The organism is Mediterraneibacter catenae (assembly GCF_008691045.1).
GTDB classification, from domain to species: Bacteria; Bacillota; Clostridia; order Lachnospirales; family Lachnospiraceae; genus Mediterraneibacter; species Mediterraneibacter ornithocaccae.
Map to the genome: position 1 here is coordinate 57,672 of NZ_VMSO01000006.1, position 56,351 is coordinate 114,022.

Sequence of the window (56,351 nt, forward strand, 5' to 3'; positions counted from 1 at the left end):
CTCCGGATAGTACAGGGCATATTGGATCGGCAGTTTCATATCCGGTGTGCCGAGCTGTGCGATCACTGCCCCGTCCTCGTATTCCACCATAGAATGGATGATACTCTGCGGCTGAACGACCACCTGGATCTGATCCACAGTAACACCAAACAGCCATTTCGCCTCGATCACTTCCAGCCCTTTATTTACCATGGTAGATGAATCGATGGTGATCTTGCGTCCCATCTCCCAGTTCGGATGCTTCAGTGCATCTTCCACCTGTATATTCTCAAGCTCCTCCCGTTTCTTTCCGCGGAATGGTCCGCCTGATGCGGTCAGCAGGATCTTGTGCAGAGACTTTCGCTGTCCTCCCTGGAGAGACTGGAAGATCGCACTGTGTTCGCTGTCCACAGGCAGGATAGATACATGATGTTTCTCTGCAAGAGGCATGATGATATGGCCTGCAGTTACCAGTGTCTCTTTGTTTGCCAGTGCAATGTCCTTTCCCGCTTTGATCGCCTCGATCGTCGGCAGGATTCCGATCATCCCGACGATTGCCGTGACCAGGATCTCAGACTCCTGCTCTGACGCCACAGCCAGAAGTCCGTCCATGCCGGACAGTATTTTAACCTGAATATCCCGGACGCGGGATTTTAACTCTGATGCAAGTTCTTCACTCCACACTGCCGCAAGTTTCGGCTCGAATTCCCGGATCTGCTTTTCCAGAAGATCGATATTCCTGCCCGCTGCCAGAGCCGTCACTTTAATATCCTTATTTGTCCTTACGATTTCAAGAGTCTGGGTTCCAATAGAACCGGTCGAGCCCAGAATAGCTATTTTCTTCATCTTATATACTCCCCTTTCCTACAGCAGGATCGCCAGATAATATATGATCGGAGCCGTGAAGATGACACTGTCAAAACGGTCCAGTATCCCGCCGTGTCCGGGGATCAGTTTCCCGTAATCCTTGATATTGTGATATCTCTTGATTGCCGACGCAGCCAGATCCCCGATCTGGGAGATCGCGCCGCCCGCTGCTCCGATGATCGCATATGTCAGGGCACTCGCCTCTGCACCGCCCCAGTGATTGATCGCCAGTGCATAGAGCACACCGATGAGAGCTGCTCCGAGGATTCCGCCGATGCCGCCTTCTACAGATTTCTTCGGACTTAATACCGGAGCCATCTTATGTTTTCCGATCAGCATGCCCACACAGTATGCACATGTATCGCAGCCCCAGGAGCAGACAAATACAAGCCATACTGTAAACACACCGCCCGGCAGGATTCTTGTCTGATAAATGTAAGAGAGCATCACAGCTACATAAAAGAGACCGAAGAATGCCGCAAAAATCTGCTGGGTATTGTATCTCGGATAGGCAAATACAAGCACCGCCATCAGACAGATCAGGTATGCCATAAAGAGCATCATAAACCAGGTCAGTTTTTCTCCCGGAAGCTGCGGTTCAGAATAGACAAGTGCATAATAGAGCACTGCGAAAATATATCCCACGATTCCCGGCGCTTTTCTTTCAATGGAGAATACTTTGTACAGTTCGCTCATCCCGATCAGGCTGATCAGCAACAGGACTGCGAACAGAAGCTCTCCGCCCGTGATCAATGTCACAAGTGCGATGACCATCAACAGTATTCCGCTTAACAGACGTGTTCTGAACATAAACTTATGCCTCCTCTACTCCCCCGAATCTTCTGTGCCTGTGGTTATATTCCTCTATTGCTTTTACCAGCTCTTCTTTTGTGAAATCCGGCCATGGTACATCTGTAAAATAGAATTCCGAATATGCGAGCTGCCAGAGCAGATAATTAGAGAGCCGCTGCTCACCGCTCGTACGGATCATAAGATCCGGATCCGGAATACCGTGAGTATCCAGATACGACTCAAACACAGCTTCATCAATCTCATCTGGTTTCAATTTGCCGTCCGCGCAGTCCTGAGCCATCTTTTTTGCCGCCCGTGTAAGTTCATCTCTGCTGCCGTAATTGAGCGCGATCGTGAAATTAAGCCCGCCATTATTGACTGTGGCCTCTTCAAGCTCTCTGATTCTTCCCTTGATATCGTCATCCAGCGGATCGATGTCTCCAATAACGCGGATCTTCATATCATTTTTCGCTGCTGTCTTTAAACAGGTTTTCATATAATTACGCAGCAAAGTCATAAGCGCTGCCACTTCATTCTCCGGACGGTTCCAGTTTTCTGTAGAAAATGCATAAACCGTCAAGTATTTAATTCCCATGCGCCATGCTTCTTCGCAGATACGTTCTACATTCTTGCTGCCCTGGGCATGACCGTAATTGCGGGGCATGCCTTTCGACTTTGCCCAGCGTCCGTTCCCGTCTAATATGATTGCAATATGCTGCGGTACTTTCATTTCCGTTTCCTCTCACTTTTCTATTTTCAGGACTCGCTCACGAATCCTGGCACAGGACCAGATTAAGCCCCGGCCGACATAATACATCTCTGAATCTGTGCCCGCTCTTTCATCTGATATACACTGGAAAGGGGGCTTAAACTTTAAAGCCCCCTTCTTAACTTCCCGATGTAGTTATCCGTGTTTGCAGTTCACGCCAGTATTCCTATACTGTCATAATTTCTTTTGATTTTACTTCGACCATCTTATCGATCTTTGCAATATATTTATCCGTGATTTTCTGAAGCTCGTCCTCGAGATCCTTAATACCGTCCTCAGAGACTTCGCTTCCCTTGAGTTTCTTAAACGCTACGTTTCCGTCACGGCGGATGTTACGTACAGCTACCTTCGCTGCCTCACCCTTCTTCTTCACGTCTTTCGCCAGTTCTTTTCTGCGCTCCTCAGTAAGCTCCGGGAACACAAGACGGATTGAAGATCCGTCATTAGTCGGATTGATACCGATATCAGAAGTAAGAATTGCTTTCTCTATTGCTTTTAACATGCTCTTCTCCCACGGCTGGATCTGGATCATCCTCGCCTCCGGGACAGATACATTCGCCACCTGCTGGATCGGTGTCGGCGCTCCGTAATAATCGACAGCCAGCTTGTCCAGCACATGCGGGTTTGCACGTCCCGCACGGATCGTAGCGAGTTCGCTGTCAAGATTGTTGATCGTCTTGGTCATCTTTGTGTCATACACAGCCACTTTTTCATTCATAGTGAAATCCTCCTACACTGTTACTTTTGTTCCGGTAAAGTTACCGCTCATCGTCTCCACGATGCTGTTTTCTTCATTCAGCCCGAATACGAGCATCGGCATCTTATTTTCGAGGCAGAGGATCGACGCCGTAAGATCCACCGCCGCAAGTTTCTTATCTATTACTTCCTGGATTGAAACTTCATCATACTTGACAGCGTTCGGATTCACTTTCGGGTCACTGTCATAAATCCCGTCAATTGCCTTTGCAAGGAGCATGGCATCTGCCTCAATCTCGATCGCTCTCAGCACTGCTCCTGTATCTGTTGAGAAATACGGATGTCCGGTACCGCCTGCGAAAAAGATAACCTTGCCCTCCTCAAGTGCAGCCACTGCCGCATCCTTAGAAAACAGGGCTGTAAATGAACCGCACACGAACGGAGTAAATACTTCTGTCTTCATTCCTACATGTCTGAAGATATCGGACACATAGATACAGTTCATCACCGTTGCCAGCATCCCGATCTGATCTGCCTTAGTCCGGTCGATTGTCTCGCTCGTACGGCCTCTCCAGAAATTTCCGCCGCCTGTCACGATCGCCACCTGGATTCCGTCGTCCACCAGTTTCTTCACCTGATTGGCAACGCCGATACAGGTCGCCTCATCAAAACCTGTCTTTTTATCTCCCGCGAGGGCTTCCCCGCTCAGCTTAAGTAACACTCTTTTCATTATGGTAAGCTCCTTTGATTTCTCTGCTAAAATGAAGTATAACATAAGTTTTCCAATTTGTCATGTATATATCCTGCATCCCTCTCATCTGTCATAACAGTCAGCCTGTCGCCCGCCATAAGCTTTGTCTTTCCCCGGGGGATAATCTCCTTTCCGTCACGCTCCAGCGCCACAAGAAGACAGTTCTTCGGCCAGTGGATTTCCATAACCGTCCGTTCTTCAAGGACTGAGCCGCTCATAATGACATACTCGCTTAAGACTTTTTGTCCTCCCGCAGAAGTGCTGTATCCCGAACTTTTACCGGTGTCCGTGCCCGCACTCTTCTCAGACTCTGATCTCCTCTCACCATTATTGATCCTGACCGCACCCTTCTGCTGCCCGCCCAGAAGACGGTTTAAAAGGCTTTCATAAATCGGCTCAGATCTTAAAAGTGTTGCCGTAATGTAAGCAGCAACCGAAACAATAGCAAGGGAAAGCATCTGGCTGACTGACCCTGACATTTCAAACAGCAGGATAATCCCTGTAATCGGTGCCCTTACAATAGCAGTAAAGAATCCGGCCATAGAGAGCAGCACAAAGTTATTGACATACACCGGGTCAAGACCTAAGAATTCCGATGCTGTCATTGCAAACGCGCCGCCGATCAGCGCTCCCAGGATCAGCAGCGGGAAGAAAATACCGCCCGGTGCCCCAGAGCCGAAACTAACGGCTGAAAACAGAAATTTCACTACAAAAGTCAGGATGACAAGCCCGAGCACCATTTCCCCGCCTGTAAGAGAAACGATCAGGTCCCCTCCGCTCCCGAGTACAGAGGGCATTACAAGCCCCAAAACTCCCGCCGACAAAAATGCGATCACAAGTCTCGTCGTCTCGTTCAGCCACTTTGGTTTCTTATAGAGCTCCTGCGCTTTTATCATGACTTTATTATAGAGAGTGCCCATAAGTCCAAGAAGTACTCCAAGGAGAAGCAGCAGCCAGTAATGATTCTGAGGAAGCACATGATCCAGCTTGAACTGGAATACAGGGTCAATTCCCATGATATAGGAACAGATATAGTCTGCCGTAACAGAGGATGTCATCACAGATACAAGAAGGCTTACAGAAAACCCTTTATGGATTTCTTCCAAAGCAAACATCATCCCCGCAAGCGGTGCATGAAAAGCTGCCGCAAGTCCCGCGCTGGCTCCACACGTCATCAAATATCTCTCTTCTGTCTTTCCCCGATCCAGTAGTCTCGACACGCCCTGTCCTCCCATGGCTCCGAGCTGGATAGACGGGCCTTCCCTTCCAAGAGAAAGGCCACCGAACAGACAGAGGAAACCTCCGATAAATTTTGCAGGAAGGACGCGTTTCCAATCCTGGGTAAGTTTTCCCAGTACCTCCCCTTCTACCTGAGGGATGCCGCTCCCCGATATCATGGGTTCCCATTTTACCAGCCTGCCGACGACTACCGCCAGCAGAAGCAATACGACAAACCAGCCGATTATCCTGACAGGATGACCTTTTATGTACCCCAATATCTCATTCAGCCACTGTCCTGCATAGGTAAGCGCGATCCGGTAAAACATCACGATCAGACCGGAAACCGCTCCTACGAGCAGTCCTTCCCCGATCAGGATGACCGGAAACCGCTGTGCTCTTTTCAGGGTGTGTGATGTATCTTTTTTCATCTTCCCCACCTCCTCATATCACATGATATCTAAAGGACTGCCATCGAGAACAGCACGGTAATGATCCCGCAGATTCCGATCGCAAGACCGCTCATAGCGCCCTCTATTTCTCCCAGTTCGATTGCTTTTGACGTTCCCACCGCATGGCTGGACGCCCCAATCGCAAGACCTGCCGCTACCGGATCAGACACGCGGAACAGCCGGATAAGCAACGGTGCGAAGATCCCTCCCAGGATCCCCGTAAATATCACAGCCACAACTGTGATCGGCACCATGCCGCCCGCCGGCTCCGCGATACTGACTGCAATCGGTGTGGTCACGGATTTCGGCAGGAGCGATACAGTCAGGCTCTCGTCCAGTCCGAACATCCGGCATAACAAATACACGCTGCCCATAGACGCGGCAGATCCTGCGGCACATCCGATCAGAATCGGAAACCAGTACTGTTTCAGAATCTGCAGTTTTGTGTACACCGCCACTGCCAGACATGCTGTGGCCGGAGCAAGAAACATATTGATGATCTCACCGCCTTTATTATAGGACTCGTATGGTATCCGGAAGATCAGCAGGACTGCTGAGACCAGAACAATAGCAATGATCAGTGGATTGCAAAACGGCGTTTTGAATTTCTGATTCAGTTTAACCCCAATTCCGAAGGCGATCACACTTAAGCTCACACCGAAATAGGGGGATGCAAATATTTCATTCATTGCCCGTTCTCCTTTCTCTTAATCGGCTCAAAAGCCGGACCGTCAGCTTCACACTCCAAGCTGTCACAGCGAAGGTCACTACCGTGGAAATAACACAGACAGCCACCAGCTGCAGCCATGCACTCTTGAGCACATCGAAATAATTAATGATGCTCACTCCGGCTGGCACAAAGAAAAACGCCATGTTTTCCAGCAGAAAATCTGCCTTCTCCTGGATATGTTCAATCTTCAAAACGCCTGTGAGGAGGCAGATAAATAACAGGATCATACCGATGACACTGGCAGGAAATGAAAAAGGCAGCGCTTTCTCCACCAGGATACTCAGCCAGCACACCGTGAAAATAATCCCAATCTGTCTGATGATCTTCATACTTATTGATTCCCTTTCTACATTTTAGGAAAATGATTGACATTCTTATTCCTATGTTTTATGATACTATTGGTTTCGCGCTTTAAACAACTAAAATTTTACAGTGCGAAGTTGCCATTGGAAATTGTGACAGTTCACCCCGCTCTATTCACAAAACTGCACTGACAGACTAACTGCGGTCAAACTGTTTATCAAAAATACTTTTCTATTATAAATGAAAATGGAGGAAAAGCAAGAATGATTATCGTATTAAAACCACATACATCGGAAGAAAATATAAACCGTGTCGAAAATCTGGTCAAAACCCGTGGGCTGGATACTCATATTGTCCGCGGTACCGAGATGACAATCATCGGCTGTATCGGTGATACTACACTGATCGACCCCCGTCTCTTTGAGGTAGACAGCTCAGTAGATAAAGTCATGCATGTACAGGAGCCGTACAAACTTGCCAACCGCGCATTTCACCCGGAAGATTCCGTTGTAGACGTCTCCGGAGTCAAATTCGGCGGAGGACATCTTGGCCTGATTGCAGGTCCCTGCTCTGTAGAATCCTTTGAGCAGGTACTTGAAGTGGCAAGAGCAGTCAAGGCATCCGGCGCCACTATGCTGCGCGGCGGTGCATTCAAACCGCGCACCAGCCCGTATTCTTTCCAGGGGCTCGGTCTTGAAGGGCTTGATATTCTCTGCGCAGTCAGGGACGAGGTCGGACTTCCCATTGTCACGGAACTGATGTCGCCGCAGTATCTGGATGTTTTTAATGAAAAGGTAGATCTGATTCAGATCGGTGCCCGCAATATGCAGAATTTTGATCTGCTCAAACAGCTTGGACAGATTGATCGCCCAATCCTTTTAAAACGCGGGCTGAACGCGACATACGAGGAATGGATCATGTCGGCTGAATATATCATGGCATCAGGAAATGAGAACGTTATCCTCTGCGAGAGAGGCATCCGAACATTTGAGACATTTACCCGAAATACACTGGATCTCCAGAGTATCCCTGTGCTCCGCAAGAAGACCCATCTTCCGGTCGTAGTTGACCCAAGCCACGCCGGTGGAAAATGGTGGCTCGTAGAGCCGATGGCAAAGGCGGCAGTAGCAGCAGGAGCAGACGGACTTATGATTGAAGTCCACAATAATCCGGAATGCGCATTATGCGATGGAGCGCAGTCACTGAAACCCGATAAATATGATACACTGCTTCAGCAGGTAAAACAGATTGCAGAAGTTGTCGGAAAAGTTCTTTAATTGATTCGGGGACGTAGTCAAATTAAATTTGACTACGTCCCCGAATCAAAACTGATCTGTCCCCGAATCAAACAATTGTGTTTATAGGAGAAACTTTCTATGAAATTAACAGTTAATTTAAAAGAAAATTCATATCCAATCTATATCGAAAACGGTATCCTTACAAAATCCGGAGAGTATATTTCCCGGATTTTCAACGGACAAAAGATTATGGTCATCTCGGATGACAACGTATTTCCGTTGTACGGACAGAAAATAACAGACTCTCTGACATCCGCAGCAGGCCACAACTATGAGTGTCATTCCCTGGTTCTCCCGCACGGTGAGCCGACAAAGAATTTTCAGTCTTTACCGAAAATTTATGAAGCTATGCTGGAGGCAAAACTTACAAGAAGTGATCTGGTCATTGCTCTGGGCGGAGGTGTGATAGGCGACCTTGCCGGTTTTGCGGCGTCAAGTTACCTGCGCGGCATCAAGCTGGTCCAGATTCCGACTTCCCTGCTGGCTCAGGTCGACTCTTCTGTGGGCGGCAAGGTTGCTGTAGATCTGCCACAGGGTAAAAATCTTGTCGGAGCATTTTATCAGCCGAAAATGGTACTTATAGATCCGGAAGTCCTTGACACGCTCCCTGACCACTTTATAAAGGACGGTATGGGGGAGGTTATCAAATACGGATGTATCAAGGATTCTAATCTCTTTTGCAGACTTTGCTCCCACAGTTCTTTCGAGGATTTAAAACCGGAACTGCCCGAAATCATTGCCCGTTGCGTGGATATCAAAAGGATAGTCGTGGAGGAAGATCAGTTTGACACAGGTGAACGTATGCTTCTAAACTTCGGTCATACTCTTGCCCACACAATCGAACAGTACTACAATTATGAGCGTGAAAGCCACGGAGAAGCTGTGGGCATCGGAATGTATCAGATCACCAGGATGGCTGAAGAGAAAAAACTCACCGCGCCAGGCTGCGCAGACAGAATACAGCAAGCGCTCAAAATATATGGTCTTCCGTCTTCCTGCGGTCTCCCGGTCAGTGCCCTGACTGAAGCCATTTCTCTGGACAAAAAGAATCTGAACGGGCATCTGAATGTAGTCCTGTTAAAAGAAATCGGCAACAGCTATGTATATCCGACTGATATTTCATTCTTCGGATTCTCCGAAAACGGACAGGAAAATATCTGACTGATACAAAGACGGATCTGCCACGACTGCGGCAGATCCGTCTTTTCTTTTTATTCTGAACATTTTTCTATTTCCTGCATTCCCCTGTATACCTTTTCCGCTGTCATCGGAAGTTCTCTTATGATTACTCCCACTGCGTTCTGTATAGCATTGGAGATTGCCGGCGATGGTGTATTGATAACAATCTCACCGATGGACTTCGCTCCGAACGGGCCTGTTGGCTCGTAGCTGCTCTCAAATTCCACACGGATTGTTCCCACATCGAGACGGCTCGGGATCTTGTACTGCATAAAGGAGTTGCTGTAATTCTTTCCTTTTGCGTTATACACTACATCCTCGAAAAGCGCCATGCCGATTCCCTGCGCGATACCGCCCTCTGTCTGCACACGCGCCAGACTCGGATTCACCACGGTTCCACAGTCCACAACAGCCGCATAATCGACCATCTCAACTACTCCGGTCTCCTTGTCAATCTCCACCTCGGCAATTCCCGCCATAAACGGCGGCGGCGATGTTGGAGAGGAGAACGCCTCGCTTGCGGAGAGCGCCTCGTTATTAAAGCACATTACTTTATTGCCGATATCTTTTCTGGAGATGGATTCTCCGGTCTTTAAGTTAACCACACTCTTTCCGTCAAATTCCACATCTTCTACAGAACATCCGAGATACTCTGCTCCTCTCTCGCACATTTTCCTGATCAGAGTCTCGCAGGTGCGGACCACTGCCATTCCGGTCACATATGTTGTGCTGGAGGCATAGGAGCCACAATCATAGGGCGAGATATCCGTATCAACCCCGTGGACAATGATATCTTTCATGTCACAGTCCAGACACTCTGCCGCCATCTGGGACAAAATCGTGTCACATCCGGTTCCCATGTCGGTAGCTCCGATCATCAGGCTGTAGAATCCGTCATCATTTACCTTGATCGCAACAGATCCCGTGTCGACGCCTGAGATCCCCGAACCCTGCATTGCCATGGCAACACCGACTCCGCGTACTTTTCCATTTCCCATGTCGCGATACGGGTATTTCTCATCCCATCCGATCATCTCTTTTGCGCGGGCAAGACACCGGTCAAGGGCACAGCTCTTAGCAGTCTCCCCATAATATGCCGGCATGATCTGTCCTTCCCGTACTAGATTCTTTTCTCTTAAGACGGTCGGGTCCATACCCAGCACCTGTGCCAGCTCGTTAACCGCCGACTCTACAGCAAAGATTCCCTGGGTAGCGCCGTAGCCACGGTAGGCACCGGCAGACATGACGTTCGTATACACTACATCATAAGTAAACCGGAATGCCTCCGCCTGCCCGTAAAGTGGAATCGATTTGTGGCCGGAAAGCCCTACTGTAGTCGGGCCATGCTCACCGAAAGCACCTGTGTTGGACAGTGTATGGAGGTCAATTCCTCTGATGTGACCGTCTTTATCCGCACCGAGACGGACATGCATCTCCATCTCATGACGCGGTGAGGACGCGATCAGCGATTCCTCCCTCGTATAAATGATCTTCGCAGGTTTTCCCGTCTTCCATGTAACAATCGCCGGGTACACTTCGGATACGGAGGTCTGTTTTGCTCCGAATCCTCCGCCGATACGCGGTTTGATGACACGCACTTTACTCTTTGGAATATCCAGTGCATTTGCAAGGATTCGTCTGATATGGAACGGAACCTGAGTGGATGATACCACGTTCAGTCTTCCGTACGTATCCAGATAGGTGTAGGTGCGGAACGTCTCCATCATAGCCTGCTGGTTCGCCTTTGTGTGATACACTCTGTCGATTACGTAGTCACAGTCAGCGAGTACCGCCTCGATATCTCCGCTCCCGCTCTCTTCATGGGCGCAGAGGTTTCTCTTATTATCCGCTCCTACCGGACAGAGACTTTTCCAGTTGTCCTCCGGATGTACAAGGATCGGATTATCCTTCGCTTTTCTAAAATCAAGCACCGGCTCCAATACCTCATACTTGATCTTGATCAGTTTCATTGCCTTTTTGACTGCTTCCTCGGAAGTGCCGGCCACAATAGCCGCCGCATCCCCCACAAAACGCATCCTCTGATCCAGGATCAGGCGATCGTATGGACTCGGTTCAGGATAGGTCTGTCCTGCCATTGTAAAACGCTTGTCCGGACAGTCCTTGTAGGTGAGGATGCACTCGATCCCCGGCACCGCCTCGGCTCTTGTTGTGTTGATGTCTTTGATCAGGGCATGGGCGTGCGGACTCCTTATGATCTTCACGATCAGACAGTCTGAGGGTGCAAGGTCATTCGTATAGACCGCTTTTCCGGTCACCAGTGCTTCAGAGTCCACTTTCGGGACAGCCTGATTTACGACACGCATATTTGACGCATTTTCACCTGTCATACTCATGCCAGCGCCTCCTTTCCGTCCTTTTCCTTCTGTGCAGCCATATATTTCTGTATCGCGCGTAACTGGCTCATATATCCGGTACACCGGCACAGATTACCGGCGAGATACTCTTTGATTTCCTCCAGATCCGGATCCTCAAGCTCTCTCTTCATCGCCAGTACGTTCATAATAAACCCGGGAGAACAGAACCCGCACTGCTCACCGCCTTCAGCAGCTAAGAATCTTCCGAACTCTGCAGCCTCTTCCTCCACGCCTTCCAGGGTCGTGATCTCATGACCGCCTACACTCGCGGCAAGTACGGAACAGGACAGTCTTGATTTTCCGTCGATCCAGACCGTGCACAGGCCGCAGTTTGTCGTCTCACAGCCGCATTTCACACTCTTGCATCCGAGATCACGCAGCACGCCGAGCAGCACTGTGTCGGGACCGACCTCGGCAGTTACCTGTTTTTTATTTAATGTAAACTGTATCTCCATCTATCTTCCCTCCGCCAGAATCGAAGCCATCTCACGCCGGATGAGCACCTCTGCCAGATGCTGCCTGTATTCGGCGCTGCCGCGCATATTTGAACCGTATGTGAATTCTGTTGCCGCCTGTTTTGCGTATTCTGCGATTATCTCCTCAGAAGCATCCGAGGGGATTTCCCATTGCTTTTCAAGGAGCGCTGCTTTCATCGGTCTGGCTCCCACAGAGAAATACCATGTTTCCTGGCCGTGTACCATACCGGTCACCACCGAACAGGCGATCACAGGGAAATCCGTCTTCGTCTGACGGATGGATCCATAGCGGAATTTTCTCTTGCTCTTTCTTACAATAATCGACAAAAGGATATCTTTATCCGGTCTGCGGTTGACAAATTCGGACAGACGAATCGTGCCGCCGTCATAGAGCTCCACAAATGTATCCAGTGCAAGAAACGCCGTCAGAACATCAGAGAAGCCGAATCTGCCGTAAATGCTCCCGCCGATTGTCGCCTGATTGCGGAACTGGACGCCTACGATATGGCGGACACTCTCCGCGATCCCGTCTCCGTACAGCTCTTTTAACGCTTCACACTGTTCTATCTGTCTTAATGTGCACATCGCACCGATCTTGATCACGTTTCCTTCATCCTCGATCTGGTCAAGTCCCAGATCTGACAGGTCGATGATTGTCTTGACACGGGCATTTCCGAGGCGCATCCACATCATGCCGCCCATCACACGGCTGCTGCGCGCCTGGTTCAGCTCATACGCCTCTTCCAGCGTCTTAGGTTTTACATAATTACCAATTGTAATCACAACGGCTCTCCTTTCTTCATCTGACTCAAGCAAGTCCTCTCTGCATTTAAAAATAGCGTAAAAAAAGTGCAAATGAAAATCGTAACAGTTCAGTCCACGTCATTCACACTCGAAGCCTTTGTATTTTAGCATGAACACAGAGAATTGTCAAAGGATAACGGCAAAACAGTTGACAGCATGTCTGCCTGGTGTTATGATTTTTTTAAATATGAATGAAAGGCAGGATAGAGGTCGCATTTTTCAAGAGTATGATGGCGGATGTATCAGGAACAGTAGAACTCATCAGAAAGGGGAAGATGCCGAAGGGATAAGGTGCCTGAAGCTTTGTTCCTGGGCGTGTCGCGAACAGCGGCATGACTGTCATCGCAGGATGGAGAGCTATCTGATATACGATAAGTATATTTCGGGACGGCGCATCTTGCCGTTTCTTTTATTGTACAGCACATTTGATACTGAATTATTTCATATCATTAATAAAAGGAGGAAAAAAGAATGGCAATTTTTAAAGGTGCAGGTGTAGCAATCGTTACTCCGATGAAAGAGAATCTGGAGATCAATTATGATAAACTGGACGAGATCATCGAGGAGCAGATCGCCGGCGGCACAGACGCCATTATCATCTGTGGCACCACAGGTGAATCTGCAACCATGACAGAACCAGAGCACAGCGAAGCAATCCGTTTCACCATTGAAAGGGTAAAGCACAGAATCCCGGTTATTGCCGGAACAGGTTCAAACTGTACACGGACAGCAATCGAACTCTCCAGAGAAGCTGCAAAAGACGGCGCCGACGGACTTCTTCTCGTGACTCCGTACTATAATAAAGCGACTCAGAACGGACTGATCGCACACTATACACAAATCTGTAACGAGGTCAGTATCCCCGCAATCCTCTACAACGTGCCGAGCCGTACCGGTTGTTCCATTCAGCCGCAGACTCTTGCAACACTTGTAAAGAATGTTGATAATATCGTAGGTGTAAAAGAAGCTTCCGGAAATATCGGAACAGTTGCGGAGATCATGCATCTGTGTGACGGAAATATCGATCTGTATTCAGGAAATGACGATCAGGTCGTGCCGCTCCTCTCACTAGGAGGCATCGGCGTGATCTCCGTACTCTCAAACGTAGCACCGACTTACGTACATGACATGGTCTACAAATACCTGTCCGGTGACACAGCTGGCAGCGCGAAAATGCAGCTTGATGCGATTCCTCTGTGCAATGCACTCTTCTGCGAGGTCAATCCGATCCCGGTAAAGGCCGCAATGAATCTGATGGGCAAAGAAGTGGGACCGTTAAGAGCGCCGCTGACAGAGATCGAGGATGCGCACAAAGAAGTGCTGAGAAAAGCGATGACAGATTTCGGACTGCTGTAAAATACAAAAGAATCATAAACGGGGACACCGTAAGCTTTAATTGGGGACGTAGTAAAATCGGATTTTACTACGTCCCCAATTAAGTTTTGCCCTGTCCCTTTTTGACTATTTCCGCTTCTTTCCGTAATTGATAAGTCCTACAACTCCCGGACCAGCGTGTGTTCCGATGCTCGGGCTCACATCATTGATTATTACATTTGTAAATCCGAGTTCTTTTACCATATCAGCCACAGCTTTTGCATCGTCTATACAATCTCCGTGGAGAACTGCAACCAGCCTGTCCTTTCCATAGGAATCCAGGTCCAGCGACTCTTCCAGCCTGGCCACCAGTGTCTTGAGAGATTTCTTGCGCCCTCTCACTGTTCCGTCTGACTTCAGCTCGCCGGTCGACGTCACGGCCAGAATCGGCTTGATATTCACAAGACTTCCGACAACTGCCGTTGTCTTGGACACACGTCCGCCTCTCTGCAGATGATACAGATCATTTACCGTAAACGACACATTTACATGATCCCGCTCCTCCATCAGGATATCATATACTTCCTCCATGCTCTTTTCTTCTTTCCAGAGTTCTACTGCACGGTAAACGGACACTCCCTCGCCCAGGGATGCATTCAACGAATCAAACACCATGATTTTCCGGTCCGGATAATCCTCCATAAGCTCGTTCGCCGTCATGACAACATTATTGCAGCTTCCGCTCAACGCGCTGGAAAACGCAATATGAAGTATATTTTTCCCCTCTTTTAGGATCTTTTCAAATTTCTCCCTGATTACCGCAGGATTATTTGCCTGAGATTTCGGCAGTTCCCCTTTTCTCATAGTTTCATAGAATTCGTGCGGCGGCATATTGAGCTCGTCCCCATATACTGTATCCCCAAACGAATAATACTGTGGAATAATCGTAAGATCATTCTCTTTGATAAATTCCGGCAGCACGTCGGAATTGGAATCTGTTGTGATCACATAATCTGCCACTTTTAACTCCTCCTTCTCGTGATTAATATCTCGCGTACAACACTGATTATATCAGTCCAAAATGCCAGAATCAAGAAGAGGAAGGTTCTTTTCTGAGGAGCATAACCACAGTTGTTCCATAGCCGTAAGCTGCTCTGCAGTTCTCCCTGCGCCATCATCTTTGAATTATGTTTTGCGTAAAATCTTACATTAAAAATTGTACTTTTTACAGAAGCTGTACTTTTTTCTGATATTGACCGCACAGCATCGCCAAAGTATAATGAAGGAAGTCGGGAACTGTCAGCGGGCACTCCCGACGCAGATTCGTAAAATTCAGTAAAAGGAGTTGATTTTATGCGCCGGAATGAAGCGCCGTTTAACGGAAAACAATTCATATTAAACAAAAACACAGGGGAAATCCACGATCTCGACCGTGAATCACCACCGTGCTGTATTGACAAAATAGATGCCGGCAATATCTTTGCCTGCGACACCTACGCGGAAGCCGTGCTGTTTGCATCCGTGCTGGGAATCACAAGGAACGGATGCGCTCACTGTATTCCGGAACATCATAGAGATTAATTTATCCCCAGATACTCCTCCAGACAGAGTTTATTCTCATACATCTCTGCCGCCGCTTCTTTTCCCACATAACGATAGTGCCACGGTTCATAGATAATACCGGTGATATCGCTTTTATCAGTAGGATAGCGAAGGACAAATCCGTACTTCCAGCTGTTCTTCATCAGCCATTGCTGGACCGGTGTATTTTCCTGCTCTGTGTCCAGCTGCTGATAGCTGACATCTACAATGTCCAGAGCCAGTCCCAGCTGATGTTCGCTTGTCCCCGGATATGCAACTACCTTTGCAGCCTCAACCTCGACTTCATTCTCCGGGTATCCTTCGCGAATCAGATTCGCTTCTTTATCTTCAAACAGAGCTTCCTGCTTCTCCATTGTCCGATAAGACGCACAGATCAGGGGTTCAAATCCTGCTGCCCGGCAGTCGTCTATCATCTGCTGAAGCTCCGGATAACATCTTGAATCTACAGCCTGTCCGTTTCGCAGATACGTCAGTTCCGGTTCGTAATTCTCCGGAACCCAATTCCACGGATTTACAAGGAGAAGATTCCACTCCTGTTCCTTTTTCGCCTGGTGCGCCTGTTTCGTCCGGCTGTCTTTCTGTCCGGGTGCTGCATCTGCCATTGCGTCAGCCGCGACCGCCTGGATTTCAGCCGACCATCCTGTTATTTCTCCGATTCCGCCGGTGAGGATCACCCTTCCGCACAAAATCAGGATCAGTACAGTCCCCATGATAACTGCCGGCAGTCTGACACCGGTCTTTCGGGGGCTTCTCCGTCTTTTCCCGTATTTTCCTCCGCACTTTCTGTATCCCCGCTGCTTTCTGTATGACATAAATACTCACCTCATTGGTTTTTATTATGTCATAATTTTAAAATCCCATTCCCTCAAAGAAGCATGTTGCCGGCATCAAAACGGCTTCATTTCCCTGATCTTTCTATAAAGTCCTGTTCCACGTATACACGGTTCCGTACTGATTCCGCTCCAGATCGAGCGTGATATTTTTCCCGCTCTCATCTTCAAAGAAGGTACGGGCAAAACAGGAGGGGCTCTCTGTATGGTACTCTGTGTCAGTATGCCGGAATCCATAGTATTCTTCACAGAAAGTCTGCAATCCGGCGCTCTTTTTCTGAAGATCCTCCTGTATCTCTTTGCTTATTTCTTCCTCATTTTGATATCCCTCTTCCGCCCCCGGATTTCCCCCGTACCGGGTAAATCCGAAAGAAAGCATTTTCCCTTTAACAGCTATAAACGGAGACAGCGAAAAATCTTCGCATTCGATTTTGTCCAGCACTCCGTACTCTGACAGACGGTTTATTATGTCTGCGGCACTTATCCTTATATCGCTCTCATCACTTACGGCGCCATGGTCCAGATACAGTTCATTCTCATAGTGTCTGCCAGTTTCAGCATATCCACCAGTCTCGCGTCTGCTGCTGACGGCACTTTTCCTATGGCAAATGTCTCTGCCTGCACGCTCAGCTTCTGATCTGCGGCTCTCCCCGCAAGATCCGGCAGGAAAAAGCCGGCGGCCAGTGCAGCCGCGGCTAAAAAGGCCGCTGCAACGGCCATTCCCCTTCTATTTTTCATAACGGCCTCCTCTCAGTTCGGCAATCACTCTTGTTCCTCCGCCTCTGCGCCTTTTAAAAACAAGAGTCCCGCCATGCAGTTTTACGATTTCTGCGCACAGAGTCAGCCCCAGTCCGGCTCCCCCCTGCTTTCTCGACCTCGACTTATCGACCCGGTAAAACGCTTCGGTCAGATGTTCTCTTGCTTCTTCTGGGATTCCCGGTCCGTCGTCGTCCACACAGAGTACGCAGCCCTCATCGGTCATTCTGACCGCCACCCATATATGTCCGCCTATCCCGGCCGCCTTAGACGCGTTGTCTATCAGATTGACAGTCAGAGAGCGGAGCAGGTCCGGCTCAAGCAGGCATTTTCCTTTTTCATAGTTTCCTTTCAGAGTGATCTTTTTCTTTTCGAAGACCGGCCTTAAATGTTCTGCCATATTTTCTGCAATACGGCCCGGGCTGTGGATGGACAGCCGGACGTCTGTTTTCTCTGCCACATAGATATCCAGAAGTTTCATAGACAGGCGCTCCAGCCGCCTGCCTTCGGAGAAAATGTAACCGGCCGCATCCCGCCGCTCCTCTTCTGTAAGCTGTTGACTGCGGAGCAGATCAGCATATCCGATTACCGCTGTCATAGGTGTTTTCAACTCATGGGTAAAGCTCCCCACAAACCTCTCCTGCCGCTCTACGGCCTGTTCAAGTTCTCGGACATTGGTCTCGATCTGCTCTGACATCCGGTCAAAATCCTTTGACAGGCTTCCGATTTCATCTCCGGAACGAATATTTGTCCGGAATGAGAGATTGCCTCCCGAGATTTCTCTGGCTCCCTTTGCCAGCACAGACAGCGGACGAGTCAGCAAATATGACATTCCATAGGAAAAGACCGCACATATGATCATAGCAGTGACAAAAATAATTCTATAAATTTTCTGCTGATATTCCCGCTTTTCGTACAGAGATGAAATATCGTGTCCTGCTTCTAAATACATTGTCTGATCTCCGGATGAGAATCCCCCTGAAACTCTGATGTATACACTGCCGTCATCTGTCCGGAAAGATGTGACCACACACGATTCTTCATTTCCTCTTTCTTCTGCCCGGGTCAGATATTCTGCTGCCTTCCCCTGACTGTACACCACCCCGTCACCGCCGGAAAGGGCTACAGAATCCCAATAGCTTCGTCTCTGCCCGGCTATCTGCCGGAGAGTATCCTCTATGTTCTCTGATTCAGAAAACATCTCTGTTTCTCCTGACATCTGCAATGTATATATAAGCAGCCTGTATGAATTCTCCGCTTTCAGTTCTCTACTCCATTCCACCTTCTTCCGCAGCCGCTGGACCAGCAGATCCACCGCTTTACTGCCATACTCAAATTCTCCGCTCCATACTCTTTCATAGATCGTTTCTCTGTAAAGTGCAGTGTTTGGATTTCTTGTAAATAGAAGAAGCAGATCATATTCCTTTTTCGTCAGAGGAATCTCTCTTCCGTTCCTCGTCACCTGCATGGATCTCAGATCAATGTGGAGGCCGCATATATCCATCACCTCATCCGTAAGCCTGAAACGCCGCAGCACCACATCCACCCGTGCCAGAAGCTCTATGATCTCAAAAGGCTTCACGATGTAGTCCTCGGCTCCCATACGCAGCCCTTTTAGCCGGTTATTTACAGAATCCTTTGCCGTTATAAAAATCACCGGTATCTCCAGCGGCCGGATATATTCCATTAATTCAAACCCGTCTATTTTCGGAAGCATCACATCAAGCAGGATCAGATCATATATATTTCTGCTGATTTTCTCCAGAGCCTCTTCGCCGTCATATGCACAGTCGCATTGATACCCCGATCTTTTCAGACTCATCTCCATCAATTTCGATATGGAGATCTCGTCTTCAACGATCAATATTTTTATCATGCCTTTTCCCTCTCGCATAAAATAATCCCTGCTCTCTCAAAACAAGAGCAGGGATATTATACCTCATTTCGGCATCAAAATGGCATCAAAAACCGTGTTCCTTTTCCAGATGAATTTTCTCCCTCATCTTTACACATAATCCATGCTGTTGTCACATTGATCATAGTAAGTCCCGCAATCAAAAAGAGAATCCATGATATGGGCCATGTAAATTTAAAATACGACAATTTCTGTTCCATATAGTATCGGATCATCAGAAGAATCCCCATCCCCACAGTCAGCAAAAGTCCCACAGTGAAGAGACAATAATAACCTCCTTCTGCCTGTATCATTGTCCGCTTTTGCTTTTCTGTCATGCCAACGCTTTCCATGATCTTCAGTTCTTTTTTTCTTGCGAGAACGCCTGTGACCATCACATTAAAATAGTTTGTAAAGCCTGCCAGTAAAAGGACAGCACTGATACTGCCAAGGATCAGCCTGTTTCTCTGGATCTCAGAGGCCGCCTCAGTCATCAGATCAGACTTGCTGATACAAAAGATCCCGGCTTCTCCGGTTCCTTCATCAAATGCCGTTCCCGTCATCCGGCTCCGGCGCTGGTTTTCTTCGGAAATGATTTTCTGTATTGAGCTTTTCACAGAGGGTTCTTTTTCATGATCCACGTTCAACTCCATGTATAGTGTTTTCTTCTCTGTGGGAATCCTTTGGAATCCCTTTTCGCTGATCAGAAAATACAATCCTCCTTCTGAACCGTGCCAGGTCTGCCGGATCTGCGGGAAATCTTCCCTTCGGTTATCAAGATACCCGCATAGAGTAAAGTCCTCTGACTGTTTCATTTGGAAATCCCCTGCTTCTTCCTGTTCTGTCTGTTCCTGAGCTGTCATGTTGTTCCACCGGATCCTGTCTTCCCGCGATATCATTGTCTTAAAATAAACAGGCTCCCCTATACTTTCTCCCACCAGCTTTTCCTGCGCGGCAGACAATGCATGATCATGAAGGATCAGAACTCCGGTGCCATTCTCAAGAGAATCCATGTCAACAGGAAGGCTGTTTGTTTCCACATATTTTTTCAGAGATTCAATCTCATCCTCCTTCAGGATCTGGACCACATCCTGATCCCATCCTTCGATCATTTCATCTTCAGCGTCCTCTGCGAGAAATACCTGATCCAGCGGACGGATTCCTTTTTTAGAGATCACAGTGTAAAGATAAGCGCCTTCCATGATATAAGACTTGTCCGTATCAACTCCATCTATCTCCATCAGTTCTTTTCTGACCTCCGAAGATATGGGCGAGAATTCGTCATAATCATTATCATACAGCAGATCAAAATAGTCTCCTTCTGTCAACATGGGATCCTGCCCTGCATCCCGCGTCTGATATTCCTCTCCATATCCCTGCTCACGTCCGTAAGTGCTGAACCGGCCCGCGATCAGGAAATCCGGACGCTGTTCAACAACATGTACATAGTCGCTTCCTGCTGTAATCACAACAGCTCCAAGAAAAGCTTCCAGACCAAGGAAAAGGGAAAGCACGGTCAGGATAAACCGTTTCCTGTGACCGGAAATATTTCTCCACGCCAGATAACGCATTTCCCCGGCAGAGGTCCGTTTTCTTTTCGTGAAAACCGGCTTTCTTTCCTTGTGAGATCGTTTTTTGCCCTGCGTTCCTGTATATCCGGTACTTTCCACACAGGACATCCTTACTGTTCTTACGATCACTCCGGCTGACGCTGCCAGAAGGATCCCGTCCGTAAAGAGGACGGATAATAAGAGGATGACCGGATGGAAAAGACAAACCCCTTCAGCGCCTCCTGTTTCTCTGAAATACTGACTGTTCAGGATTGCCGGGATAACTCCCGCCAGCAAAATGGCAGACAAAGCCGCACCGGCCGCTGTTCCGAGAACGAGGATCCGCCGGATCTGACTGTAGTAGATTTTGGAAAGCTGTCTTTGCGTCGCGCCGATCGTGTTTAAGAGTCCGAGTTTCCGGATATCTCCTGCCATTGAGATCTGAAGCACATTATGGCACAGGAAGAAGACGCCGCACAAGGTAATAACAGCTCCGAGAACCGCCATGCCATAACCGCCCGTCATGCCCGCCACTGCCTGATATCCCGCCGTATCGGTTACCGTGATTTTCTGATGCTGATCCTTCATAGGCAGATCTTCATACAGCAGTTCTTCTGTTTCCTGCCAGCCAAGCCGGTCTGACTGACGGAAGACCAGATCTGCCTCATCATCAGGATGAATGCCCCAGGCATCCAGCTTTTCCTCTGAAATATAACCCGGAGCAGCCTCATTACTGTAATCAGTAAACCAGCCGCTCAAAAAAAATGTTTCTTCCGAACTCTGAAAAATCCCGATGGAAACATGGAGCGGAATCTCCATGCCCTCCTGAGGATTGGTAATTCCCAGAACCTTCAGCGCCTTTTCGGAAAGCATGATCTCAGACTCTTTTTCGGGATAACTTCCCTGAATCTCTGTATAGGCTGGACAAAGCAGGTCCTTCCATGCATCCGGATCTGCCCATCTGATCGTGCAGACCGTGACCTTTTCACCCTCCGCGCCGGAATCCTTTTCTGCGGTCTCCGCCACTCCCACGGTAAAACATCGGCCCGTCTGATTTATATAATTCAGGGATTTAAGTGCTGCATATTGGGACGCAATTCCGCTTTCCACAACTCCGGACGCAGCCGTTCCATTCTCCCGTATCATACTTAACTCTTCCGAACGGATCTTTCCCCGGGAAATACCGAACACCATTGTCAGGGTGATAATGCTCAAAACCACCGTCATAAAAAGGATCCGGTTTCTCCCTTTCGCCGATCCGGCAAATGAAACAGCAAGCATACGGATCACATTTCGGTTATCATTGGGAGTGTAGTTTCTTCTCTTCATGCCTGCACCTCCCGGTTGAAACCCGCGGCAGTGTCACAGATCCGTCCGTCTGACATCCGGATGATCCGGTCAGCCATCTGGGCTACTTCCTCCTGATGCGTGACAACGATTACTGTCTGGTGGAATCGAAAGGCGCAGGATTTCAGAAGACCTGTTACTTCCATTCCGATAACGGAGTCCAGATTCCCTGTGGGTTCATCTGCCAGCAGGACAGCCGGTTTCGTCAGCATCGCTCTTGCGATCGCGGTTCTCTGCTGCTGACCGCCGGAAAGAGTACCGGTGAGTCTGTCTAACTTATTTGACAGACCGAGAAGATCCGTAATCTCTTCAAAAAATGGTTCATCTATGCACTGTCCGTCCAACCTGAGCGGAAGAACAATGTTTTCATAGACACTGAGAGACGGGATCAGATTATACTGCTGAAATACAAACCCAATATTCCGTCTCCGGAATACTGTACGTTCCTCCCTGTCCAGATCTTTCAGGCTGATCCCACGGATCCAGACTCCGCCGAAATCGGGTACATCCAGTCCACCCAGCATATTCAGCAGAGTGGTCTTTCCACTGCCCGATGTTCCGACTACTGCGAGGAATTCACCTTCCTCTGCTGTCAGTGACACACCGTCCAAAGCACGGACTTCATAGGTGTCAGTGACATAATATTTCTTCAGATTTACTGCATTTACCATATCCATATCTAAATCTCCTATAGCTGTTTTTCTTTAGTGTAAACAGTAAATCTTACAAATTCCTGACAGCCTTCGCAAAGCAGCCTCATACAGGAAGATTCATTTCGATCAGAAGTCCGGGATTCATTCTCTTTGAGATCATAAAACCGCCGTGGAGATTTATGATCTTTCTTGCAAGGTAAAGTCCGATTCCGAACCCGTCCTGTCCTGTCACACGCCTGCCTCTGTAGAATCTTCGGAAGATCTGATTTTCTTCCCCCGCATCTATGCCAATCCCGTAATCCCGCACCTGAAGTTTCAAATACATTTCATTCTGCCTCAGAGAAACTTCTACCGTGCCGCCTGATTCACTGTATTTCACTGCGTTGTCAAGGACATTGAAGACTGCCTCTCCCATCCAGTTGGAATCATGAATACAGACGGCCTGTTCCGGCATGGTAATATGGAAACGGATCTGTCTTTTCTCCGCTCTGTTCTGGATCTGTCCAAATGTGTTCTGGATCGTCTTCAGCAGATCACTCTCATTTTTACGTATCTGGATGATATGTTGTTCCAGACGGGCCATCTTTACGAAGCTGTCTACCAGAAAATGCAGTTTCCTCTCACTTTCCTCCAGAGCCGTTACATACTGCAAACTGATCTCTGCATTACTTTCCTGTTCTCCTTCTCTTGTCTTCGGCTCAGTTATTTCTGCCATATCCTTTAGGAAACCGGTGTAACTTTCAATATTGGTCAGAGGTGTCCGCATCTGGTGTGCGATTTCCGAGATCAGTTTCTGGATTTCATCCCTGCTTTTTTCTGCCTCTTTTCTTCTGCCATCCAGCATCTCCTGTATACGCACAAGCTGATTTTCTATCCTCGCAAGCAATAACTCATCGCCCGGAGCAGTAATACGGAGCTTGCGGCCTGCCAGAATATCCTCCGTCATCGCCGCCGCTTTCTCCAGCTCTTCCATGCGAACTTTTCTCTGACGGATATATATGATACTTCCGCCTGCTGCAATTCCGATCATGAAAGCAATCCATGCTGCAATATCCATCGTTTTATTCCCCCATTCGGTAGCCCAGGCCGAAAACATTTCTGATATGTGACTGCTCACTTCCCAGCTTTTTCTTCAGCCGGCTGATCGTAACGCTTAATGTATTTTCCTCCACAAACTCTCCGTCAATACCCCAGATCCGGTCCAGAATGTTCTCCTTTGTCAACACCTGATCCTGATTAGCCATAAAAAGCTCGAGCAATTGATATTCCTTCGCTGTCAAAGAGATTTCTTCATCGTCAGAAAACACCTGCTTTTTCTCCGGATACAGGGTGATGTCTCCGCAGGTAAGGACAGAGCCCTCTCTATTTCTCTTAAGCACCACTTCGATTCGTTTCAAAAGCACCTTCATGGAAAAGGGCTTTACCACATAATCATCCGCCCCGGTGTCAAAAGCCGCCAGCATATCTTGTTCCTCATCTCTGGCGGTCAGAAAAATCGCCGGTACATCTTTTTCGGCTTTTAGTTCCCGATATAATTTCAATCCATCTCCGTCCGGAAGTCCGATGTCGATCAGGAACAAATCGATGCGGTCAGCAGACAGAGCCAGTGCTTCCTTACGGGAATGCGCGCAGGTTGTGTCATATCCCTTGTCTGTCAGCATTTTGTTCAGCGCCTGATTTAAAAGGCGGTCATCTTCTATAATTCCTATCATCATAATTTCAAATTCCTCACTCCGGTCACTTATAAGTCTGATTATACTTCTATATTAGTAGAATGACCTCTTTTTTCCCTCGTCGTTTTGATAAAAAATCGGATAGGGGAAGCTTTCTTCCCCTATCCGATAACCGCGATACCTCGCTCATCTCACGGCATTGCCGCTCGATGACCGTTGCCCGTCGGATGCCCGCTCGTGCAAGCACGGCGGTCGCCCTCCGGGCGTATCGCACAAAAGCCTTAAAAGCAGCGATTTTACGCTGCTTCCAAGGCTTTTCAATAGCAGGGGATGAGAGAATCGAACTCCCACCAAAGGTTTTGGAGACCCCTATCATACCATTTGACCAATCCCCTGTATCGTGGCCCGCTCTCCGCAAGCCACTTGTATAGTATACTGTGAGAAATATCATTTGTCAAGAATTTTTCTTTCTTTTTGAGTATAAAAATAATCCCTTTTCTGGAATTATATTTATTCGATATTTTTTAGTATCCTTCGAATAGTCTCTTCATCTTCTTCCAGCTCATCAGCGATTTCTCCAACCGATTTGCCTTTGGCAAGCTTCTTCTTTACCTGCTGACTAAGATGTTTTTCTATTCCTTTTTCTATTCCTTTTTCAATCCCAAGTTCTTCCACATAATCGCTCAGATTACACATTTGGTTCAACTCCTCTCCCATATCATTTTCCATCGGTATGTCAAATTCATGTTCCAACTGATATATCTTCACCCCGGTTTCAAGTCTCGGAGATAAAAGTATGCCGAGCATCTTCGTCAGACGATTGCCTTTCTCTGACTTAGGATTTAAACAGATCATGACAACAGAAATTTTATCATAAGTTTCTTTTTCATCCGGAATTCCCGGGATGGCATCACTTTTTTGGATATTATAATACGAAATAGCATTTCCAATATAATCCGGTGCGTTCATACATATCCATATGCTGTATACCTTACGGATGTTATCATAATCTCTGCCGGTAAATTCGGTTCCTTTCTGCGATGAAAGCATCCGCGCCCCATAAAATATTCCTCTCGTTATAAGCGAATATCCAGGGCGGAATTCTTTCTGGGCCTCCACATTAATGATCAGCTTGATTCTTTGTTTCTGGCGGGCATAGTATATGGAAAACCTGATATCGTAATACAATTCTCCCTCGCCTGGTACTGAATCTTCTTCTGATTCACCTATAATACGTTCTGATCCCGGTGTATTTGTTCTTCCGGGCAGGACGTTTACTTCTGACACCTGTACATCTGTACCAATACATTCTTTGATCTGACCAATATCCATATCCACAAATTCCTCTGCAACATATTTCAGTATCCATGCAAGAATAATTTTGTTGGCCAGAATTCGTTTACAGTATGTATCATACTGGCTTTTTCCTTTCTTCATTATATAGGATGTCACTGCAAGTTACAAGCGGTTGATTTTCGCCTCCGGATTGCTGAGGCAAAGAACTAACTACCAGAATCTCTGGCGGCTTAAGATATGGCGATGAGCCTGCGGATGAATCGCATTCACCTGCAGGCTGCCCAAACTTTATCAAAACTCTGTAATTTATAAATCCGATTTTTTCAAAGTTGCTTTCTTCCACACGGACTACCTCAGTTTCTCCATCAGTGATTCTCCGATCGTTCCCTCCGGCATCTTCACGCCGAAGTTATCCGCTACTGTCGCGCCGATCACAGCGAATGTATCCGTCTCCGGGAGTTCACCGTTTCCGCTCATAGACGGGGAATATGCGAGGAACGGCACTTTTTCTCTTGTGTGGTCTGTTCCTGTATAGGTCGGATCATTCCCGTGGTCTGCCGTGATGATCAGCAGGTCATCGTCTTTCAGAAGCGGCAGGAGATTCCCGAGATTTACATCGAACTTCTCGATTTCTTCCGCATAGCCCTGGGGATTTCTTCTGTGTCCCCACAGCGCATCGAAGTCTACCAGATTGACAAAGCACAGACCGTGGAAATCTTGCTGCGCCAGCTCGATCGTCTGCTCCATCCCGTGAACAGAACTTTTGGACTTATACGCCCCGGTGATGCCCTCGCCGTCGAAGATATCCCGGATCTTTCCTACCGAGATCACGTCCAGCCCGGCGTCCTGCAGAGCGTTGAGAGCGGTCTTTCCAAAGGGCTTCAGGGCGTAGTCGTGACGGTTGCTTGTACGCTTAAACCCGCCTTTTTTCTTTCCCACATAAGGGCGGGCGATGACGCGTCCCACACGCCATTCATCTTTCATAGTGATCTCTCTTGCAATCTCACAGCAGCGGTACAGTTCATCCAGACCAAACGTCTCTTCATTTCCGCAGATCTGCAGGACAGAATCCGCAGACGTATAGACGATCATATGCCCTGTGGCGATCTCCTCCTCGCCGAGTTCATCTAAGATCTCCGTTCCGCTGGCACTCTTGTTTCCGATCACTTTGTGTCCTGTCCGTTTCTCCAGCTCTGCGATCAGCTCCGGCGGGAACCCGTGCTCTGTAAATGTCTTAAACGGCTTTGTGACTTCAAGCCCCATCATTTCCCAGTGGCCTGTCATCGTATCCTTGCCCCGGCTCTTCTCATTCAGCTTTCCGTAATACCCAAGGCTCTTCTCCACCGGATCTACCTGTTTTAAAGGCGTCAAGTTCGCCATGCCCATTTTCTGAAGATTAGGCATGTAGAAACTGTCCACCGACTGTGAGATATGCCCCAGTGTATTAACGCCCACATCCCCGAATTCCGAGGAATCCGACATAGCTCCCACGCCGAGGGAATCCATGACAATGACAAATATTCTCTTATATTTCTCCATACTCAGCCCTTCCTTTCCGGAATTTCTTTCCTGCAGCTTCTATACAGTTTTATTGCTCTCCTCTTCCCAGAACGCAGACAGGAATTCTCTTATAGCTCTGTCTGCATCCGCCTCCACAGCAAAATGGATATCACCGCCGGGAATGGGATGTTCTCTCAGATCTGTAACGATCATTCCTCTCGTATACGTTCCCTCACACTCTACTCTCGCTCTCCTCGTCTCTGTCCGCAGGATGCCTGTTGTTCCGGCGTACATCGCCGCCAGAGGATCATGAAGCGGACAGTCGTCTATACAGTAGTTCTGCATCTGGTTGCCGTACCAGTAATATTCCAGCGCCCGGTTTAAAAAACTCACGGCCTTTGCAGCCCGGGCGCTCCTGCGCCGGTTCAGCCATTCCATATGCTCCCGTTTCAAGCGGACCTTCATAGTAACGTCCAGTCCCACTGCCGTAACATCCATTCCCGACAGAAACACTTTATCGCATGCCTCCGGGTCCCCGGTCACATTTGCTTCTCCCATAGGCGACACATTTCCCCTCATGGCAATCGTGCCGCCCATCATGACCATCCTCCAATCCGGGTACAGTTATTCGCACCTTTTTCATTTGTTTTTCCTCCTCAGACTTAGTTCATAGAGATCTGCCGTCATATATAATTTCTGTGATAATACAGGGGTGTCGTACTGGGTATAAAGTTCTTCTTCAAGGGTCAGAATCGCTTCCTCTTCCGGAATTTCCAGTATGTTCGCAAGCCGTTCTCTCGCCTTCCTCATACGGAGTTTTGTATCACTGTAGATTCCCGATGAGTTAAGTACTTTCATATAATATTCGTACACACTGTCCGTATTCTCCAGATCCACATTGCTTTTCTCAAGAATAGCGTAAGGCATATAAACCATTGCAAATCCCACCGGCATCTTCTGACTGTAGTATGTGATATCAATTACAGCCACAATGCTCGAAGGTCTGAGTTTCAATACTTCCTGATGCTTCTGTGTGGCCGGCTGAAAACCGATCGTCAGCACCTTTTCATCAACAGGCTGAAGACAGAACTCGATGATCGGATTTCCGATCTTCTCCAGCCCTCCTGCTGTCACGTCATGATTGGAAAGGACAATATTACCTTTTCCCTGATGGTTGCTGATCAGGCCGTCCTCCTGAAGGAGAAGCATTGCCTGCCGCAGTGTCCCCCTGCTCACCTTGAACTGTTCTGCCAGGATATTTTCGCCCGGCAGCTTGTCGCCGGGTTTATATTTTCCTTCTTTCAGCCACTGTGTGATCGTCTCGTAAACAGATACGTATAAAGGTATTTTTACGTTTTTTTCTTTGATAATATTGTCCATACAGGTATATTCTCCTTCCACTAATCACAGGATACTGCAGTTCATTCCCCGATTATCCTGATCTGGTATAAACCGCAGATTTTATCAGGTGTACAAGTAATTTTTACTTGTACACCAACCTTATGATTAGTATAAGGCTAATCCACCAGTTTGCCAAGTGCTTCCGGCCCTTTTACTCTCTTGCCTACAAACAGCAGAATCAGGAGCGTGACCACATACGGAAGCATCTGGACGATCTGTGACGGGATCTCGAAGTCCGTCAGATAGAATCTTGCTGCCTGTGCCACGGCAAATACCATACCTGCCCCCAGTGAGCCGATGGGATTCCAGCCGCCGAAGATATTTGCCGCCAGCCCCATGAAACCACGCCCGGATACCATATCTGTAACAAACAGGTTGTTCTGTGCAAGTGACAGATAAGATCCTGCAAGTCCTGCGATAGCTCCTGCCGCCATCATGGCAGTATAGCGGTAACGATTGACCGGGACACCACAGGTCTGTACAGCATAAGGCTGATCGCCGATAGCACGGTAACGCAGACCGTATTTTGTCCGGTAGAACAGGATCCATGTAGCCGCTACGATCAGGATCATCAAATACAGGTACGGCGACTGCTCATAGAACAGAGCCCCGATCACCGGGATCTTCGACAGACCGGGTACGGTAAAACCTGAAAACGCGTCCACAGAATCAGACATTCCTTCCGTGTGCCAGATGGCTTTTAACATGACCGCCGTAATACCGCTGGCAAAGAGATTGATCCCGACTCCGACTACAGACTGCTGTGCTTTCCATTTCAGACAGAACAATGCGTAGAGCCAGCCGACAAGAGCTCCGGCAAGGACAGAAAGCACTGCGCCGGCAAATGCGGAGCCGGTAAAGAAAGAACCAGCCACACCGGCAAATGCGCCGATCAGCATGAGGCCCTCCACACCCAGCAGGATGATACCGCCGCGCTCCGCGATCGTCCCGCAGAGTGCGCCAAGAACGATAGGTACCGACAACTGCAGCATAAGCGCAAGAAAATTATTAATATCTGCCATTATGATCACCCTCTCTTTCTCTTCTTATTCCATTTGATCAGTTCCGGAGCCGCCACCAGAAGGATGACAAGACTCTGGACTACTGTTACCATGTTGGTAGATACGTCGGTCACACGGCTCATACGCAGTGCGCCCATGTCCATGATGCCGAACAGAAGCGCTGTAAGCAGTACGCCCGCCGGATGGTTGCGGCCGAGGATCGCTACCGCGATTCCCGTAAATCCGAATGACGGGGAGAAGCCTTCGATAAATCTGTGGTACTTGCCGAATACTTCCGTGATTCCCGCAAGGGCTGCCAGCCCGCCGCTCAGGACCATTGCCATGATCATGTAAGTTTTCACCCGGATACCCGCCGTGCCTGCCGCCGACGGGTTCACGCCTACCGCACGAAGCTGGTATCCCACGGAGGTCTTCCATAAGAAGATATACATAAGAACCGCAACTGCGATCAGGATAAAAAGCGCTGTCGTAAGCTGTGTCTGGGGGATCAGTCTTCCCAGCCATGCACTCTCCGGGAGCACTTCTGTCTGTGCAGTGGAGCCGTCCGACTTGACCGGTCCGTTTACAAGCCATGAGGTAAACAGCGTACAGATATAGTTCAGCATGATCGCCACGATCACTTCATTTGTATTGAGTCTCGCTTTAAAGAATCCCGGGATGCCGCCCACGATCATCCCCGCAAAGATACCTGCAATGATACTTACGATCAGCACGATGGGCGCCGGGAAAGAGGACAGGCTCAAAGCAGTCAGGACGGCTGCCATAGCCCCTGCATGGAGCTGTCCTTCCGCTCCGATATTGAGCATGCCGCAGCGGAAGCCAAGTGCCACCGCCAGTCCGGTAAATGCCAGCGGAATACTTTTACTGATCGTGTTTGCTATAGATTTCGGGCTCCCCAGCGCTCCCTTTAAGAGAGCTCCGTACGCTTCAATGGGGGACTCGCCTGACAGCAGGATAAACAGAGCGCCGACCAGAATGGCGATTCCGATGGCTGCCAGAGATTTCTTCAGTTCACTCATCTGTTCCCATTTCTTCATGAGTTCTTACCTCCCGCACTTTTTCCTGTCATAAACAGTCCGATTTCTTCTTTTGTATATTCTCCGTTCTCAAACAGGGCGCTCACTCTTCCTTCATAGAGCACTGCGATCCGGTCGCTTAAGTTCATGATATCCGAAAGCTCTGCTGATATAAGAAGGATAGCTTTCCCCTGTTCTTTGAGCTCGAGCAGTGTCCGGTGCACCTTCTCGATAGCTCCGATATCCAGGCCTCTCACCGGCTGCGCCACAAGCATGAATGCCGGATCATGGCTTGTCTCTCTTCCGAGGATGATCTTCTGCTGGTTTCCGCCCGAGAGCTGTCCGATGGGCTGATCCAGTCCCGCCAGCTTTGTTTCGAACCGTTCCACCTGTTCCTGCGCGTCCTTTTGCAGATTTGCATAATTGATAAAACCGTGGCTGTTTACTGATGTGCGATAAAGAAGTAATAGAAGTGTAAAAAATTTTGCCGTTCCTATCCGGCACTTGCGCATTGTGTCGGATAGGTCGGGCGGTTATTCTGGCAAGTCAATCTTGCCGACAAAGCTGTAATAAATCTCAATGTCCTGTCTGCGGGTGCCGTTCTCGTCATAGCTGCACTCATGCACGACGATTTTCTCAATCATTTCCCGCAAGAGGGTGGGGGTCAATTCCTCAAAGGCAAGGTGCTTTCGGACGATACCCATAAACTTTTCCACGTTGACGGTGGCGGCCTGCGACTTGTCCAGTTCGGCCTGCAAAGCGGCGGCGCGGTCTTTCAGTTCCCGCTGTTCCTGCTCATAGTCTGCCGACAGTTCCATGAAACGCTCGTCGCTGATTTTGCCGTTCACATTGTCCTCATACAGCCGCTTGATAATGCGGCTCACTTCGGAAATACGCTCCTGCGCCTGTTCAAGCTGCTTGGTGGCTGCGGCGGTCTTTCTCTTGCCGCCGATCTCGTTCTGCTGGATAAGCAGCTTCACAAAGCGGCTCTCATGCTTGGCGGCGTATTCGGTCACCTGCCGGAGATTGGAGAGGACACCGGCGGTCAACAGGTCGGTACGGATAAAGTGCGCCGTACAGTCGCGGGTGCGCTTCTTGTAGCTGCCGCAGATGTAACAGTCCTGCTTGCGGTTCTTGTTCTGATACCGCTGCTGGTACATCACATCATGCTCAAAAAGCAGGTATTGTTCGGCGGCTCCGTAGTCGGCGTTTTTAGAGTTGATATGTTTGAGTGTTGCCAACCGCGTCACCTACTTTCTTGAGGACTTCATACTTGAGGGCGGCAAGGTCGGCTATGGCGGCGCGTACCTCGCCGGAGAGCGCATTGTAGGGTGCGCCGTACTCGTTCAGATACCGGGCTATCTGGTTGAGGTTGCCGCCGATCCTGCCGTACTCGGCGGCCAGCTTCCCGACAGCGGAGAGCAGTTCGTCATTGACCGCCGACACATGGATAACGGAGCGTATGGTGGTGCGCCGTATCGCCTGCCGGAGAAATTCGGACTGGCTGATACCATAGGGCGCAAGCCGCGCTGTGAAGTCGGCATATTCATCTTCGGACAGCCGGGTTTTCACAACGCGGCTGCGGTGGGGTGTGTTGTATCGCTTCGGCATGGGCTGTAAACCTCCTTTCACTTATCACAAAAAATAGGCTGGTCTGTTAGGTATTTCCGGGGCAGTTCTCGCAAAAAACGGCCTGCCGGACGGAAATCTTTTTGCGGCGCAAGCCGCCATAGCAGGGTTTGGGGAAGGCACTCCCCAACAAGTTTCCCGCGAGGGCCAAAACCGCAGAATTGCGGATTTTGGCACCGTGGTAGAAACTTGCTCTGTAACTGCCGCAGACTGCCCCCGTCTGTTTTTTCCGTACATAGAACGGACAGGGCGGGGCTTCCGGCTCGCTGTGTGCTATCTTTTTCTTCCGTCAATATGACGCCGGAACGGGGCTTTGCTGCCCGCTGGACGGGGATTTTTCAAAATTTCTTTTGCCTTAGTAATCCGGGCAACAGGATTTTGGCAACCGGCGGGGCAGAGAAATTTTCCTTTCACTCCCTACACCACCGCGTTTTGAAATTTGCCAAACGAAACGGGAAATTTTCTCTTTGCTTCCTACTACGGACAAAAATCAAAAATGCCAAACACCGGGGCAGGAAAATTTCTCTCTCACTTACTACTACAATCCGAACAGAGCAAAATGGCCGGGAACGGAGCCGGACAACAAAAAAAGCAGCAAATCTTTTTCAGACTTACTGCTTTCGCTGGCCGCCGGTGACGGCTGGTATTCAGTTTTAGGGCTTATCGGTCAAAGCGAAATTTGAACAGGGCGGCAATTAGCTTCTGCTTCACATATTCCTCAACCTCGGCGTTGACTTTCCCGTGTACTTTGGAGCAGTAGCGGATATATCCGGCGTAGTGGGAAAGAACGGTGTCGATTGCGTCCGGGTCGCCCTTATGCGCCTTGACGATTGTTTCATAGGGGAGAAGTTTACTCATAGCGTTTTCCCTCCCTCCATAAGCCGCCGGAGCCGCTTCAAGGCAAGCTGGATATGCCGCCCCGCTGTGCTGCGTGTCCGGCCAATATGTACGCCGATCACGCGCTGCGGCTGGCGTAGGAAATAGTAGCGGAAAATTTCTTCCTGTGCCTGCTCCGGCAAGAGTGCAAGGGCGGCGGCAAGCTCCGCATGATACAGAACGGCGGTCTGGCCGCAGGCGTTAAAAAGATATTCTTCAAGCTGTTCCGGTTCGGCAAACTGGACAAACTTCTCATTCATCAGATAGTCAAGGGAAACTTCCCGTTCCCACCTCCGGCGCAACTTCAAGATTATATCTATGGCGGCGTGACGAATGACAATTTTGCAAAAGGCATTGAAGGTGTACTGGATATGCACCTTGTAGGCTTCATCTTCGGTCATGGAAACTCCCCCTCTCTGAATAATAGTACGGGGCGGCAGCACTTCTTGCTGTCGCCCCTTGATTGCCTGTCTGCAAAGGCGGGCGGGGCTGTCAACGGCGGCGCGTTTCATCTTGACCGTTGACTGGCTCGGCTGGCTTTGCTATTTCTGAACAGTGCAGAAAGTTTTTCTCATATGATATTAAAACTTATCAGCTAAAGCTGCCGCCTGCACACACCCATCTGTCTTGTCAATATCGCCTGTATTTACAACTGCCGGAATCATTACTGCACCAATCATTTTCCATTTCAATAATGCAGCAGACCGTTCAATAGGATTCCGAATACCGTCCATAACAGATTTATCATCTTCCTCGCAACAAGTAATGATGGCACACTCTTTTCCAGAAATATCTACTTCTGCATGATAGAATGAGAATAGCTTATCAATGACCGCCTTTATCTGTGACGGAATCGTGTACCAGTAAACCGGCATAGAAAAAACAACAGCGTCGGCTTCCTGAATAGCTGGGGCAATCACATTGAAATCATCATCAAACGAACAGGCTTTTCCTGTCTTGAAGCAAGTTTCGCAGGCATGACAACCGCTTACACTCATCATAGCAGCGTCAAACCGCTTTACCGTATGCCCTTTTTTTTCCGCCGCCTGGATAAAAGCCTCTGTCATTGCAAAACTGTTTCCTTTTTTGCGGGGGCTACCTGTGATTACAACAATTTTTTTGCTCATAAAATTTGTCCTCCTTATGATAGCGGGATTGACTTTTCCCTCTTTTGATATTATCATAATAACAAGAATGGGATAGAAATCAAGTACGCACAATTAAGTGCGATACCAAAATCAGAGTAATATACTTACGAAAAGGAAAGTGTAAAATGAGCGAACGCAATATTTCAAATGAGTGCTTTAGAAGTACGGGATTTAGTTATACTTTATCTTTGATTAACGGAAAATACAAAATGACGATACTCTATGTTCTGGCCGAATTTGGAGTTGTACGTTTCAATGAGATGAAAAAATACATTGATGAAATTTCCTACAAAACATTAAGCTCTACCTTGAAAGAATTAGAAGCAGATAAATTAGTCCATAGAGAAGAATATCCGCAAATTCCCCCAAAAGTCGAATACAGCCTTACAGAACGCGGAAAATCACTTATTCCTATACTGGAAACAATGTGCGATTGGGGAGAAGAAAACAGATTGTAAAAAGCAGACTGAAATCTGAAACGGTTTCGGTCTGCTTCTTCATTGCCTTTCGCTTGTGATAGCGGCATATAATTATTTATTGGCCCATACGGATATTTTTTACTGTTTTCTGCTCAAATGTGAGGTCTGAATAAACTCGGTTTCCTCCGTTTCCAACAGGCGCTTGTGCAAGAAGTCCTACTTTTACAGTGTTACTCACAGGAAGATTGAAGAACCTCATCATGTAAAAATTCTTTCCGTCAACGGAATAATGAAACGCAAAAGAGTTTCCACATCTGCACACCTGCAACCATGCTGTGTTACCGTCAATATTACACCCGTTTGCGTCGTCTGATTCTCCATTTCGTGCGATAACGCTGACTGCGGCGTGTGTTCCAAAGTCCGTCATTTCAAAGCACGCTTTCGCCCAGTTTTTCATGTCCTGCATTACCATAATGGAAGCAGAATCATAGGTATCTTTAAAGTCGTGTGATACCTTTACTCTCATTACAAAATCGCCTGTAATCTCTGTGTAATAAAACGGAGCGTTGCACAAAGATTCCGGTGTAATTCCTTCTTCTCCGATTGTGCCGTTGTTAAAGAAGAAATCGCTTTGTGCGGGAGCAAATATTTCTATCTTGTCCCCATCTTTTTTTACCTGTCCCTCATTTAACCATTTGAAATCCATAGAGACATCCTCCTTGTTGAAAAGTACAAGTTTATCATAGTTCCATAGACAGCCTTTGTAAAGTACGCACTTTATCGTAAGATACTTACCTCAAAGTAATAAATTGAAAAGTAGCTCAATATTCGGAATAGAGGGGCTGCTGTCTATAAATTCTTGTGTGTTACTTTATGGCACATGAGCATTATACCGGGGCTTGTCCTGGTATCCGAGGAGAAAGTTCTCCGCAATTGAGAAATCCGCTATCATGGCGTTTTTGTGACGGTCTGAAGGAATATATCCGATTCCCAGTTTCTTTCGCTCTTTTACCGACATCTTCCGCGCTTCTGTCCCGTTGATGATCAGAGATCCCTCTTTCATCTTTTTATTCCCGACGATCAGGGATTCCAGCTCCTGCTGCCCGTTCCCGTCCACGCCTGCAATCCCGAGGATATCTGTCACCTCTCTTCCTTTGTATCAGTCCAGTTCATTCGGTACTTCGATCTCTCCCGAAATGATTTCTTCGCGGATCTCATCCAGACGGGAGATGATATCGTCCGGCACTTTGATATTGCTCCCTTCCACTGTGTAGTCCACACCGCCGTCGCTTAATCCGAGCAACTGATTTTCTCCCGTATAAGTGTCATTCACTACGCTCGCTATCGCTTCATACGCACAGGTATCCAGCTTCTTGAGCATACTTGCCATGATATAGTCCGGCGCGATATTGTTCTGGTTTAAGTTCACGCCGATGGCTGCGAAGCCTTTCTCCTCTGCCGCCTGGAAAACGCCCATTCCCGATGCACCCGCCGCATGGAAGATCACGTCCGCTCCTTTCTCATTAAACGTATTGGCGATGGTCTTGGCTGTGGTCGGATCATTAAAACTTCCGGCGTAATCGATCAGTACATTGATATCCGGATCCACGTACTCCGCGCCTGCCCTGTAGCCTGCTGCAAACTCATTGATCAGCGGGTTGTCCACACCTCCGATGAATCCGATAGTATCGCCGTCTGAGAGCTTGCCGTCAATCTGCTCCTGTTTCGCAAGGACTGCCAGCGCTCCCACCATGAAGCTTCCCTCCTGAGCCTTACAGGAGTAGGACGCTACATTCGGGAGATCGGAGGTCGCATCGAGAAGCGCAAATTTCTGGTCTGTGTAAACAGACGCAACATTTTCCAGTGCATCCACCTGTTCATCACCTACACAGATGATAAGATCATACTCTTCCGAGGACGCCATCTCATCCTGAATGATCTCCTCGTCTGCCACGGATTTTGGCTCTACCTGGTCATATGTAATACCAAAATCCTCTGCTGCTTTTCTCACCCCTTCAAGGTCAAGGTCATTGAACGAATTTCCTCCCAGTCCTGCCTGTGTGAAAATGATCCCGATGTGAGGCGCCCCCGGGGTTCCCTCTTCCTCATCGCCGCCCGCGGCGCATCCTGCCATGGACGCTGTGAGACAGACCGCCATGGAGACAGCAGCGATCCGCTTCAATTGTTTCTTCATTTTTCTCCTCCTTTTTCAGTTTGTTGTACCTTTTCTTTTTACTTGTTGTACAAGTTAATTTATATATAGCTCAAGTTGTTAAATATGTAAAGCATTCGCCAGATGTAAGAAATATTTTCATGAATTGTGCATAAATAGTCAATAGCTGTTTTGTATGGTATTACTAAAACAAAAAATCGGAGGGAACCCACAAACTAGTGGAATTCTCTCCGATTATCTTTTTTTACTGAGATCATGGTTTACAGCGTCCGCACGGTTCGTATCCGTCCTCAATCAATTCATCCCGTGTTCCCGTAAACTCTCTTTTATTTTTCTTTTTTATATCGTCCGCACCGGAACAGCCCGGATCATGAAACTTTTTTGTGTTTTCATTTAAAATGTATGTCTGCCCGTTCTCATCTCCGCCGGTCTTTATATCAGATATTTCTATATCGGCTGCTTCTTCGCTCTCCCAGTTTTCTCCCGTGGCGTAATTGATCGTGATCTGCGGCTGTACATTATATACATATACATTGAAACAGATTCCGGCTCCGTTATCTTCCACGGACTCGGCTTCCATCTGCACGCCCGAAGCGACAAGATCCTCTCCCTCAAAAATCGGCGTCACCCGGTACAATACATGATTGTCCGTCTCATGGATATAATCGGCTACCATATTTTCAAAGGGGAGCATCCCCTCCGTGTTCATGTACCGGGTTCCTGTAATAAGGTTTTCCTCATTGGCATTCTCTCCGGTAAGCTGGAAGCCGATCAGATGACAGCGGTTATAGACATAACCGCCCTCCACGCTGTCATACTTCTCGTTTACCCACCCGGACGGCTTTACCTCGCTGATGCCCTCCCTGTCTTCTGTGGGCATTGTCTCTTCGCCTACGCAGGCCTGCGCCTCGCCGCATCTTCCCATCTCATCCAGTTCACTGTACTCTTCAAAAGGCACTGTCGTAAGTTCGTAGTCCTCAAACTCCGGCTGGTTGTCATTGATCTCCACATACGGCTCCCCGCTGTACTCCGGCACATCTTCCACTGTGTCGGCAGTCTGCACTGAGGAGCTGCTGTCTTCACTGATATCAGCAGTATCTCCACTGTACGCAGCACTCCCGTCCGGGCTGCCGCAGGCTGTCAGTGAGAAAGCCAGCAGCAGAGCACACCATATTGCCCGTATCTTTTTCCCTGTTTTCATCTTCGTCCTCCCCGTAAACAGATGTTCTGTACATCTGCTACTCTAGCACGAATCAAAAAACAGTACAAGTGCAAATCACTGTCCTGATATCTCTCGAAGAAGCCCCGATCCGGATCTCCATCTTCCTGCGGCACGGCTCAGCATGGATTTCGACCCGTTTCTTCTCGCCCGGCATAAGAGAGATTTTCTCAAAACCTTTCAATTCCTGCACCGGCTCATCGTTCTTTCTGCCCACAGGTGCGAAATAGACCTGAACTGTCTCTTTTCCGGCCGTTTTTCCCGTATTTTCCACAGTACAGTAAATCGTTGTCTCCTCTTCTGACGCATCTGCAGCCGCTTCGGAATATTGGAATGTGGTATAAGACAGTCCGTGCCCGAAACAAAACTGCGGTTCTACATGGAAGCTGTCATTATAGCGGTATCCCACAAATACGCCCTCTTTGTAGCTCACTTTATCCCCGCCGGGGAATTCACCCAGAACATGGGCAGAGCAGTCTGTGTGCCTCCTATAGAATGTCTCCGGGAGCTTTCCGGACGGATTAACTGCGCCGAAAAGCACCTCCGCAAGAGCCCTTCCGCCTTCAAGACCGGCATACCAGTTCCACACGACAGTGTCCGCCGAATCGATCCATTCTCCCATTTCCACCGGACTTCCGCCCGTAAGGACGATCACTGTCTTCGGATTCGCATTCAGGAGCTCTTTAATCAGAATATCCTGCTCATAGGGGAGTTTCATATCCGCACGGTCATTTCCTTCGCTGTCATGTTCATGATTCAGCCCGCCATTTTCCAGACTGGTCTCCTGCCAGTTTACTTCCGTATCTGACGGCTGCTCGTCGCGGATATACCCTTTCGCAAAGCGTACTTCCGCATTTCCGCCGAGCAGCGCGCATATTCCCATAAGGGGAGTCGTTTCGTACAGCGCCTTTATCTCTGCGCTTCCTCCGCCGGCAGCGTGCATACAGTCTGCATTTTCCCCGATGACAAGCAGCTTCTTTACTTTATCCGGATCGAGGGGCAGACGGGCATTCTCATTTTTCAGCAGTACTATAGATTCCCTCGCCACTTCAAGAGCCTTTTCTCTGTGCTCCGGTGTATTGTAACTGCCCCGTTTTCTCTTCTCCCTATCCATCATATGGAGACGGAACATGAGCATCAGGATACGGACCACTTTCTCATCCAGCACAGTCTCACTGATCTCACCATTTTTAATTTTCTCTTTCAGCGGCCGCGCCATATAATAATCATCAAAATCATCTGTCACGGACATTTCGATATCCTGCTGTGCTCCGGCGGCAAGCTCTGTATCATGTACTCCGCCCCAGTCTGATATCACCACGCCTTCATACTCCCATTCATCACGCAGGATCTCTTTCAGAAGATGTTCATTATAGTAACAGTGCTGTCCATTCAGTCTGTTATACGCCGCCATAATCGTGTATGAACCGCCTTTTTCCACCGCGTCATGAAAAGCCGGCAAATATATCTCACGAAGAGCTTTCTCATCCACTTCCACATCTACCCACAGGCGCTCAGTCTCCTGGTTATTTGCAGCAAAATGTTTCACGCAGGCTGCAACGTCCCAGTTCTGCACACCCCGGATAAAGGGCGCTGCAAGCTCTTTTGTAAGATACGGGTCTTCGCTGAAATATTCAAAATTTCTCCCGCACAGGGGACTTCTCTTAATATTCACTCCGGGGCCGAGGATAACATCTTTCCCCCGTCCTCTCGTTTCCTCTCCAAGTACAGAGCCTGTTTCGTATGCAAGTTCTCTGTTCCATGTAGATGCAAGCGCGCTGTTGCAGGGCAGATATGTTACATAGTCTCTCGAAGTTCCCTCCGGGATCCATGACGCCGCATGGAATTCCTGCCGCACCCCCATCGGGCCGTCTGACATCTTCAGCGGCGGGATGCCCAGCCGCTCCACTCCCTTTGTCTGGAAAAGCTGCGCTCCATGCACCATGCCGATCTTCTCGTCAAGCGTGAGTTTGCGCATCAGCTCTTCAGCGCGCGTCCTTAATTTCCTGCTCTCGGATTCGTAGATTGCCATAGCTGTATTCCCTCATTTCTTTTCAAGATTTACTGCTGTACTGTGCAGGTAAACGTGCCGTCTTTTTCGACTGTTATGACTGTGTCGTTTCCTTCTGTCTCAGCCTCTGCCCCCTGTACGCCTGTAAGGATGCAGTTTACGAACCGTACAGTACAGCCGGCCATACCCGCCGCGTTTCCGCGGATATCCGCACCTTCTCTGACGAGCTCAAGCAGGGCGGGCTCTTCACGGTTCTGGTACACACATATCTGCGCACAGTCTTTTAAAGCAAATACTTTCAGTTCCATATTGCCTGAGAATTTATAATCCGCGCGCTCTGCTTTTATGCCTGTGGGGATGATGCTGTTCTCTCTTGCCCAGAGCGGTACTGACAGATAATCATGCTTCTCCGTCCTCCAGCATCCGCCCTCTGCGGTCTCCCCTGTCAGATAGTTCGTCCACGTACCCTGCGGCAGATAATACTGAGCCTCTCCATCTTCATTAAATACCGGCGCCACGAGCAAGGAATCCCCGAGCATGTACTGGCGGTCCAGATAACGGCAGTTCAGGTCTTTTTCAAATTCAAGCACCATACTGCGCATCATGGGAACCCCTGTCCGATATATGGATTGATCCAGACACAGATCTTGATCCCTTTCGCCTTGATCCTTGCGAGCATCCCCGCGGGATCCGGGAACACACGCTCATCCCATATAAAGTCTGTCCAGTGGAACTCTCTCATCCAGCAGCAGTCAAAATGGAAGACACTTAAAGGAATCCCTCTCTGCTCCATCCCGTCAATAAAACTCATGACTGTCTCCTCGTCGTAATCTGTCGTAAACGAAGTGGACAGCCACAGCCCGAACGTCCACTGCGCCGGGAGCGCCGGTTTCCCTGTCAGATCAGTATAACGCATCAACACATCTTTCATGGACGGTCCGTCGATAAGGAAGTAGTCCAGATACTCGCCCTTTACACTGAACGCAGCCTTGGACACCTGCTCTGTAGCGATCTCGAACTCCACTCTGTCCGGATGATTGACAAATACACCGTATCCGCTGCTGGAAAGATAGAATGGAATGCTCTTCACAGTTACGAGAAAATACAGAAATGCCACATACTACATTCATGTTCAGAATCCGAATCATGTGGAAGTGATCATGGGATAAGACTGCCGCCAGGAAACAGATATAGAAAAGAACGCCGCATACGAGTAATCCACTTACCCATATGCGGCGTTCTTTTCTGTATTCGTTTCTTATCCTGCATTACGGCTGTTCCGTCGGTTTCTCACCGGCACTCTTACCAGAATCGGCTCCGGGATCAGCCCTGGAACAAGTCCGTTGAGCACTTCCTTTATCTTCTTTCCAATACCACTGTTGATCAATCTATAGTAAACTTCTAATGACATATCCATTCCTCCTGACATTTTGTCTGAAAACAATTCTTACATGCCTCTGCGGAACCTGCTTTATATTTCCGCTTTTATGTTACGATTGCATTTTACCAGAAGAAATCGCTTTTGTCAGTGACTTTATCACTTATTTTAGAATTGTTTATACTTCTTTAATTTTAGTGAATATTCTGTGTATTCCCTATTCTTTCTGCCGCTCATAGAGAAATCTCACATGATCGTACACTTCCGCGAAGTCGATCTCCAGATCCCCGTTCCATATCCCGACCGGAACCTTCGCATCAAAACCGTAGATTATCGGGTACTCATCATGTGCAAAATCATATACGATGACTTTTTTCTTATCCGGATCGATCATCCAGTATTCCCGCACACCGGCGTTCAGATATTTATTCAGCTTGATGACCGAATCCTTCTTCTTCGTGGACTTTGACAGCACCTCGATGATAAAATCCGGAGCGCCATAAACACACCGGTCAATGACCTTATCCCTGTCACACACGATAAGCACGTCCGGCTCCACCATCGTCCTGTCATCGCAGTCAAGCTGTACATCTATGGGGGCAATCATCGGCAGACATTTCCCGCCGTTATTTAACACATGCTGAAGCATTTTGCTGTGTATAAAGCCACTGATAATCTGATGCGCAGATGTCGGGGACGTCATATCATAGATCACACCGTCGATCAGCTCCATGCGGATATCGTCCGGATACTGATAATAATCTTCAAGCCTGTATTCCCCTTGCTTCTTTACATTATACGGTCTGGCTGACTCTCTCACAGCCATAGGCTGCTCCTCACCCAGCACACTCTCCAGCGCCATGATCGTGTCATATCTGGGCGTCAGCGTAATCCCGCCGAGCACTTTCTGCACGGTTCCAAGCGGCAGCCCTGACAACTCCGCAATCTGCGCATACGAATATCCGAGTTCCCTTTTTCTCTCCTGCATTTCCTTAATCGTCATAGATACACAGCTCCTTTCCGCCCTGTACATAAAACACAGTCCAATCCGACCTGCTCCCGGAAACATTCTTTTGTATATCCATATAATAACCTATATTTATCCAAAATTCAACCATTTCATATTCTACCTTCGATGTGTTATAAGCATCAAAAGGATACTTGATATGACAAGTGCTGCAAGCGAGGATACCGGGAACGCATACCAGACGCCTTCCATACCATACAGACCGCTCAGCACAGCGACTGCGGGCACAAAGCAAAGTACCTGTCCGCAGAGAGACAGAATCAACGACATGACCGGTTTCCCCGCCGCCTGAAAACAGGTCGTCTGCATACTTTGTATCCCACTAAACAACAGGGATGCGTTCACAATCCGAAGGATGTGCCCGCCTGTATGAACGACCGGCAATTCCGGGGTAAACAGCCACATAAATATTTCTGCCAGAAAGATAGTCAGCAGATACGCAGCTATTCCGTAAATCTCAGTCATAACAGATGCCGTACGCAACGCTTTTCTTACCCTGTCTTCTCTCCCGGCGCCTTTATTATATCCTATGACGGGCTGCAGCCCCTGGGCGATTCCCTGAACAGGAAAGAGGAAAAATACCACGATCCTGTTCACAATACCGTAAGAAGTGATTGCAAGATCTCCTCCGTATCTGCGCAGAAACTGATTGACGATGATCAGAGCTACGGACTGTCCACAAAGCTGCAGAAAAGACGGAATTCCGATTGCAATCACCTCTCCTAACAGCCTGAAATCGGGTATAAAGTGGCTCAGTCTTATGCACAGCACACTCTTCCCCGAGAAATAAAAATAGTAAATACTCATCGCCATGGATATCCCCTGCCCCGCCACGGTTCCGACTGCCGCTCCGACTACTCCCATCTGAAACCCGAAGATCAGTGTACAGTCAAGCATGATATTGGCTCCCATGGGAATCACCCAGATATACATGGCATACCGGCTGCTGCCTTCCGCCCGGATAATACTGGAGAAACCGGTGCTCGTCACCGCACCCAGCAGAATAATCTTTGTGTATATCCTCGCATAGGGCATCAGCGTATCCGTCACTCCCATGAAATGAAGCAGTTCATCCAGCCAGAGAAGTCCGGCCGCCGTGATCAAAAGGGCGGCTGCATAAAAAAGACCGAATGTATTTGCCGCTGTTTTCGCTGCCTTTTCCTAGTCTTCCTCGCCCAGCGCGCGTGAAATGACCGATGCAGCTCCGCTTCCAAGTGTAGAGGATACTGCGGACAGGAAGATAAAGAGTGGAAATGATACTGCCACTCCTCCTACTGCATCTGTTCCGGCTCCACGGGATACAAATACTGTATCAAATATGTTATATAGATTATACGCCATTACTCCGATGACGGACGGACCAGACATTTTCCATAACAGCCTGCCCACTGGCGTCTCTTCCATCAGCTGGCGCTTATCAGCTTCATCCCTGCTCACATTCTGCCTCATATTACCAATCTCCGAGTATTCGCAGACATTTGCGAAGCTGCCATTTTGCCCACATTCCCTGGAGCTTTCCGTACAAAAATCCATACCGGAACGTCTCCGCCGCCATGATCGTCAGTATGTACATCCGGTATAACTGATACTTTACTGCGTCCGTTTCCGTATATGCATTCCGCCCTGATACGCGCAGATATGCGTTCAGAAATGCCGTCTCTTTCCTGATGTCATCAGTAAAGACAAATGCTGTAGGAAAATCAGCGATCGGATCTCCCCAGAATGCCCGCTCAAAGTCGAGAATGCCCTCGATCGTATAACTGTTTCCTGTTTTTTTCACAAAAATGTTACCCTCATGGCAGTCATATTCCACAAGTGACGGTTCTCTGACATCCTCCAAACTCCCGTCATGTCTCTGCAGCGCCGCCATAATCCTTGCGTAAGGAAGCTTTACCCGATGTTCCCGACCATCGGCCAGAATCTGCCGGAACATATGAAAAAATGCTGCTTTCCATGTAGAATACTGCCGTCTCTCATCTTTTGTAAAATAGCCGAAATATTTTCCCTTTACGCCATGTATCTGATACAGATATCCCGCCAGTTCCTCCCGTATCCTGTCTGCATTTTCCTGCCCCATCTTCTTCATCACTTTTGAGAACGGCTCGCCCTTAAGCTCTGTCATGAAGAAATAATTGCTCTCAATATACCTCTTACTAAAATCATACGCCAGTACCTCCGGTACCGGCACGGTCGTCTGCTCACGGATCATCCGGTAACACTCCACTTCCACCGGCATGATATCTCGCTCATAGGTCAGAAGCGTCGTGTCCGGGATCACTCCCACTTTCAGTATGACAGCATCCTTTTCATTTTTTCGCTCGATACGGTAGATTGCGTTGAACATACCGCCTGTCAGTTCCGTGATTTCCCCGGTCTCACATTCCCGACCAAAATGGATCCGGACAAGCTCCTTTATCTTATTTTCCGATAATCTGTTTTTCGTCTTGCTCTTCATCGTCCTCGCCTTTCATTACGTGCATATCCTCACTGACAGATCAGTCCTGCATTTCTCTCATAATATTACATGAAAAATACTGCCAGTACACAGTTTTATGTATATTGACAGTATCATATTCTTTATCCGTCTTTCAATTTCCCGTGAGGACAGAATCTTTTCCCGAAAGGACATCCTCTGCTGTCCGGAGTCATTAACGCCCTTCCTGATACCGGTATATCTTTCTGTATTCCCCCGGAGACATTCCGTAAACGCAATGAAATCTTTTATAAAGCCCGGACGTGCTGCTGTAGCCCGACTGTCTTGCAACTTCGTCCATAGTAAGATCCGTTTCCGCCAAAAGCTCCGCTGCTCTCTGCACACGCATATGCATGAGCATATCAGAGAAATTCCCACCTGTCTCCTCTGAAATCCGCCGTGCGAGATGCCGGCTGCTGTATCCCATCTGAACTGCGAGTGCATCTATCGCGGCAGTGCAGATATTCCTCTGAATGTAATCAGTGACCGCATAAACCAGCCCGCTCCTTATGCTGTTCTTCTGATCTCAATTCTTCCAGAATCTGCCGCATCAACTGCCTTGGCAGGATCATCTTGAGGATAATGTCATCTTCCTCTGAGGGCAGCATGGCATGGATCTTCCCCGGTGTAAGAAGGCATATATCTCCCGCACTCATCTTAAAAGCAGTCTTCTCCCCCGGCAGGTACTGACCGGCGTTCCCCTGATATACATAGATCAATTCATAAAAATCATGTGTATGATAATACGGAATCTGACATAATGTATGTTTCCTGATACTGACACCGGATGATACCCGCTCCGGAGTGTCCTTTACAGACAACCTGAGTATATCCCCCGGGCGGAAGGAACTGCCCCGCAGGATATCAATATAATGCTCCGGACAGTCCAGCTCTTCCCGGATCGCAGTCTCAAGCATGGTTGTCATCCTGTCCTTATCTTCTTTTTCCTGTCTTTCAAATTCATCTAATAGTTCAGTCCACATATCTTCTCAACTTTGGTAACAGTTCAGTCCGCAGGGATAGCGGGCTAAACTGTTACTTTTTTCTGTATACGCTCTTGCCCCGTCTTACTTCTGGATTGTAGCACACCGAATATCTATTGTAAATTCGGTCTGTAATTTTCAGCGGTAATATCAGGTTCATACTCTTTCAGAAGTTCTTCTCTTTTCGCTTCCTTCTTGAATTTCCCGCGCATCCTGTCTAAAATAGACCATGACTATACATTGCGCGGAGGTAATCATCTTGAAAACAATACTGATCGTAGACGATGACGTGTATATTGGCGATATGCTGGAAGAACTCCTCACGAAAGAAAACTACGCCGTAGGGCGTGCTTACTCCGGTACGGAAGCACTCATGTATCTGTCTTCCCGCCGCCCGGATCTCATACTACTTGATCTCATGCTCCCGGGGCTGAGTGGGGAAGAACTTCTTCCACTTATCAAAGGCATCCCTGTGATCGTCGTGAGCGCCAAAGCCGAAGTCTCCGATAAGGTCAGCCTGCTGCTCGGCGGAGCCGCGGATTATGTCACGAAGCCCTTTGATACTTCGGAGCTTCTGGCGCGCGTCACCGTACAGCTCAGGAAAAATGATGTTCCCGAATCATCTGATATCCTTTCTTACGACACAATATGCCTGAATGCGGAAACGCGCGCCGTCACGGTCTCAGACACACCGGTCCGGCTGACACAGACAGAGTACGCCATACTGAAACTGCTCATGGCAAATCCCTCTCAGATCATCACGAAATCCGTAATGCTTGACAGGATCAGCGAGGATACTCCCGACTGCACGGAGAGTTCTCTGAAAGTCCATATCAGCAACCTGAGGAAAAAATTAAAAGCAGTCAACGGTAAAGATTATATTGAAGCAGTCTGGGGCATCGGCTTCAAGCTGAACGAAGAGCTGTGATCTCCGGCATAATAATCTTAACTGTTTCTTTACTGTTTCCTTAACCGCTTTCTTAACTGCTATCCGATAGAATACTCAGTGTCAAAGGAGGTTGAACTTATGGATTATATTCTTACAGCCCGGTCACTGGGTAAACGCTACAGAAATTTCAAGGCGCTTGACGATTTCTCTATCCACGTTCCAAAGGGCGCGATCTACGGATTCGTCGGAAAGAACGGCGCGGGCAAGACAACATTTATCCGTCTGATCTGCGGTCTGCAGGAGCCTACAGACGGGAGCTATATGATCTACGGGATCGAGAACACTGATCCCGGCATCAGCAGATGCCGACGAAGAATGGGTGCAGTCGTGGAAACACCATCTATCTATCTGGACATGACTGCCGAGGATAATCTCAAAGAACAGTATCGTATCATCGGACTTCCATCTTTCGACAGCATCCCCGGACTTCTCCGTCTCGTGGGTCTGGAAAACACGGGGAAAAAGAAAGCGAAACACTTCTCCCTCGGTATGAAGCAGAGACTGGGAATCGCCATCGCTCTGGCAGGAAATCCTGATTTTCTCATCCTCGATGAGCCCGTCAACGGACTGGACCCTCAGGGAATCATCGAAGTGCGTGAACTGATTTTGAAACTGAACCGTGAGAAAAGGATCACATTTCTTATTTCCAGTCATATCCTCGATGAGCTTTCCCGCCTCGCCACCCATTACGGCTTTATCGACAGCGGGCACATGGTAAAGGAAATGAGCGCCGCTGAACTGGACGCAGCCTGCCGCAAATGCATCCGCGTACAGGTATCCGATATACAGGCTCTCACACGGGTACTCGATAAGATGGCTCTGGAATACAGCATCTGCTCTGACACAATGGCAGATATCTTCGCCAAAATCAATGTAACAGAGCTTGCCCTCGCGCTCGCAGAACAGGGATGCGATATCATTTCCCTGAATGAACGTGAAGAAAGCCTGGAGAGCTATTATGTCAATCTGATCGGAGGAGGGAATCATCATGAGTAGGCTGTTATCCGCGGATTTCGCAAAATTAAAGAAGAATAAGTTTTTCTGGATCTGTATGCCAGGGATGTTCCTGTTTGGCATATTCACGGCGGTAATGCATTACATCGCTATGCAGCAATACGGAGAGAATGAGGCAGATATCACCAATATCCTCTTTATCTATGCACTTACAGTTGTTTTTCTCATTCCCGCCTTTGTCAGTCTTTTCGTCGGAACGGAATACAGCGACGGGACCATACGTAACAAAATGATCATCGGACACACGAGAGCCGGTATCTATCTGTCTGACCTCATCGTCTGCTCAGTCGCCGGTATCGGTTTCTGCGTCAGCTACATTATCGGTGCACTTCTTGCCGCGTTGCCGCTCTATACGATCGATGCGGGTATTCTGGAAGGCGTCACGAAACTGGTTCTGTGTAGTTTTATTATGTCTGTAGCATTTACCGCGCTGTGCATCCTGACTGCCATGCTGTGCCAGAACAAGGCACTGACCGCTGTGATCAATATTCTGGCTGCCTGCTTCCTGCTCGTCATATCGCTCTATGTCTTAAACAAATTGAGCGAACCGGAAGTTTATCCCGGTTATTCCGTAATGACAGACTCCGGAGAAGTTGAAGTAATGGAAAATGAACCCAATCCCGATTACCTGCGAGGAACAGAACGGGAAGTATACCAGTTTCTCAATGATTTTCTCCCCACCGGACAGGCGATAAATATCACGCAGCGCGGCGCATTCTCACAATCCCCCGGACTGCTCGCCGCTTACTCGGCAAGTATCATTATCGTCTCCACTGGCATCGGAGTGTTCGCTTTCAAAAAAAGAGATGTAAAATAATTTACCCGCAACGGAGGTTTTATCATGGTATTCTGGCTCTGCTGCCTGATCGGCATACTGGCATTCATTATTCTCATACTGATCATCAAGATCTGTCTGCTGAAAAGATCGGCAGACGAGATCGCCGACGGCTTTGCCGACCGGGTGGCGTCAGATACCAATACCCTGATCGATCTTTCAAGCCGTGACCGGCATATGCGGAGACTTGCCGACAGCATTAACCGGGAGCTCATCCTTCTTCAGGGTGACCGCCGCCGCTGTCAGCAGGGCGATCAGGATCTGAAAAATGCCGTCACTAATATTTCCCATGATCTGCGCACGCCTCTGACTGCTATCTGCGGTTATCTGGATCTCCTCGACCGTGAGGAGAAGTCTGAGGCCGTCGCCCGTTATCTCAAGGTCATCCGGGGACGTACGGAAAATATGCGGCAGCTCACAGAAGAGTTGTTCCGGTACTCAGTCTTTACTACCGCATCCGGCGGAACACCCGATGAACCGGTTGTCCTCAACCGCTGTCTGGAGGAGAGCCTCTCTGCTATGTATGCCGCTCTGAAGCAGAAGTACATCACCCCTGAAATATCCATACCGGAGCAGAAAGTGAGCCGGATGCTCAACCGCAATGCCCTCACCCGTGTGTTCGGTAATATAATCAGTAATGCGCTAAAATACAGTGATGGAGATCTCATCATCACTTTAAGAGAGGACGGCGAAATCATCTTTACAAACCATGCTTCTCAGCTTGATGAAATCAAGACAGGCCGTCTCTTCGACCGCTTCTACACCGTGGAAACCGCCTCGGCAGAATCGACGGGGCTGGGTCTCTCTATCGCAAAGGCGCTTACAGAGCAGATGGGCGGGAAGATTACAGCGGAATATAAGGATGGAATGATACTGGTAAAAGTCTGCTTTTCCTCTGCTAAACTGTGAGATTGGTATTAGACTGTTACTATAGAAGATCTGCTCTTTGGTCTCGGCAGGCAGCATGATTCGAAACGGTTCGTTTCCCTACATAACATCCTTTCTGTTGTATTTAATATAGCCTGCACAAACTCCAATTACACCGTAAAGCATCCCCAGCAGCACCGGCATTCCATCCAGACTTATATTTGTTACAATCTCCGTGCCCTCTGCATATCCGTACGGAGAGATATACTTTAGAAATTCTGCAGAATCAGATATATTTGCAATAATATTGAAAAAGTAAAGTATGATCGCAAGACCAAGGCCGACACCCAGACTTCCCTTCCGCAGAAAGGCAGAAATTCCGAAACAGATGGAAGCAATCTCTATCTGTAAGAGGCTATAGGCCAAATGAAGCAGGAGGATTTCTTTCCACGGAATATCCTCGCCCACCGCATAAATGGAAACAATTGAGATGATCAGTACAGCAGCATTGAGAACCAGGATCTGAAAATACAAAGCTGCAAGTTTACCGCTCAGGATCCGGGTCCGGCTGACCGGATGGGAAAGAAGAAATTCTGCTGTATGTCCCTTTTCCTCTTTAGACAGCATCGAAATCCCGCACATGGCAGCGTAAAGAGCACCTCCAAGTCCAAGGATATTGCCGCATTCAACAGCGTAGAAACCGGTCAGGGTGCCGAAGCTGACCTGGTCCATTCCGAAGGCAGCACTGAAATTCCCCATGGTCGAAAAAACATCACTGACCTGATCCATTTCACCCTTCATCTCCGGAAACAGGAAGATGCATACTGCGAAGAGAAAAGCGATGGATACAGTCCATATGATCAGGCTTAAGCGGCCCTGGCGCAGTTCGTGTCTGAAAATTGTCATTCTTTCTCATCTCCTTCCGTATAATAGTGTAGAAAAATCTCTTCCAAATCCGGTTCGGAGAGGCTAAGATCCATAATCTGATGTCTGCTGAGCCTGGACAGGAGCAGATTGATATCACCACCGTACAGGAAACTGACCATGTCGCCGGATATCTGCAGATCTCGTACATCCGGCAGACCGGAAGGATCAAAAGTTCCCCGGACAGTAACCCGTTTTGCATTTGTGCGTGTCAGTTCTTCCACACTTCCGGAGGCAATGATTCTTCCCTCCCGTATAATCGCGGCTCTACTACAGAAACGCTGGACTTCAGAGAGAATATGTGAAGATAGGAACACAGTCATGCCCTTCTTGTTTCTTTCCTTCAATATCTCAAAGAACTCCCTCTGCATCAGAGGATCCAGTCCGCCGGTTGGTTCATCCAGGATACAGATCTGTGGATCATGCTGCAGGGCACATACAACGGCCAGCTTCTTCCGGTTTCCGAACGAAAGCTCGCTGATCCGTCGGGAAGGATCCAGCTGCAATCGCTCACACAGGTCAGAAGATGTCTTCCGACAGTCTTTCCGGCGCAGATCCGCCGAAAGCCGGATCAGGTCGCGTCCCCGCATATCCGGATAGAATACTGCTTCAGAAGGGAGATACCCTGTCACGGACAGAATCTGTTCTTTTTCTTTTGAAATATCCTTTCCAAGTATCCTTGCACTGCCACGGGTTTTATGTATCAATCCCATCAGAATACGAATGGTAGTACTTTTCCCGGCGCCGTTTGGTCCGATAAATCCATAAAATTCACCCTCATGCACCTCCAGGTCAAGCTCAATGATCCCCCGGGATCTGCCATAAAATTTTGTAAGACCATCTGTCTGTATTGCGTTCATCATTTATCCCTTTCTCAGATATATTTTCATAATATCTATCTTGGCCCTCAAGCCCCGTTCCACCATTTCAAACAGATTCCTGCCGCGTCAGCGACCTCCTGCATCGGGCTCTTTTTATAACTGTTCTGTGAGAAAACCCTGTAGACGGCGTTGATAATTGCCTGTTGTTTTTCTTTTGACAGACTGTAAAATTTATCGTTCATGGCTCCTCCTTTTGACCGATGTGGTTAATTCTAATTATATATAGTTGACCATTTTTGAGAAGCCCCTTTTTTATTTTAGTACAGCTGCATTTAAAAGAAATGACAGAGGAATACCTGAATGGTATAATAAGAAAGTGTGACGCTTATCTTGCAACAAATCATAATGACAGTATTCGCCAGTGCGCTATGAAAAGAGGAGTAACAACATATTGACAGTAAAATATAAATTTGCCAAGGGTGTGATTGCATGAAAAAAATAAATATCATTTTAAACATCATTATTATGGCTTTTGTTGGTGCATTTATTGGGCATGGGGTTTATACTGTTTGGGACTTTAAAACTCATCCTGAATTATATTTTGTACAATCAGCACCGTGGTATACAAGCATCTTAATATGTGGTGCATCTACCACTATTGTGTTACTGATTTGCGTCGTGATAAAAATAATCATTAATCATAAGTTTAAACAGGGGAACAACAGATAAACTAACCAATCTTGGAATTTATGGAGATAGCTGTATGAAAAAATAGTATAAAATTTTGATCAGTAAAAAAAAGTACATGGTAAGCCATGAGCAAATGCTCATGGCTTGCCGTGCACCAATACTCTCTGTTTATTGTTTTTCTTATGTTTCTTATTCGCCCACATCCACGCTCTCGATCAGCATGGAATCCAGCCTATCCATATCTTCCTGATCAATGGTAAACTCCCGGCTGCTTGTCTTTGTAACATGAAGCTGAACATTTCGCGCTCCTCCATAGAGCATCCCGGAGTCCACCCGCTTACGGAGGACATCATAATAGATCTGATAGATCTGATTCTGCATCTCCTCATCTGTCGGCATCTCTGCCCCGTTCATCACACTGTCCGTGACTTCCTGCGCATACTCCTGCGCCTTTGTCTGAAATGTCTCATATGTATCGCTGAAGAGTGTGACCGGCTTGACAATGACAGGTACTATATATGTCCCGTCCTCCTGCTTTTCCGGTTTGCCTATCGTATAGCTGACTTTTCTGGCAATCTCTCCGAAAAGCTCTCTGTATTTCGGCTGCATGTTCTCCGGCATTTCCGAGTTCTCAAACCCAGCCATCGTAGCATCCAGATTGTCGTCGAATATCTTCTCTGCTTCTTCCTGAGATATTCCCGTGATCTCCACATACTGATCCGTCTCATTTTTGTAGGATGTATCCAGTACAGCCTGCACATATTCCCCCGCATCAAACCGGTTGATATACAGATATACGCCGACAGATACTCCGACTGCAAGGATAACCGCAAGTATCGCTGCGATTACAATGATCTTTTTCTTTTTTTTCATCATATTCCTCCTTTTTCATAAGTTTGCCACAGTATACCACTGTGAAAGCAAGAAAAAGGAAGAACCCTGTCGACCACAATCATCGGAAGTTTCAAAAGGTACATTCCGGGATTACAATACAGGTCACTCGCTCCTCTTCTGTGCGCAGCTTACATGGAGGATCGTGTGACAGCATAAGCTGCAACAGTAATACAGATTCCGCCGAAGCGTTAATATATTTTTATATTATATAGAACTTTTGTCAGACAACGGCCCAGGGATCTTCTTTCCCTTCAGCGTGATACATACAGCTCAGTATCGAATTCTTCACCATATCACTCACTGCCTGATCCGTATAGAACGCCATATGCGGTGTGACGATCACATTCGGGAATCCCCGCAGGATATAAAGATCCCGTTTCTTGAGCACGTCGGATTTCCTGTCATAGTAATACATTCCGAACTCATCCTCAATTACATCCAGTCCCGCCGCACTGATCTTGCCCGACTCGATACCCTCGATCAGCGCTTTCGTATCGATCAGCCCGCCTCTCGCCGTATTGACGATCACAACGCCGTCTTTCATCTTGCCGATGGCATCCCCATCAATCAGGTGAAAGTTATCTTCAAGAAGAGGCATATGCAGGGTAATGAGATCACATTCCCTGTAGATTGTATCCAGATCCGCATACTGTGCATACTTTTTCACTTCATCATTTTCATATTTGTCATACGCATAGATCTTACAGCCAAAACCTGACAGGTCACGGATCACAGCACGTCCGATCCTGCCCGTTCCCAGAACTCCCACTGTAAAATTCGGCAGCTCCCTTCCCTGGATACCCGGAAGCGAGAAATCGTTGATTTCTTCTCTCTGCATGATCCTCTTCATCTTACGGATGGACATGAGCATCAGCATGACCGTATAATCCGCCACACACTCCGGTGAATACGACACGTTACTTACGTGCATTCCCAGACGCTTCGCCGCTGCAATGTCCACATGGTCATATCCTATCGTCCGGGTGGAGATCATCTTCACTCCCAATTCATGGAATCTTTCCATCAGTTCCTCATCGATCTTTGTCGTGATGATACTCACATACTCGTACCCCTCGGCAAGATGCGCATTTTCCATCGTCGGATCGTCTGTAGTAATCCCAAGCTCCACCCCGTATTCTTTTGAAAACTTCTGAAAATACTCTGCCTCATCGAATTCTCTGTAACTGTACACAAAAATCTTCATCATTTTCCCGCCTTTCCTGTGTCCGTTTACTCTCTACTGTCTCCTCACATAATGTCCGGCCTATCTTCTCCCACCCGGACAACTATATCAGGCCGTAACGCTCCATGGCATACGCGATCCCGTCATCTTCTACTTCCTTCGTCACAAACTCCGTATAAGGATCCAGCACCGGGTCGTGCTCTCCCATAGCTATTGCATGGATCGCAAACTCGAACATCGCCAGATCATTGCTGCTGTCTCCGAACACATAAGCCTGTTCTTTCGTCATGCCGAGCCGGTCCAGCATAAACTCGCACGCCGTCGCCTTGGAATACCCCTTCTGCACTACCTCGTACGCATTTCCGCCCCGGTCCAGTGCCTCCATATCCTGTCCTTCTATAAAATCAAGAAAGCTCTTCAGGTCACTCTGCCCGTCCGCATAGATAAACAGCTTATCATATATAAAATCGTCTCTCTCTATAGGGCATTCAATGCCCATGCCCTTCTCCCGGAAATACCGCCTCGAAGATTCCAGTTTATCAAATCTTGAAATACGGCTCGGGAAATAGACATCCTCGGGTCCTTCTGCGATTCCTCCGAGATTACATTCAAATAGCTTATCGATAACCGCCCTTCCCAGTTCTTTTGTCAGTGAATGGGCCAGCAGTTCCTCATCATGGAAGAACAGATGCGTGCCGCACCCGCACAGAAAGCCGTCAAAAGGCAGTCTGCGGATCTCCGTCGGCACACTACATATCGTCCTTCCCGTGTTGATAAAGAGCAGATGTCCTGCCTTATTTGCCATATGCAGCGCTCTTATCGCACTCTCAGGGATCTCTCTTGTCTTTTCACTCAGTAAAGTCCCGTCTATATCAAAGAATAAAGCTGATTTTTCCATGTCAGTCTCCGTTTCTCTCAAAATTCCATCTAACATTCTACTATCCTTTTCCGAAAATGTCCACTGTCTGAACGGCATCCCTGTCATGCCCCTGTCATGCACAGCAATTTAGCCCGTTCCTATCCTGATAGCAGAACTTTTACACGCAAAAAAGCTGTACTTCAAAAGCCGCTTCCTGCTTTTTAAAGTACAGCTCTCAGACTATTTTCTTCTGCTCCGGAACATCTCAACGATATCGATCATCTCCTGAGAAGGATTCGATATCACAGCGCTCTCGATCACCTCGCACGGCGGATCTTCTTTCACGCTGTCTACCGCTGCCGTCACTGCGGCTACATCCCCTCCGACAAAAATCAGTGCATGGCCTCCACACTTTGTATCCTGTGTCACATATTCAACATCGGCGGTCTTAAGCATGCGGTCTGTTACCAGAATCGCATTTGCTTCTCCCACGACTTCCACAAGTCCATAAGCTCCATATGTCATATCAGTACCTGCCCTTTCCATCATTTTCCTGATCTACTTTCCGATCGTCATAGCGATTGCTGTCTCCGTATCTTCCGATGGAGCCGCGATCACTGTATGAGATACAACTTTTGAACGTCCTTTCGCCGCATCGAGAGCCGCTTCCATCGCCGCTTTTACATTCGATACCGTACCTCTCATCTTCACACAGGCACCTGCCTTCAGTCGGTTTCTCTCTACTGCCTGAATCTTTACATCTGCCGCTTTCGCAGCCGCATCAAGAGCTACAAAGCAAATGCATTCACTTTCCAGCTCAAATACTCCTATTGCCATTCCCGCATACTGTTCCGCCATAACTTCCTCCTACACTTCGTCCACGACTTATCTATTTGTTATAATAGCAGAAATCACTCGTTTTTTCAATGTTGCATCTTCGAAATATCCACTGCTCAGGCCGGTTCACTCCTGTCCGGTTATAAAATATTTCTGTTCTTCATATACTGTCAAAAACCGTTCAATACAAAACATCAATATATGAAAAAATCAATATTCATAAAACTGTTCTCTTTCCTGCTTCTTTTTACAGGTGCCTACCTGTTTGGGACCGGTGCCGCTTTTCTGTCTGAGCACTTTCACTCAGACCATTCCTCACATTACAATGACTCCTCTCAGGATGTCTCACAGTCCGGAGCTGTTCCTGTGTCCGCCGATGGGAACTGGGGACTTAGTTTTCAGGAGGATGGGCAGCTTCCCACAGGTAACGCCACCATGGAAGAGCTCGCTCAGTACGATGCATACTATGCGCAAGACACAGATGAGAAAGTTCTTTATCTCACCTTCGATGCCGGCTATGAAAACGGCAACACGGAACCTATACTGGACGCACTGAAAAAGCATAACGTATCAGCTACCTTTTTCGTAGTAGGTACTTA

At 48.1% G+C, this 56,351-nt stretch carries 63 protein-coding genes, 1 tRNA gene, 3 pseudogenes and 1 riboswitch (2 of these 68 cut by a window edge); of the genes and pseudogenes, 10 read left to right on the forward strand and 57 right to left on the reverse strand.

What is annotated here, in order from left to right:
- From FNY66_RS06285 to FNY66_RS06320, 8 genes are all read right to left on the reverse strand, one after another.
- Positions 1–825, reverse strand: the 5' portion of a protein-coding gene (locus tag FNY66_RS06285) for a 1-deoxy-D-xylulose-5-phosphate reductoisomerase (protein ID WP_087151687.1). It extends 333 nt beyond the left edge of the window; 825 of the gene's 1,158 nt are visible here — the first part of the coding sequence; its start codon is at positions 823–825; its stop codon lies beyond the left edge, outside the window.
- An 18-nt stretch (positions 826–843) separates the two neighbouring features.
- Positions 844–1,656: a phosphatidate cytidylyltransferase gene (locus FNY66_RS06290; protein ID WP_150310594.1), complete on the reverse strand. Its 813-nt coding sequence runs from the start codon at positions 1,654–1,656 to the stop codon at positions 844–846.
- A 4-nt stretch (positions 1,657–1,660) separates the two neighbouring features.
- Positions 1,661–2,368: an isoprenyl transferase gene (locus tag FNY66_RS06295; RefSeq protein ID WP_087151689.1), complete on the reverse strand. Its 708-nt coding sequence runs from the start codon at positions 2,366–2,368 to the stop codon at positions 1,661–1,663.
- A 205-nt stretch (positions 2,369–2,573) separates the two neighbouring features.
- Entirely contained in the window at positions 2,574–3,125 is a 552-nt protein-coding gene (gene frr / locus FNY66_RS06300; protein ID WP_087151690.1) for a ribosome recycling factor, read from the reverse strand.
- A 12-nt stretch (positions 3,126–3,137) separates the two neighbouring features.
- A complete protein-coding gene (gene pyrH / locus FNY66_RS06305; protein ID WP_150310595.1) occupies positions 3,138–3,833 on the reverse strand; it encodes a UMP kinase in 696 nt (231 codons plus the stop codon).
- 26 nt (positions 3,834–3,859) lie between these two features.
- Positions 3,860–5,503 carry a ClC family H(+)/Cl(-) exchange transporter gene (locus FNY66_RS06310; RefSeq protein WP_150310596.1) on the reverse strand — a complete coding sequence of 548 codons (1,644 nt, stop codon included), beginning with the start codon at positions 5,501–5,503 and terminating at the stop codon, positions 3,860–3,862.
- Between the two features lie 29 nt (positions 5,504–5,532).
- Positions 5,533–6,213 (reverse strand): LrgB family protein, encoded by a 681-nt coding sequence (locus FNY66_RS06315; RefSeq protein ID WP_087151693.1) that lies wholly within the window; start codon positions 6,211–6,213, stop codon positions 5,533–5,535.
- On the reverse strand, positions 6,206–6,583 hold the full coding sequence (locus FNY66_RS06320) for a CidA/LrgA family protein (RefSeq protein WP_087151694.1): 378 nt from the start codon (positions 6,581–6,583) through the stop codon (positions 6,206–6,208). The genes FNY66_RS06315 and FNY66_RS06320 overlap by 8 nt, the downstream gene beginning before the upstream one ends.
- Positions 6,584–6,820: 237 nt before the next feature.
- Between FNY66_RS06320 and aroF the strand changes: the two genes are divergently transcribed.
- Together aroF and aroB are read left to right on the forward strand one after the other, a co-directional pair.
- A complete protein-coding gene (gene aroF / locus FNY66_RS06325) occupies positions 6,821–7,834 on the forward strand; it encodes a 3-deoxy-7-phosphoheptulonate synthase (RefSeq protein ID WP_087151695.1) in 1,014 nt (337 codons plus the stop codon).
- A gap of 99 nt (positions 7,835–7,933) precedes the next feature.
- Complete coding sequence (gene aroB, locus FNY66_RS06330; RefSeq protein ID WP_150310597.1) at positions 7,934–9,016, forward strand: 3-dehydroquinate synthase; 1,083 nt, start codon at positions 7,934–7,936, stop codon at positions 9,014–9,016.
- Positions 9,017–9,066: 50 nt separating this feature from the next.
- Here aroB and FNY66_RS06335 read toward each other — a convergent pair whose 3' ends face one another.
- From FNY66_RS06335 to FNY66_RS06345, 3 genes are read right to left on the reverse strand one after another with little or no spacing between them, the layout of a single operon-like run.
- Entirely contained in the window at positions 9,067–11,358 is a 2,292-nt protein-coding gene (locus FNY66_RS06335; RefSeq protein ID WP_150310653.1) for a xanthine dehydrogenase family protein molybdopterin-binding subunit, read from the reverse strand.
- A gap of 26 nt (positions 11,359–11,384) precedes the next feature.
- Positions 11,385–11,864, reverse strand: coding sequence for a (2Fe-2S)-binding protein (locus tag FNY66_RS06340; RefSeq protein WP_150310598.1), 480 nt, complete (start codon positions 11,862–11,864; stop codon positions 11,385–11,387).
- Positions 11,865–12,668, reverse strand: a complete 804-nt coding sequence (locus tag FNY66_RS06345) for an FAD binding domain-containing protein (RefSeq protein ID WP_150310599.1) — start codon at positions 12,666–12,668, stop codon at positions 11,865–11,867.
- Positions 12,669–12,885: 217 nt separating this feature from the next.
- Positions 12,886–13,057: riboswitch (Lysine riboswitch) on the forward strand.
- A 103-nt stretch (positions 13,058–13,160) separates the two neighbouring features.
- Here FNY66_RS06345 and dapA point away from each other — a divergent pair.
- A complete protein-coding gene (dapA, locus tag FNY66_RS06350; RefSeq protein ID WP_087151699.1) occupies positions 13,161–14,045 on the forward strand; it encodes a 4-hydroxy-tetrahydrodipicolinate synthase in 885 nt (294 codons plus the stop codon).
- A 105-nt stretch (positions 14,046–14,150) separates the two neighbouring features.
- Here the strand turns inward: dapA and FNY66_RS06355 are convergent, their stop codons facing one another.
- Positions 14,151–15,023 carry a DegV family protein gene (locus tag FNY66_RS06355; RefSeq protein WP_087151700.1) on the reverse strand — a complete coding sequence of 291 codons (873 nt, stop codon included), beginning with the start codon at positions 15,021–15,023 and terminating at the stop codon, positions 14,151–14,153.
- Between the two features lie 333 nt (positions 15,024–15,356).
- On the opposite strand from FNY66_RS06355, the gene FNY66_RS06360 reads away from it, so the two are divergent.
- Complete coding sequence (locus FNY66_RS06360) at positions 15,357–15,584, forward strand: 3-hydroxyacyl-CoA dehydrogenase (protein ID WP_150310600.1); 228 nt, start codon at positions 15,357–15,359, stop codon at positions 15,582–15,584.
- Here the strand turns inward: FNY66_RS06360 and FNY66_RS06365 are convergent.
- From FNY66_RS06365 to FNY66_RS06475, 23 genes and pseudogenes are all read right to left on the reverse strand, one after another.
- Complete coding sequence (locus FNY66_RS06365) at positions 15,581–16,417, reverse strand: M15 family metallopeptidase (protein ID WP_229409458.1); 837 nt, start codon at positions 16,415–16,417, stop codon at positions 15,581–15,583. The genes FNY66_RS06360 and FNY66_RS06365 overlap by 4 nt on opposite strands.
- Positions 16,418–16,520: 103 nt before the next feature.
- On the reverse strand, positions 16,521–16,877 hold the full coding sequence (locus FNY66_RS06370; protein WP_150310601.1) for a hypothetical protein: 357 nt from the start codon (positions 16,875–16,877) through the stop codon (positions 16,521–16,523).
- A 62-nt stretch (positions 16,878–16,939) separates the two neighbouring features.
- On the reverse strand, positions 16,940–17,173 hold the full coding sequence (locus tag FNY66_RS06375; protein WP_150310602.1) for a hypothetical protein: 234 nt from the start codon (positions 17,171–17,173) through the stop codon (positions 16,940–16,942).
- Positions 17,163–18,410, reverse strand: a complete 1,248-nt coding sequence (locus FNY66_RS16130; protein WP_324613903.1) for a sensor histidine kinase — start codon at positions 18,408–18,410, stop codon at positions 17,163–17,165. The genes FNY66_RS06375 and FNY66_RS16130 overlap by 11 nt, the downstream gene beginning before the upstream one ends.
- 18 nt (positions 18,411–18,428) lie before the next feature.
- Positions 18,429–19,067: pseudogene (locus tag FNY66_RS16135) on the reverse strand (response regulator transcription factor); the annotation flags it as partial.
- Between the two features lie 74 nt (positions 19,068–19,141).
- Positions 19,142–21,964, reverse strand: a complete 2,823-nt coding sequence (locus FNY66_RS06385; RefSeq protein ID WP_150310604.1) for an FtsX-like permease family protein — start codon at positions 21,962–21,964, stop codon at positions 19,142–19,144.
- Positions 21,961–22,659, reverse strand: coding sequence for an ABC transporter ATP-binding protein (locus tag FNY66_RS06390; RefSeq protein WP_150310605.1), 699 nt, complete (start codon positions 22,657–22,659; stop codon positions 21,961–21,963). The genes FNY66_RS06385 and FNY66_RS06390 overlap by 4 nt, the downstream gene beginning before the upstream one ends.
- Positions 22,660–22,738: 79 nt before the next feature.
- Positions 22,739–23,692, reverse strand: coding sequence for a sensor histidine kinase (locus FNY66_RS06395; protein WP_150310606.1), 954 nt, complete (start codon positions 23,690–23,692; stop codon positions 22,739–22,741).
- A gap of 4 nt (positions 23,693–23,696) precedes the next feature.
- Positions 23,697–24,350, reverse strand: a complete 654-nt coding sequence (locus FNY66_RS06400; RefSeq protein ID WP_150310607.1) for a response regulator transcription factor — start codon at positions 24,348–24,350, stop codon at positions 23,697–23,699.
- Between the two features lie 282 nt (positions 24,351–24,632).
- Positions 24,633–24,703 (reverse strand) — tRNA-Trp (locus FNY66_RS06405).
- A 115-nt stretch (positions 24,704–24,818) separates the two neighbouring features.
- Positions 24,819–25,745 (reverse strand): hypothetical protein, encoded by a 927-nt coding sequence (locus tag FNY66_RS06410; RefSeq protein WP_150310608.1) that lies wholly within the window; start codon positions 25,743–25,745, stop codon positions 24,819–24,821.
- On the reverse strand, positions 25,720–25,947 hold the full coding sequence (locus FNY66_RS15460; protein WP_190324801.1) for a hypothetical protein: 228 nt from the start codon (positions 25,945–25,947) through the stop codon (positions 25,720–25,722). The genes FNY66_RS06410 and FNY66_RS15460 overlap by 26 nt, the downstream gene beginning before the upstream one ends.
- Positions 25,948–25,952: 5 nt before the next feature.
- Positions 25,953–27,143 carry a phosphopentomutase gene (locus tag FNY66_RS06415; RefSeq protein ID WP_150310609.1) on the reverse strand — a complete coding sequence of 397 codons (1,191 nt, stop codon included), beginning with the start codon at positions 27,141–27,143 and terminating at the stop codon, positions 25,953–25,955.
- 39 nt (positions 27,144–27,182) lie between these two features.
- Entirely contained in the window at positions 27,183–27,704 is a 522-nt protein-coding gene (locus FNY66_RS06420) for a nucleoside hydrolase (RefSeq protein ID WP_229409459.1), read from the reverse strand.
- A 39-nt stretch (positions 27,705–27,743) separates the two neighbouring features.
- Positions 27,744–28,484, reverse strand: coding sequence for a GntR family transcriptional regulator (locus tag FNY66_RS06425; protein WP_150310611.1), 741 nt, complete (start codon positions 28,482–28,484; stop codon positions 27,744–27,746).
- A gap of 137 nt (positions 28,485–28,621) precedes the next feature.
- The gene (locus FNY66_RS06430; protein ID WP_150310612.1) at positions 28,622–29,527 is read right to left on the reverse strand and encodes an ABC transporter permease; all 906 of its coding nucleotides are present in this window, start codon (positions 29,525–29,527) and stop codon (positions 28,622–28,624) included.
- A gap of 5 nt (positions 29,528–29,532) precedes the next feature.
- Positions 29,533–30,564, reverse strand: a complete 1,032-nt coding sequence (locus FNY66_RS06435) for an ABC transporter permease (RefSeq protein WP_150310613.1) — start codon at positions 30,562–30,564, stop codon at positions 29,533–29,535.
- Positions 30,561–30,932, reverse strand: a complete 372-nt coding sequence (locus FNY66_RS06440) for an ATP-binding cassette domain-containing protein (protein ID WP_229409460.1) — start codon at positions 30,930–30,932, stop codon at positions 30,561–30,563. The genes FNY66_RS06435 and FNY66_RS06440 overlap by 4 nt, the downstream gene beginning before the upstream one ends.
- Before the next feature lie 144 nt (positions 30,933–31,076).
- A pseudogene (locus tag FNY66_RS06445) lies at positions 31,077–31,706 on the reverse strand (DUF4368 domain-containing protein); the annotation flags it as partial.
- Between the two features lie 49 nt (positions 31,707–31,755).
- Positions 31,756–32,154 carry a plasmid mobilization protein gene (locus FNY66_RS06450; RefSeq protein ID WP_150310614.1) on the reverse strand — a complete coding sequence of 133 codons (399 nt, stop codon included), beginning with the start codon at positions 32,152–32,154 and terminating at the stop codon, positions 31,756–31,758.
- 678 nt (positions 32,155–32,832) lie between these two features.
- Entirely contained in the window at positions 32,833–33,030 is a 198-nt protein-coding gene (locus FNY66_RS06465) for a helix-turn-helix domain-containing protein (RefSeq protein ID WP_150310615.1), read from the reverse strand.
- Positions 33,027–33,449: a sigma-70 RNA polymerase sigma factor region 4 domain-containing protein gene (locus FNY66_RS06470; protein ID WP_150310616.1), complete on the reverse strand. Its 423-nt coding sequence runs from the start codon at positions 33,447–33,449 to the stop codon at positions 33,027–33,029. Before FNY66_RS06470 ends, FNY66_RS06465 begins: the two co-directional genes overlap by 4 nt.
- A gap of 180 nt (positions 33,450–33,629) precedes the next feature.
- Positions 33,630–34,175 (reverse strand): flavodoxin family protein, encoded by a 546-nt coding sequence (locus FNY66_RS06475; protein WP_150310617.1) that lies wholly within the window; start codon positions 34,173–34,175, stop codon positions 33,630–33,632.
- Between the two features lie 146 nt (positions 34,176–34,321).
- On the opposite strand from FNY66_RS06475, the gene FNY66_RS06480 reads away from it, so the two are divergent.
- On the forward strand, positions 34,322–34,654 hold the full coding sequence (locus tag FNY66_RS06480; protein ID WP_150310618.1) for a winged helix-turn-helix transcriptional regulator: 333 nt from the start codon (positions 34,322–34,324) through the stop codon (positions 34,652–34,654).
- Positions 34,655–34,730: 76 nt separating this feature from the next.
- Here the strand turns inward: FNY66_RS06480 and FNY66_RS06485 are convergent, their stop codons facing one another.
- The 14 genes and pseudogenes from FNY66_RS06485 to FNY66_RS06535 all read right to left on the reverse strand — a co-directional run bounded on the left by FNY66_RS06485 (position 34,731) and on the right by FNY66_RS06535 (position 45,879).
- Positions 34,731–35,321 carry a DUF1349 domain-containing protein gene (locus tag FNY66_RS06485; RefSeq protein WP_150310619.1) on the reverse strand — a complete coding sequence of 197 codons (591 nt, stop codon included), beginning with the start codon at positions 35,319–35,321 and terminating at the stop codon, positions 34,731–34,733.
- A 165-nt stretch (positions 35,322–35,486) separates the two neighbouring features.
- Complete coding sequence (locus FNY66_RS06490; protein ID WP_229409461.1) at positions 35,487–35,759, reverse strand: hypothetical protein; 273 nt, start codon at positions 35,757–35,759, stop codon at positions 35,487–35,489.
- Positions 35,760–35,774: 15 nt separating this feature from the next.
- Positions 35,775–36,809 carry a BMP family lipoprotein gene (locus tag FNY66_RS06495; protein ID WP_150310620.1) on the reverse strand — a complete coding sequence of 345 codons (1,035 nt, stop codon included), beginning with the start codon at positions 36,807–36,809 and terminating at the stop codon, positions 35,775–35,777.
- A 232-nt stretch (positions 36,810–37,041) separates the two neighbouring features.
- Positions 37,042–37,989, reverse strand: a complete 948-nt coding sequence (locus tag FNY66_RS06500; RefSeq protein WP_150310621.1) for a DNA/RNA non-specific endonuclease — start codon at positions 37,987–37,989, stop codon at positions 37,042–37,044.
- Between the two features lie 52 nt (positions 37,990–38,041).
- A complete protein-coding gene (locus FNY66_RS06505; RefSeq protein ID WP_150310622.1) occupies positions 38,042–40,039 on the reverse strand; it encodes a beta-glucosidase family protein in 1,998 nt (665 codons plus the stop codon).
- 29 nt (positions 40,040–40,068) lie between these two features.
- Positions 40,069–40,623 (reverse strand): hypothetical protein, encoded by a 555-nt coding sequence (locus FNY66_RS16030; protein WP_330581285.1) that lies wholly within the window; start codon positions 40,621–40,623, stop codon positions 40,069–40,071.
- The gene (locus FNY66_RS16035; RefSeq protein WP_330581286.1) at positions 40,620–41,135 is read right to left on the reverse strand and encodes a TIM-barrel domain-containing protein; all 516 of its coding nucleotides are present in this window, start codon (positions 41,133–41,135) and stop codon (positions 40,620–40,622) included. Before FNY66_RS16035 ends, FNY66_RS16030 begins: the two co-directional genes overlap by 4 nt.
- Positions 41,136–41,276: 141 nt before the next feature.
- Complete coding sequence (locus FNY66_RS15465) at positions 41,277–41,429, reverse strand: hypothetical protein (protein ID WP_162607893.1); 153 nt, start codon at positions 41,427–41,429, stop codon at positions 41,277–41,279.
- A gap of 184 nt (positions 41,430–41,613) precedes the next feature.
- A complete protein-coding gene (locus tag FNY66_RS06515) occupies positions 41,614–42,399 on the reverse strand; it encodes a Uma2 family endonuclease (protein WP_150310623.1) in 786 nt (261 codons plus the stop codon).
- Between the two features lie 123 nt (positions 42,400–42,522).
- Complete coding sequence (locus tag FNY66_RS15965; protein ID WP_324613904.1) at positions 42,523–43,335, reverse strand: MATE family efflux transporter; 813 nt, start codon at positions 43,333–43,335, stop codon at positions 42,523–42,525.
- Positions 43,324–43,956, reverse strand: a pseudogene (locus FNY66_RS15755) (MATE family efflux transporter); the annotation flags it as partial. The pseudogene FNY66_RS15755 and the gene FNY66_RS15965, both read right to left, overlap by 12 nt.
- The gene (locus FNY66_RS06525) at positions 43,874–44,878 is read right to left on the reverse strand and encodes a phosphotransferase family protein (RefSeq protein ID WP_150310624.1); all 1,005 of its coding nucleotides are present in this window, start codon (positions 44,876–44,878) and stop codon (positions 43,874–43,876) included. The pseudogene FNY66_RS15755 and the gene FNY66_RS06525, both read right to left, overlap by 83 nt.
- A gap of 193 nt (positions 44,879–45,071) precedes the next feature.
- Positions 45,072–45,323, reverse strand: coding sequence for a helix-turn-helix domain-containing protein (locus FNY66_RS06530; RefSeq protein WP_150310625.1), 252 nt, complete (start codon positions 45,321–45,323; stop codon positions 45,072–45,074).
- Between the two features lie 52 nt (positions 45,324–45,375).
- The gene (locus FNY66_RS06535) at positions 45,376–45,879 is read right to left on the reverse strand and encodes an AraC family ligand binding domain-containing protein (RefSeq protein WP_150310626.1); all 504 of its coding nucleotides are present in this window, start codon (positions 45,877–45,879) and stop codon (positions 45,376–45,378) included.
- Positions 45,880–46,138: 259 nt separating this feature from the next.
- Between FNY66_RS06535 and FNY66_RS06540 the strand changes: the two genes are divergently transcribed.
- The 4 genes from FNY66_RS06540 (at position 46,139) to FNY66_RS06555 (ending at position 49,586) form a co-directional block, all read left to right on the forward strand.
- Entirely contained in the window at positions 46,139–46,807 is a 669-nt protein-coding gene (locus tag FNY66_RS06540; RefSeq protein WP_190324802.1) for a response regulator transcription factor, read from the forward strand.
- Positions 46,808–46,906: 99 nt separating this feature from the next.
- The gene (locus FNY66_RS06545; protein ID WP_150310627.1) at positions 46,907–47,824 is read left to right on the forward strand and encodes an ABC transporter ATP-binding protein; all 918 of its coding nucleotides are present in this window, start codon (positions 46,907–46,909) and stop codon (positions 47,822–47,824) included.
- Positions 47,817–48,659 carry an ABC transporter permease subunit gene (locus FNY66_RS06550; protein WP_087151597.1) on the forward strand — a complete coding sequence of 281 codons (843 nt, stop codon included), beginning with the start codon at positions 47,817–47,819 and terminating at the stop codon, positions 48,657–48,659. The genes FNY66_RS06545 and FNY66_RS06550 overlap by 8 nt, the downstream gene beginning before the upstream one ends.
- Positions 48,660–48,683: 24 nt before the next feature.
- Positions 48,684–49,586 (forward strand): sensor histidine kinase, encoded by a 903-nt coding sequence (locus tag FNY66_RS06555; protein WP_150310628.1) that lies wholly within the window; start codon positions 48,684–48,686, stop codon positions 49,584–49,586.
- Between the two features lie 78 nt (positions 49,587–49,664).
- Here FNY66_RS06555 and FNY66_RS06560 read toward each other — a convergent pair whose 3' ends face one another.
- From FNY66_RS06560 to FNY66_RS06600, 8 genes are all read right to left on the reverse strand, one after another.
- Complete coding sequence (locus FNY66_RS06560; protein WP_150310629.1) at positions 49,665–50,450, reverse strand: ABC transporter permease subunit; 786 nt, start codon at positions 50,448–50,450, stop codon at positions 49,665–49,667.
- The gene (locus FNY66_RS06565; RefSeq protein WP_324613897.1) at positions 50,447–51,331 is read right to left on the reverse strand and encodes an ABC transporter ATP-binding protein; all 885 of its coding nucleotides are present in this window, start codon (positions 51,329–51,331) and stop codon (positions 50,447–50,449) included. Before FNY66_RS06565 ends, FNY66_RS06560 begins: the two co-directional genes overlap by 4 nt.
- Before the next feature lie 44 nt (positions 51,332–51,375).
- Positions 51,376–51,531: a hypothetical protein gene (locus FNY66_RS06570; protein WP_324613898.1), complete on the reverse strand. Its 156-nt coding sequence runs from the start codon at positions 51,529–51,531 to the stop codon at positions 51,376–51,378.
- A gap of 637 nt (positions 51,532–52,168) precedes the next feature.
- On the reverse strand, positions 52,169–52,852 hold the full coding sequence (locus tag FNY66_RS06580) for a hypothetical protein (RefSeq protein WP_150310630.1): 684 nt from the start codon (positions 52,850–52,852) through the stop codon (positions 52,169–52,171).
- 241 nt (positions 52,853–53,093) lie between these two features.
- The gene (locus FNY66_RS06585; RefSeq protein ID WP_330581287.1) at positions 53,094–54,080 is read right to left on the reverse strand and encodes a D-isomer specific 2-hydroxyacid dehydrogenase family protein; all 987 of its coding nucleotides are present in this window, start codon (positions 54,078–54,080) and stop codon (positions 53,094–53,096) included.
- Positions 54,081–54,159: 79 nt separating this feature from the next.
- Positions 54,160–54,954, reverse strand: a complete 795-nt coding sequence (locus FNY66_RS06590; RefSeq protein ID WP_150310658.1) for an HAD-IIB family hydrolase — start codon at positions 54,952–54,954, stop codon at positions 54,160–54,162.
- A 201-nt stretch (positions 54,955–55,155) separates the two neighbouring features.
- A complete protein-coding gene (locus FNY66_RS06595; RefSeq protein WP_150310631.1) occupies positions 55,156–55,440 on the reverse strand; it encodes a BMC domain-containing protein in 285 nt (94 codons plus the stop codon).
- A gap of 33 nt (positions 55,441–55,473) precedes the next feature.
- Positions 55,474–55,773, reverse strand: coding sequence for a BMC domain-containing protein (locus FNY66_RS06600; protein WP_087152603.1), 300 nt, complete (start codon positions 55,771–55,773; stop codon positions 55,474–55,476).
- Between the two features lie 180 nt (positions 55,774–55,953).
- Here FNY66_RS06600 and pdaA point away from each other — a divergent pair, with 180 nt between their 5' ends.
- Positions 55,954–56,351: the start of a delta-lactam-biosynthetic de-N-acetylase gene (gene pdaA / locus FNY66_RS06605; protein ID WP_087152604.1), read on the forward strand. 460 nt of this gene lie beyond the right edge of the window; only the first 398 of its 858 coding nucleotides appear in the window; its start codon is at positions 55,954–55,956; the stop codon falls past the right edge of the window.

Excerpts from the sequence above, each read along its gene's own strand:
- FNY66_RS06565 (WP_324613897.1), bottom strand. The coding sequence starts at position 51,331 with ATGATGAACGCAATACAGACAGATGGTCTTACAAAATTTTATGGCAGA.
- FNY66_RS06465 (WP_150310615.1), bottom strand. The coding sequence starts at position 33,030 with ATGAGTAAACTTCTCCCCTATGAAACAATCGTCAAGGCGCATAAGGGC.
- FNY66_RS06485 (WP_150310619.1), bottom strand. The coding sequence starts at position 35,321 with ATGGATTTCAAATGGTTAAATGAGGGACAGGTAAAAAAAGATGGGGAC.
- FNY66_RS06315 (WP_087151693.1), bottom strand. The coding sequence starts at position 6,213 with ATGAATGAAATATTTGCATCCCCCTATTTCGGTGTGAGCTTAAGTGTG.
- FNY66_RS06335 (WP_150310653.1), bottom strand. The coding sequence starts at position 11,358 with ATGCGTGTCGTAAATCAGGCTGTCCCGAAAGTGGACTCTGAAGCACTG.
- FNY66_RS06420 (WP_229409459.1), bottom strand. The coding sequence starts at position 27,704 with ATGATGGGCGGCACGATTGCCATGAGGGGAAATGTGTCGCCTATGGGA.
- FNY66_RS06495 (WP_150310620.1), bottom strand. The coding sequence starts at position 36,809 with ATGAAGAAACAATTGAAGCGGATCGCTGCTGTCTCCATGGCGGTCTGT.
- FNY66_RS06545 (WP_150310627.1), top strand. The coding sequence starts at position 46,907 with ATGGATTATATTCTTACAGCCCGGTCACTGGGTAAACGCTACAGAAAT.
- FNY66_RS15965 (WP_324613904.1), bottom strand. The coding sequence starts at position 43,335 with ATGGGAGCCAATATCATGCTTGACTGTACACTGATCTTCGGGTTTCAG.
- FNY66_RS06365 (WP_229409458.1), bottom strand. The coding sequence starts at position 16,417 with ATGTCATACAGAAAGCAGCGGGGATACAGAAAGTGCGGAGGAAAATAC.
- FNY66_RS16130 (WP_324613903.1), bottom strand. The coding sequence starts at position 18,410 with ATGTCAGGAGAAACAGAGATGTTTTCTGAATCAGAGAACATAGAGGAT.
- FNY66_RS06515 (WP_150310623.1), bottom strand. The coding sequence starts at position 42,399 with ATGACGATTAAGGAAATGCAGGAGAGAAAAAGGGAACTCGGATATTCG.
- FNY66_RS06470 (WP_150310616.1), bottom strand. The coding sequence starts at position 33,449 with ATGACCGAAGATGAAGCCTACAAGGTGCATATCCAGTACACCTTCAAT.
- FNY66_RS06340 (WP_150310598.1), bottom strand. The coding sequence starts at position 11,864 with ATGGAGATACAGTTTACATTAAATAAAAAACAGGTAACTGCCGAGGTC.
- FNY66_RS06500 (WP_150310621.1), bottom strand. The coding sequence starts at position 37,989 with ATGAAAACAGGGAAAAAGATACGGGCAATATGGTGTGCTCTGCTGCTG.
- FNY66_RS06550 (WP_087151597.1), top strand. The coding sequence starts at position 47,817 with ATGAGTAGGCTGTTATCCGCGGATTTCGCAAAATTAAAGAAGAATAAG.
- FNY66_RS06560 (WP_150310629.1), bottom strand. The coding sequence starts at position 50,450 with ATGACAATTTTCAGACACGAACTGCGCCAGGGCCGCTTAAGCCTGATC.
- FNY66_RS06390 (WP_150310605.1), bottom strand. The coding sequence starts at position 22,659 with ATGGATATGGTAAATGCAGTAAATCTGAAGAAATATTATGTCACTGAC.
- FNY66_RS06600 (WP_087152603.1), bottom strand. The coding sequence starts at position 55,773 with ATGGCGGAACAGTATGCGGGAATGGCAATAGGAGTATTTGAGCTGGAA.
- FNY66_RS06475 (WP_150310617.1), bottom strand. The coding sequence starts at position 34,175 with ATGAGCAAAAAAATTGTTGTAATCACAGGTAGCCCCCGCAAAAAAGGA.
- aroF (WP_087151695.1), top strand. The coding sequence starts at position 6,821 with ATGATTATCGTATTAAAACCACATACATCGGAAGAAAATATAAACCGT.
- FNY66_RS06290 (WP_150310594.1), bottom strand. The coding sequence starts at position 1,656 with ATGTTCAGAACACGTCTGTTAAGCGGAATACTGTTGATGGTCATCGCA.
- FNY66_RS06295 (WP_087151689.1), bottom strand. The coding sequence starts at position 2,368 with ATGAAAGTACCGCAGCATATTGCAATCATATTAGACGGGAACGGACGC.
- frr (WP_087151690.1), bottom strand. The coding sequence starts at position 3,125 with ATGAATGAAAAAGTGGCTGTGTATGACACAAAGATGACCAAGACGATC.
- FNY66_RS06595 (WP_150310631.1), bottom strand. The coding sequence starts at position 55,440 with ATGACATATGGAGCTTATGGACTTGTGGAAGTCGTGGGAGAAGCAAAT.
- dapA (WP_087151699.1), top strand. The coding sequence starts at position 13,161 with ATGGCAATTTTTAAAGGTGCAGGTGTAGCAATCGTTACTCCGATGAAA.
- FNY66_RS06375 (WP_150310602.1), bottom strand. The coding sequence starts at position 17,173 with ATGAAAAATAGAAGGGGAATGGCCGTTGCAGCGGCCTTTTTAGCCGCG.
- FNY66_RS06530 (WP_150310625.1), bottom strand. The coding sequence starts at position 45,323 with ATGGGATACAGCAGCCGGCATCTCGCACGGCGGATTTCAGAGGAGACA.
- FNY66_RS06525 (WP_150310624.1), bottom strand. The coding sequence starts at position 44,878 with ATGAAGAGCAAGACGAAAAACAGATTATCGGAAAATAAGATAAAGGAG.
- FNY66_RS06480 (WP_150310618.1), top strand. The coding sequence starts at position 34,322 with ATGAGCGAACGCAATATTTCAAATGAGTGCTTTAGAAGTACGGGATTT.
- FNY66_RS06320 (WP_087151694.1), bottom strand. The coding sequence starts at position 6,583 with ATGAAGATCATCAGACAGATTGGGATTATTTTCACGGTGTGCTGGCTG.
- FNY66_RS16030 (WP_330581285.1), bottom strand. The coding sequence starts at position 40,623 with ATGATGCGCAGTATGGTGCTTGAATTTGAAAAAGACCTGAACTGCCGT.
- FNY66_RS06430 (WP_150310612.1), bottom strand. The coding sequence starts at position 29,527 with ATGGCAGATATTAATAATTTTCTTGCGCTTATGCTGCAGTTGTCGGTA.
- FNY66_RS06555 (WP_150310628.1), top strand. The coding sequence starts at position 48,684 with ATGGTATTCTGGCTCTGCTGCCTGATCGGCATACTGGCATTCATTATT.
- FNY66_RS06395 (WP_150310606.1), bottom strand. The coding sequence starts at position 23,692 with ATGGATATTGCAGCATGGATTGCTTTCATGATCGGAATTGCAGCAGGC.
- FNY66_RS06385 (WP_150310604.1), bottom strand. The coding sequence starts at position 21,964 with ATGAAGAGAAGAAACTACACTCCCAATGATAACCGAAATGTGATCCGT.
- FNY66_RS06585 (WP_330581287.1), bottom strand. The coding sequence starts at position 54,080 with ATGATGAAGATTTTTGTGTACAGTTACAGAGAATTCGATGAGGCAGAG.
- FNY66_RS15465 (WP_162607893.1), bottom strand. The coding sequence starts at position 41,429 with ATGTCATTAGAAGTTTACTATAGATTGATCAACAGTGGTATTGGAAAG.
- FNY66_RS06360 (WP_150310600.1), top strand. The coding sequence starts at position 15,357 with ATGCGCCGGAATGAAGCGCCGTTTAACGGAAAACAATTCATATTAAAC.
- FNY66_RS06310 (WP_150310596.1), bottom strand. The coding sequence starts at position 5,503 with ATGAAAAAAGATACATCACACACCCTGAAAAGAGCACAGCGGTTTCCG.
- FNY66_RS06435 (WP_150310613.1), bottom strand. The coding sequence starts at position 30,564 with ATGAAGAAATGGGAACAGATGAGTGAACTGAAGAAATCTCTGGCAGCC.
- FNY66_RS06590 (WP_150310658.1), bottom strand. The coding sequence starts at position 54,954 with ATGGAAAAATCAGCTTTATTCTTTGATATAGACGGGACTTTACTGAGT.
- FNY66_RS06410 (WP_150310608.1), bottom strand. The coding sequence starts at position 25,745 with ATGAAGAAAGGAAAAAGCCAGTATGATACATACTGTAAACGAATTCTG.
- FNY66_RS06450 (WP_150310614.1), bottom strand. The coding sequence starts at position 32,154 with ATGCCGAAGCGATACAACACACCCCACCGCAGCCGCGTTGTGAAAACC.
- pyrH (WP_150310595.1), bottom strand. The coding sequence starts at position 3,833 with ATGAAAAGAGTGTTACTTAAGCTGAGCGGGGAAGCCCTCGCGGGAGAT.
- FNY66_RS06425 (WP_150310611.1), bottom strand. The coding sequence starts at position 28,484 with ATGGACAATATTATCAAAGAAAAAAACGTAAAAATACCTTTATACGTA.
- FNY66_RS06415 (WP_150310609.1), bottom strand. The coding sequence starts at position 27,143 with ATGGAGAAATATAAGAGAATATTTGTCATTGTCATGGATTCCCTCGGC.
- FNY66_RS06580 (WP_150310630.1), bottom strand. The coding sequence starts at position 52,852 with ATGAAAAAAAAGAAAAAGATCATTGTAATCGCAGCGATACTTGCGGTT.
- FNY66_RS06570 (WP_324613898.1), bottom strand. The coding sequence starts at position 51,531 with ATGAACGATAAATTTTACAGTCTGTCAAAAGAAAAACAACAGGCAATT.
- FNY66_RS06400 (WP_150310607.1), bottom strand. The coding sequence starts at position 24,350 with ATGATGATAGGAATTATAGAAGATGACCGCCTTTTAAATCAGGCGCTG.
- FNY66_RS06535 (WP_150310626.1), bottom strand. The coding sequence starts at position 45,879 with ATGTGGACTGAACTATTAGATGAATTTGAAAGACAGGAAAAAGAAGAT.
- aroB (WP_150310597.1), top strand. The coding sequence starts at position 7,934 with ATGAAATTAACAGTTAATTTAAAAGAAAATTCATATCCAATCTATATC.
- FNY66_RS06505 (WP_150310622.1), bottom strand. The coding sequence starts at position 40,039 with ATGGCAATCTACGAATCCGAGAGCAGGAAATTAAGGACGCGCGCTGAA.